The organism is Natronomonas marina (assembly GCF_024298905.1).
GTDB lineage: Archaea > Halobacteriota > Halobacteria > Halobacteriales > Haloarculaceae > Natronomonas > Natronomonas marina.
Genome location: NZ_CP101154.1, coordinates 2,577,611 through 2,631,213, shown reverse-complemented (window position 1 = coordinate 2,631,213; position 53,603 = coordinate 2,577,611). Strand labels below are relative to the sequence as shown.

At 68.1% G+C, this 53,603-nt stretch carries 60 protein-coding genes (1 of these 60 cut by a window edge); 30 read left to right on the top strand and 30 right to left on the bottom strand.

Going from position 1 to position 53,603, the window contains the following annotated elements; all coding sequences use genetic code 11:
- Nucleotides 1-249 precede the first annotated feature (249 nt).
- The gene (locus NLF94_RS14120; RefSeq protein ID WP_254838267.1) at nt 250-1,374 is read left to right on the top strand and encodes an ATP-NAD kinase family protein; all 1,125 of its coding nucleotides are present in this window, start codon (nt 250-252) and stop codon (nt 1,372-1,374) included.
- 333 nt (nt 1,375-1,707) lie between these two features.
- Here the strand turns inward: NLF94_RS14120 and NLF94_RS14115 are convergent, their stop codons facing one another.
- A complete protein-coding gene (locus tag NLF94_RS14115) occupies nt 1,708-3,222 on the bottom strand; it encodes an amidohydrolase family protein (protein WP_254838266.1) in 1,515 nt (504 codons plus the stop codon).
- Between the two features lie 165 nt (nt 3,223-3,387).
- Here NLF94_RS14115 and NLF94_RS14110 point away from each other — a divergent pair, with 165 nt between their 5' ends.
- Nucleotides 3,388-3,990 carry a helix-turn-helix domain-containing protein gene (locus NLF94_RS14110; RefSeq protein ID WP_254838265.1) on the top strand — a complete coding sequence of 201 codons (603 nt, stop codon included), beginning with the start codon at nt 3,388-3,390 and terminating at the stop codon, nt 3,988-3,990.
- Between the two features lie 311 nt (nt 3,991-4,301).
- Here NLF94_RS14110 and NLF94_RS14105 read toward each other — a convergent pair whose 3' ends face one another.
- Entirely contained in the window at nt 4,302-5,444 is a 1,143-nt protein-coding gene (locus NLF94_RS14105) for an acyl-CoA dehydrogenase family protein (RefSeq protein WP_254838264.1), read from the bottom strand.
- A gap of 145 nt (nt 5,445-5,589) precedes the next feature.
- Here NLF94_RS14105 and NLF94_RS14100 point away from each other — a divergent pair, with 145 nt between their 5' ends.
- Nucleotides 5,590-6,393: an RIO1 family regulatory kinase/ATPase domain-containing protein gene (locus tag NLF94_RS14100; protein WP_254838263.1), complete on the top strand. Its 804-nt coding sequence runs from the start codon at nt 5,590-5,592 to the stop codon at nt 6,391-6,393.
- Nucleotides 6,394-6,415: 22 nt separating this feature from the next.
- Here the strand turns inward: NLF94_RS14100 and NLF94_RS14095 are convergent, their stop codons facing one another.
- Nucleotides 6,416-6,841 (bottom strand): bis(5'-nucleosyl)-tetraphosphatase, encoded by a 426-nt coding sequence (locus NLF94_RS14095; RefSeq protein WP_254838262.1) that lies wholly within the window; start codon nt 6,839-6,841, stop codon nt 6,416-6,418.
- 99 nt (nt 6,842-6,940) lie between these two features.
- Between NLF94_RS14095 and NLF94_RS14090 the strand changes: the two genes are divergently transcribed.
- Nucleotides 6,941-7,270, top strand: coding sequence for an uS10/mL48 family ribosomal protein (locus tag NLF94_RS14090; protein WP_254838261.1), 330 nt, complete (start codon nt 6,941-6,943; stop codon nt 7,268-7,270).
- On the opposite strand, the gene NLF94_RS14085 is transcribed toward NLF94_RS14090, so the two are convergent.
- A complete protein-coding gene (locus NLF94_RS14085; RefSeq protein WP_254838260.1) occupies nt 7,267-7,770 on the bottom strand; it encodes a hypothetical protein in 504 nt (167 codons plus the stop codon). The genes NLF94_RS14090 and NLF94_RS14085 overlap by 4 nt on opposite strands.
- Before the next feature lie 109 nt (nt 7,771-7,879).
- On the opposite strand from NLF94_RS14085, the gene NLF94_RS14080 reads away from it, so the two are divergent.
- Nucleotides 7,880-9,154: an amidohydrolase gene (locus NLF94_RS14080; RefSeq protein WP_254838259.1), complete on the top strand. Its 1,275-nt coding sequence runs from the start codon at nt 7,880-7,882 to the stop codon at nt 9,152-9,154.
- Between the two features lie 153 nt (nt 9,155-9,307).
- Entirely contained in the window at nt 9,308-10,015 is a 708-nt protein-coding gene (locus NLF94_RS14075) for a DUF4013 domain-containing protein (RefSeq protein WP_254838258.1), read from the top strand.
- On the opposite strand, the gene NLF94_RS14070 is transcribed toward NLF94_RS14075, so the two are convergent.
- The 7 genes from NLF94_RS14070 to NLF94_RS14040 form a co-directional block, all read right to left on the bottom strand.
- Complete coding sequence (locus NLF94_RS14070; protein ID WP_254838257.1) at nt 10,016-10,513, bottom strand: LabA-like NYN domain-containing protein; 498 nt, start codon at nt 10,511-10,513, stop codon at nt 10,016-10,018.
- 44 nt (nt 10,514-10,557) lie between these two features.
- A complete protein-coding gene (locus tag NLF94_RS14065; RefSeq protein WP_254838256.1) occupies nt 10,558-11,442 on the bottom strand; it encodes a hypothetical protein in 885 nt (294 codons plus the stop codon).
- Nucleotides 11,439-12,134, bottom strand: a complete 696-nt coding sequence (locus tag NLF94_RS14060; protein ID WP_254838255.1) for a hypothetical protein — start codon at nt 12,132-12,134, stop codon at nt 11,439-11,441. The genes NLF94_RS14065 and NLF94_RS14060 overlap by 4 nt, the downstream gene beginning before the upstream one ends.
- Before the next feature lie 179 nt (nt 12,135-12,313).
- Nucleotides 12,314-13,198 carry a DUF7847 domain-containing protein gene (locus NLF94_RS14055; protein ID WP_254838254.1) on the bottom strand — a complete coding sequence of 295 codons (885 nt, stop codon included), beginning with the start codon at nt 13,196-13,198 and terminating at the stop codon, nt 12,314-12,316.
- Between the two features lie 66 nt (nt 13,199-13,264).
- A complete protein-coding gene (locus tag NLF94_RS14050; protein WP_254838253.1) occupies nt 13,265-14,002 on the bottom strand; it encodes a proteasome assembly chaperone family protein in 738 nt (245 codons plus the stop codon).
- 189 nt (nt 14,003-14,191) lie between these two features.
- Complete coding sequence (locus tag NLF94_RS14045) at nt 14,192-14,851, bottom strand: hypothetical protein (RefSeq protein ID WP_254838252.1); 660 nt, start codon at nt 14,849-14,851, stop codon at nt 14,192-14,194.
- Between the two features lie 169 nt (nt 14,852-15,020).
- On the bottom strand, nt 15,021-16,019 hold the full coding sequence (locus NLF94_RS14040; protein ID WP_254837543.1) for a transposase: 999 nt from the start codon (nt 16,017-16,019) through the stop codon (nt 15,021-15,023).
- Between the two features lie 321 nt (nt 16,020-16,340).
- On the opposite strand from NLF94_RS14040, the gene NLF94_RS14035 reads away from it, so the two are divergent.
- From NLF94_RS14035 to NLF94_RS14025, 3 genes are read left to right on the top strand one after another with little or no spacing between them, the layout of a single operon-like run.
- Nucleotides 16,341-17,252, top strand: a complete 912-nt coding sequence (locus NLF94_RS14035; protein WP_254838251.1) for an RsmB/NOP family class I SAM-dependent RNA methyltransferase — start codon at nt 16,341-16,343, stop codon at nt 17,250-17,252.
- Nucleotides 17,249-17,764: a DUF7122 family protein gene (locus NLF94_RS14030; protein WP_254838250.1), complete on the top strand. Its 516-nt coding sequence runs from the start codon at nt 17,249-17,251 to the stop codon at nt 17,762-17,764. The genes NLF94_RS14035 and NLF94_RS14030 overlap by 4 nt, the downstream gene beginning before the upstream one ends.
- On the top strand, nt 17,761-18,297 hold the full coding sequence (locus tag NLF94_RS14025) for a metallophosphoesterase family protein (RefSeq protein WP_254838249.1): 537 nt from the start codon (nt 17,761-17,763) through the stop codon (nt 18,295-18,297). Before NLF94_RS14030 ends, NLF94_RS14025 begins: the two co-directional genes overlap by 4 nt.
- Before the next feature lie 128 nt (nt 18,298-18,425).
- Here the strand turns inward: NLF94_RS14025 and NLF94_RS14020 are convergent, their stop codons facing one another.
- A complete protein-coding gene (locus tag NLF94_RS14020) occupies nt 18,426-18,632 on the bottom strand; it encodes a cold-shock protein (RefSeq protein WP_254838248.1) in 207 nt (68 codons plus the stop codon).
- Nucleotides 18,633-18,798: 166 nt separating this feature from the next.
- Between NLF94_RS14020 and NLF94_RS14015 the strand changes: the two genes are divergently transcribed.
- On the top strand, nt 18,799-19,068 hold the full coding sequence (locus tag NLF94_RS14015; RefSeq protein ID WP_254838247.1) for a DUF7571 family protein: 270 nt from the start codon (nt 18,799-18,801) through the stop codon (nt 19,066-19,068).
- Nucleotides 19,069-19,151: 83 nt separating this feature from the next.
- On the opposite strand, the gene NLF94_RS14010 is transcribed toward NLF94_RS14015, so the two are convergent.
- Together NLF94_RS14010 and NLF94_RS14005 are read right to left on the bottom strand one after the other, a co-directional pair.
- On the bottom strand, nt 19,152-20,654 hold the full coding sequence (locus NLF94_RS14010; protein ID WP_254838246.1) for a DUF790 family protein: 1,503 nt from the start codon (nt 20,652-20,654) through the stop codon (nt 19,152-19,154).
- Nucleotides 20,655-20,739: 85 nt separating this feature from the next.
- A complete protein-coding gene (locus tag NLF94_RS14005) occupies nt 20,740-21,594 on the bottom strand; it encodes an endonuclease III domain-containing protein (protein ID WP_254838245.1) in 855 nt (284 codons plus the stop codon).
- A 119-nt stretch (nt 21,595-21,713) separates the two neighbouring features.
- On the opposite strand from NLF94_RS14005, the gene NLF94_RS14000 reads away from it, so the two are divergent.
- Nucleotides 21,714-22,319: a class I SAM-dependent methyltransferase gene (locus NLF94_RS14000; RefSeq protein ID WP_254838244.1), complete on the top strand. Its 606-nt coding sequence runs from the start codon at nt 21,714-21,716 to the stop codon at nt 22,317-22,319.
- A 9-nt stretch (nt 22,320-22,328) separates the two neighbouring features.
- Here NLF94_RS14000 and NLF94_RS13995 read toward each other — a convergent pair whose 3' ends face one another.
- Nucleotides 22,329-22,751 carry a DUF371 domain-containing protein gene (locus NLF94_RS13995; RefSeq protein ID WP_254838243.1) on the bottom strand — a complete coding sequence of 141 codons (423 nt, stop codon included), beginning with the start codon at nt 22,749-22,751 and terminating at the stop codon, nt 22,329-22,331.
- Between the two features lie 318 nt (nt 22,752-23,069).
- Between NLF94_RS13995 and NLF94_RS13990 the strand changes: the two genes are divergently transcribed.
- Nucleotides 23,070-23,960 carry a coiled-coil protein gene (locus NLF94_RS13990; protein WP_254838242.1) on the top strand — a complete coding sequence of 297 codons (891 nt, stop codon included), beginning with the start codon at nt 23,070-23,072 and terminating at the stop codon, nt 23,958-23,960.
- Nucleotides 23,961-24,045: 85 nt separating this feature from the next.
- Here the strand turns inward: NLF94_RS13990 and NLF94_RS13985 are convergent, their stop codons facing one another.
- The 3 genes from NLF94_RS13985 to NLF94_RS13975 are packed head-to-tail and all read right to left on the bottom strand — an operon-like array spanning nt 24,046 to nt 25,540.
- Entirely contained in the window at nt 24,046-24,966 is a 921-nt protein-coding gene (locus NLF94_RS13985; RefSeq protein WP_254838241.1) for an NmrA family NAD(P)-binding protein, read from the bottom strand.
- Nucleotides 24,963-25,385, bottom strand: coding sequence for a DUF6069 family protein (locus NLF94_RS13980; protein WP_254838240.1), 423 nt, complete (start codon nt 25,383-25,385; stop codon nt 24,963-24,965). The genes NLF94_RS13985 and NLF94_RS13980 overlap by 4 nt, the downstream gene beginning before the upstream one ends.
- Complete coding sequence (locus NLF94_RS13975) at nt 25,382-25,540, bottom strand: NAD(P)H-binding protein (protein WP_254838239.1); 159 nt, start codon at nt 25,538-25,540, stop codon at nt 25,382-25,384. Before NLF94_RS13975 ends, NLF94_RS13980 begins: the two co-directional genes overlap by 4 nt.
- Nucleotides 25,541-25,669: 129 nt before the next feature.
- Here NLF94_RS13975 and NLF94_RS13970 point away from each other — a divergent pair, with 129 nt between their 5' ends.
- The 3 genes from NLF94_RS13970 to NLF94_RS13960 all read left to right on the top strand — a co-directional run bounded on the left by NLF94_RS13970 (nt 25,670) and on the right by NLF94_RS13960 (nt 28,093).
- A complete protein-coding gene (locus NLF94_RS13970; protein WP_254838238.1) occupies nt 25,670-26,068 on the top strand; it encodes a winged helix-turn-helix transcriptional regulator in 399 nt (132 codons plus the stop codon).
- A gap of 184 nt (nt 26,069-26,252) precedes the next feature.
- Nucleotides 26,253-27,224: an ABC transporter ATP-binding protein gene (locus NLF94_RS13965; RefSeq protein WP_254841432.1), complete on the top strand. Its 972-nt coding sequence runs from the start codon at nt 26,253-26,255 to the stop codon at nt 27,222-27,224.
- Nucleotides 27,221-28,093 carry an ABC transporter permease gene (locus NLF94_RS13960; RefSeq protein ID WP_254838237.1) on the top strand — a complete coding sequence of 291 codons (873 nt, stop codon included), beginning with the start codon at nt 27,221-27,223 and terminating at the stop codon, nt 28,091-28,093. Before NLF94_RS13965 ends, NLF94_RS13960 begins: the two co-directional genes overlap by 4 nt.
- Before the next feature lie 748 nt (nt 28,094-28,841).
- Here the strand turns inward: NLF94_RS13960 and NLF94_RS13955 are convergent.
- The gene (locus tag NLF94_RS13955) at nt 28,842-30,212 is read right to left on the bottom strand and encodes a geranylgeranyl reductase family protein (protein ID WP_254838236.1); all 1,371 of its coding nucleotides are present in this window, start codon (nt 30,210-30,212) and stop codon (nt 28,842-28,844) included.
- Between the two features lie 177 nt (nt 30,213-30,389).
- Here NLF94_RS13955 and NLF94_RS13950 point away from each other — a divergent pair, with 177 nt between their 5' ends.
- Together NLF94_RS13950 and NLF94_RS13945 are read left to right on the top strand one after the other, a co-directional pair.
- On the top strand, nt 30,390-30,731 hold the full coding sequence (locus NLF94_RS13950) for a 2Fe-2S iron-sulfur cluster-binding protein (RefSeq protein WP_254838235.1): 342 nt from the start codon (nt 30,390-30,392) through the stop codon (nt 30,729-30,731).
- Nucleotides 30,732-30,838: 107 nt separating this feature from the next.
- Nucleotides 30,839-31,678, top strand: a complete 840-nt coding sequence (locus NLF94_RS13945) for a rhomboid family protein (protein ID WP_254838234.1) — start codon at nt 30,839-30,841, stop codon at nt 31,676-31,678.
- Nucleotides 31,679-31,700: 22 nt separating this feature from the next.
- Here NLF94_RS13945 and NLF94_RS13940 read toward each other — a convergent pair whose 3' ends face one another.
- Nucleotides 31,701-33,140: an amidase gene (locus NLF94_RS13940; RefSeq protein ID WP_254838233.1), complete on the bottom strand. Its 1,440-nt coding sequence runs from the start codon at nt 33,138-33,140 to the stop codon at nt 31,701-31,703.
- 39 nt (nt 33,141-33,179) lie between these two features.
- Nucleotides 33,180-34,370, bottom strand: a complete 1,191-nt coding sequence (locus NLF94_RS13935) for an MFS transporter (protein ID WP_254838232.1) — start codon at nt 34,368-34,370, stop codon at nt 33,180-33,182.
- A 158-nt stretch (nt 34,371-34,528) separates the two neighbouring features.
- On the opposite strand from NLF94_RS13935, the gene NLF94_RS13930 reads away from it, so the two are divergent.
- A complete protein-coding gene (locus NLF94_RS13930; RefSeq protein WP_254841431.1) occupies nt 34,529-35,317 on the top strand; it encodes an aldo/keto reductase in 789 nt (262 codons plus the stop codon).
- Nucleotides 35,318-35,362: 45 nt separating this feature from the next.
- The gene (locus tag NLF94_RS13925; RefSeq protein ID WP_254838231.1) at nt 35,363-36,124 is read left to right on the top strand and encodes a hypothetical protein; all 762 of its coding nucleotides are present in this window, start codon (nt 35,363-35,365) and stop codon (nt 36,122-36,124) included.
- 20 nt (nt 36,125-36,144) lie between these two features.
- Here the strand turns inward: NLF94_RS13925 and NLF94_RS13920 are convergent, their stop codons facing one another.
- The 3 genes from NLF94_RS13920 to NLF94_RS13910 form a co-directional block, all read right to left on the bottom strand.
- Nucleotides 36,145-36,810, bottom strand: coding sequence for a hypothetical protein (locus NLF94_RS13920; protein WP_254838230.1), 666 nt, complete (start codon nt 36,808-36,810; stop codon nt 36,145-36,147).
- Nucleotides 36,811-37,292: 482 nt separating this feature from the next.
- On the bottom strand, nt 37,293-38,261 hold the full coding sequence (locus NLF94_RS13915; RefSeq protein ID WP_350355828.1) for a phosphoadenosine phosphosulfate reductase family protein: 969 nt from the start codon (nt 38,259-38,261) through the stop codon (nt 37,293-37,295).
- A gap of 184 nt (nt 38,262-38,445) precedes the next feature.
- On the bottom strand, nt 38,446-39,081 hold the full coding sequence (locus tag NLF94_RS13910) for a DUF7110 family protein (RefSeq protein WP_254838229.1): 636 nt from the start codon (nt 39,079-39,081) through the stop codon (nt 38,446-38,448).
- Nucleotides 39,082-39,357: 276 nt separating this feature from the next.
- Here NLF94_RS13910 and NLF94_RS13905 point away from each other — a divergent pair, with 276 nt between their 5' ends.
- Nucleotides 39,358-40,395 (top strand): NAD(P)/FAD-dependent oxidoreductase, encoded by a 1,038-nt coding sequence (locus tag NLF94_RS13905; RefSeq protein ID WP_254838228.1) that lies wholly within the window; start codon nt 39,358-39,360, stop codon nt 40,393-40,395.
- Between the two features lie 143 nt (nt 40,396-40,538).
- Entirely contained in the window at nt 40,539-41,573 is a 1,035-nt protein-coding gene (locus tag NLF94_RS13900) for a phosphate signaling complex PhoU family protein (protein ID WP_254838227.1), read from the top strand.
- Nucleotides 41,574-41,606: 33 nt separating this feature from the next.
- Here NLF94_RS13900 and NLF94_RS13895 read toward each other — a convergent pair whose 3' ends face one another.
- Nucleotides 41,607-42,059, bottom strand: a complete 453-nt coding sequence (locus tag NLF94_RS13895) for a DUF7528 family protein (protein ID WP_350355881.1) — start codon at nt 42,057-42,059, stop codon at nt 41,607-41,609.
- Between the two features lie 87 nt (nt 42,060-42,146).
- Complete coding sequence (locus tag NLF94_RS13890; RefSeq protein WP_254838224.1) at nt 42,147-43,274, bottom strand: LEA/WHy family protein; 1,128 nt, start codon at nt 43,272-43,274, stop codon at nt 42,147-42,149.
- A gap of 116 nt (nt 43,275-43,390) precedes the next feature.
- On the opposite strand from NLF94_RS13890, the gene NLF94_RS13885 reads away from it, so the two are divergent.
- From NLF94_RS13885 to NLF94_RS13870, 4 genes are read left to right on the top strand one after another with little or no spacing between them, the layout of a single operon-like run.
- Nucleotides 43,391-43,579, top strand: a complete 189-nt coding sequence (locus NLF94_RS13885; protein ID WP_254838223.1) for a DUF7525 family protein — start codon at nt 43,391-43,393, stop codon at nt 43,577-43,579.
- Nucleotides 43,580-43,618: 39 nt separating this feature from the next.
- Entirely contained in the window at nt 43,619-43,843 is a 225-nt protein-coding gene (locus NLF94_RS13880) for a DUF7123 family protein (protein WP_254838221.1), read from the top strand.
- Nucleotides 43,844-43,887: 44 nt separating this feature from the next.
- Nucleotides 43,888-44,310: an SRPBCC family protein gene (locus NLF94_RS13875; RefSeq protein ID WP_254838220.1), complete on the top strand. Its 423-nt coding sequence runs from the start codon at nt 43,888-43,890 to the stop codon at nt 44,308-44,310.
- Nucleotides 44,307-45,113 (top strand): nitrilase-related carbon-nitrogen hydrolase, encoded by an 807-nt coding sequence (locus NLF94_RS13870; protein WP_254838219.1) that lies wholly within the window; start codon nt 44,307-44,309, stop codon nt 45,111-45,113. The genes NLF94_RS13875 and NLF94_RS13870 overlap by 4 nt, the downstream gene beginning before the upstream one ends.
- Before the next feature lie 204 nt (nt 45,114-45,317).
- Here NLF94_RS13870 and NLF94_RS13865 read toward each other — a convergent pair whose 3' ends face one another.
- The gene (locus tag NLF94_RS13865) at nt 45,318-46,826 is read right to left on the bottom strand and encodes an aldehyde dehydrogenase family protein (RefSeq protein ID WP_254838217.1); all 1,509 of its coding nucleotides are present in this window, start codon (nt 46,824-46,826) and stop codon (nt 45,318-45,320) included.
- 51 nt (nt 46,827-46,877) lie between these two features.
- Complete coding sequence (locus tag NLF94_RS13860; RefSeq protein WP_254838216.1) at nt 46,878-48,017, bottom strand: hypothetical protein; 1,140 nt, start codon at nt 48,015-48,017, stop codon at nt 46,878-46,880.
- Nucleotides 48,018-48,170: 153 nt separating this feature from the next.
- On the opposite strand from NLF94_RS13860, the gene NLF94_RS13855 reads away from it, so the two are divergent.
- A complete protein-coding gene (locus tag NLF94_RS13855; RefSeq protein WP_254838215.1) occupies nt 48,171-49,193 on the top strand; it encodes a DUF5787 family protein in 1,023 nt (340 codons plus the stop codon).
- Here the strand turns inward: NLF94_RS13855 and NLF94_RS13850 are convergent.
- The gene (locus tag NLF94_RS13850; RefSeq protein ID WP_254838214.1) at nt 49,190-49,678 is read right to left on the bottom strand and encodes a DUF5797 family protein; all 489 of its coding nucleotides are present in this window, start codon (nt 49,676-49,678) and stop codon (nt 49,190-49,192) included. The two genes, NLF94_RS13855 and NLF94_RS13850, sit on opposite strands and share 4 nt — an antisense overlap.
- Nucleotides 49,679-49,794: 116 nt before the next feature.
- Here NLF94_RS13850 and NLF94_RS13845 point away from each other — a divergent pair, with 116 nt between their 5' ends.
- The 4 genes from NLF94_RS13845 (at nt 49,795) to NLF94_RS13830 (ending at nt 53,298) form a co-directional block, all read left to right on the top strand.
- Nucleotides 49,795-50,541 (top strand): enoyl-CoA hydratase/isomerase family protein, encoded by a 747-nt coding sequence (locus NLF94_RS13845; RefSeq protein ID WP_254838213.1) that lies wholly within the window; start codon nt 49,795-49,797, stop codon nt 50,539-50,541.
- 148 nt (nt 50,542-50,689) lie between these two features.
- The gene (locus NLF94_RS13840; protein WP_254838212.1) at nt 50,690-52,309 is read left to right on the top strand and encodes a hydroxymethylglutaryl-CoA reductase; all 1,620 of its coding nucleotides are present in this window, start codon (nt 50,690-50,692) and stop codon (nt 52,307-52,309) included.
- Between the two features lie 199 nt (nt 52,310-52,508).
- Nucleotides 52,509-52,826 carry an RPA12/RPB9/RPC11 RNA polymerase family protein gene (locus tag NLF94_RS13835; RefSeq protein WP_254838211.1) on the top strand — a complete coding sequence of 106 codons (318 nt, stop codon included), beginning with the start codon at nt 52,509-52,511 and terminating at the stop codon, nt 52,824-52,826.
- Between the two features lie 295 nt (nt 52,827-53,121).
- Nucleotides 53,122-53,298: a hypothetical protein gene (locus tag NLF94_RS13830; protein WP_254838210.1), complete on the top strand. Its 177-nt coding sequence runs from the start codon at nt 53,122-53,124 to the stop codon at nt 53,296-53,298.
- On the opposite strand, the gene NLF94_RS13825 is transcribed toward NLF94_RS13830, so the two are convergent.
- Nucleotides 53,277-53,603, bottom strand: partial view of a DUF7839 domain-containing protein gene (locus tag NLF94_RS13825; RefSeq protein ID WP_254838209.1) — the end only. 447 nt of this gene lie beyond the right edge of the window; 327 of the gene's 774 nt are visible here — the last part of the coding sequence; its start codon lies off the right edge, out of view; it ends in the stop codon at nt 53,277-53,279. The two genes, NLF94_RS13830 and NLF94_RS13825, sit on opposite strands and share 22 nt — an antisense overlap.

Genomic DNA, 53,603 nt, shown 5'->3' with positions numbered 1-53,603 from the left:
ATGGCGAGACTCGACAGCAGCACGGCCCAGCCGCTGGCGGCGACGACGCCCGTCTGGACGCCCTCCTGCAGGGGGAAGTACATGCGCGGCGGTTGCCCGGGAGGGACCTTAATCGATTCCCTTCGCCGCCGGGGGCGGCTCGCGGGCGTGGCTCGCTCCGCTCGCCGTTCGCGTCGAGGCGACCGCTGGCCGCCTCGCGACCGCCGCCCGGACCGCGCCGTTTTTGCCCGCGGCGACCCGTGGTCCGGTATGCGACGAATCGGGCTGGTCGTCAACCCCATCGCCGGCATGGGGGGCCGGGTCGGGCTGAAGGGCACCGACAACAAGGTCGAGGAGGCACGCCGGCGCGGCGCCGACCCCCGCTCGCCCTCGCGGGCCCGTGCGGCGCTGGAACACCTCGGGGAACAGCCCACCGAGGTCGACCTCTACACTTACGGCGGCGAGATGGGCGAAGACGAGGCCGTCGCTGCCGGCTTCTCGCCGACCGTCGTCGGCCACCCCGACGGCGAGGAGACCAGCGCCGCCGACACCCGCGAGGCCGTCCGGCGACTCCTCGAGGCCGACATCGACCTCCTGCTTTTCGTCGGCGGCGACGGTACCGCCGTCGACGTCGCCGAGACGCTGGCCGACGCCGGCACCGAGGTACCGATACTCGGCGTCCCCGGCGGCGTGAAGGTCTACTCGTCGGTGTTCGCGGTCACCCCGCGGGCCGCCGGCCGCATCGCCGCCACCTTCGACCGAACCGAGACCCGCGAGGTCAACGACATCGACGAGGACGCCTACCGCGGCGGCGACGTGACGACCGAACTGAAGGCGCTTGCGGAGGTGCCCGTCGGCGACGAAATCCAGTCCTCGAAACAGATCGGCGGCGGCACCGTCGAGGCGCTGGCCGAGGCCGTCGCCGGGGACATCCTCGACGACGAGGTTCGGACGACGCCGTCCTCGCGGGCGGGCCGGGACGCCGCCGGCTCCGGCGGAGCCACCTACGTCCTCGGCCCGGGGTCGACGGTCGACGCCGTCAAGACCGAACTCGGCTTCAACGGCTCGCCGCTCGGGGTCGACGTCTGGCGGGACGGCGACGTCGTCGCCGCCGACGCCAGCGAGTCCGACATCCTCGACCACCTCGGCGAGCGCAACGTCGTCGTCGTCTCGCCCATCGGCGGCCAGGGGTTCATCTTCGGCCGCGGCAACGACCAGATTTCGCCCGCGGTCATCCGTCGTTCGGAAATCGAGGTCATCGCCTCGAAACAGAAACTCGACGACATCGGCGTCCTCCGGGTGGACACCGGCGACCCCCGGCTCGACGAGCGGTTGCGGGGCTGGCAGCGCGTCCGGGTCGGGAAGTTCGAGCGACGGCTGCTGAAGGTCGTCTAAACCCACTTTTTACTTCGTCGGGTTTCCTCGCGCGACCCTGCGGGTCGCGCTGCGGGAACCACTCCTCGTAAAAACTTGGGGAAAAATCCCCCGGCGGCTCACTGCGTTCGCCGCCGGCGAAACCGCGACTCGCTTCGCTCGTCGCGGTATGCTCGCGGAATAATTTCGGTTGTCCGTATCCGAATCGGCTGCGAGAATGGGCTTGCGTACTTAGCAATCCAGCGGACTGTCGGAGAATCTGATGAGGTGAATCACGTCTTCGGCGTCTAGATACCGCTGGCCGCCGAATGTCACCGGTACGCACATCTCCTGAGGCAGTTCTATGACACCCTCTCAGAATGGGAATTGATCCTTAGCCGACTGGAACGCGAGCCGTCCGAGCAACTGACTGGGGCCGCGCTTCGGCAGGTCGTGGGCAACATTCAACTTACTCGGCGGGTCACTCCCGCCGACCCCGAGTTCCCAGTCCGTCTCCGACTCGAAACGCTCAACGGCAGATTCGACCTGCTCACGCACGGCGTCGGTATCCATTGTTTTCACATCACCGTCTCGCATCAGCACGTCACCGTCCACGATGACTGTCTTCACGTCGGCGGGTACCGCGTTGTTGACGATCTGTGCCGGGATATTGGTCACGGGGATGAACTTCGGCTTCTCGATGTCAAGCACGATGACGTCGGCGCACTTCCCGGGTTCGAGACTCCCGACCTCGTCATCAATTCCGAGTGCCGCTGCCCCTTCGATGGTGAGCATCCGCACCAGCTCCATTGAGTGGTACTGCCCCGTTGACCGTTTGAGATTAGCTGCGAGCCGGGCCTGCCGTGCTTCGCCGAACAGGCTGTAGGAGTCGTGCCAGTAATGGTCGTCGATGCCCAGCCCAACATCGACGCTCGCGTCCCGAAGCTCCGGCACAGGCGTCCACTGCACGTCGCCGTCCGTGTTCCAGTACGCGAAAATCGACGGGCAGTGTGCAACCGACGCGTTCGCGTCAGCAGTTCGCTGGATATCCTCGTTGTTGGCCAGCCGGAAGTGAGCGGCCACCAGCCGATCGTCAAGGAGACCGATGTCGTCAAGCAGGTCGAGCGAGTCCTCGGCACCATTTGACCGCGCCATCGTATTACTCGCCTCCAGTTCGAGCAGATGCGTGTGAACGAGTAGATCAGGATATTCGTCAGCGAGGGCGGCAGTACGCTCCCACAGCGCTCGTGTACACGACCAGTCATCATGGGGATTGATCGTTGCCCGGATGCGGCCGCCGTACGCACCGTGGTACTCGTCAATAAACTCGCGGGCGCGTTCGAACTGCTTATCGACCGGGACGTCCCAGAAGAGATCGGAGAGCGCCATCCCAAAGAATCCGCGGAGGCCAGCCTCGCCGAACGTCTCTGCGCCCCCGCTGGGACGTACGTCCATCGAGTTGACGGTCGTGACACCGCCTGCGAGGAAGTTGAGTGCGGCGAGTTCGTATCCCGCGTCGGTAAGGTAGTCGTATTCGCCGTCAGCGATGTGACCGAAAATGGCGGTCATTCCGCTCATCATCTCCAATAGGTCGAGGTCACTGAACGCGCCGAGCAATGGCGTCAGCTCCAGGTGGGTGTGTGCGTTGACGAGCCCCGGCATCACGAGGGTGCCCTTGCCGTCGATGACACGGTCGGCGTCACAGTCTCGGTCACCGTCTCGTGTCGTTCGCACGTCGGTGAGGACACCGTCTTCGACTACAACCGTGCCGTTCCGGTAGATTCTGTTATCTTCGTCTACAGTCACAACCACTGCGTCGTGTACTACGAGATCCGCGTCGTTGACCGCGACCTCAGTGTTGTCTCCCAACTCAGCGGCATCTGGCGTCATAATTGGAGGTAAGAGGGGTCGTCCGGTGAGCCTACTGCCGAGTATTGTCATGGGATTTTTAAACAGAGCTGGTGAAATGAGAGGTACGCTCTGCCGATGTCGTTGACTCGACTTCAGGTTTCAGCGTCGCTGGCTCCCACAGTCCTTCCGTCATTTTACGCCACGGTGACAGAGTCGCCAGCGGTCTCGCAACTGCGTCTCGTTGACTGGAATCTTGCAGCAGAGGACCTAGCAACTGTTCTGTACGACGTTGACGGTGACACGAGTGTGTTCGTTGATGCAGCGCGTGGCACCGATGGAATCGAGGATGTCGCGGCACCCACTTCTACCGGTGGTTCGGGGTACGTGTTGGTCACGGCGAATCCCGACGCACTCCCGTTCTTTAGGACGTTTCTCGTGTTGACGGCGCGAGCGGGGTTGCTCGTCAGGTCTCCAGTCGTGTACAGCGACTTCGAAACAAGAGGTGAGGTGGTGGGAGACGCTTCGGCACTGCAAACCGCGGTTGACGCCGCACCACGGACTATCGACGTGACAATCGAGAACATTGGGTCACGTCCGTCGCAACGGACGGACCCATTTTTTGAACTGAGCAATCGGCAGCGTGAGGCGGTTTTTACCGCGTTCGAACACGGGTACTATCAGCATCCCCGAGAGACAACTCACGCAGAATTAGCCGAAGAGCTTGGGTGCGCGGCCAACACGGTCAGTGAACACCTCCAGAAAGCGGAAGTGAAACTTATCAAGGCGCTCGTAGAACTTCAGTCGTGACTTTTAGATGCTTGTGACATATTTTCTATATAGAGGATCTATCGGTTTTTCGTTGATGAAGCACTAGATTGAGTTGTACACTGGTATGTGTATCCCCTATATCGACCGATTCGACGTTCGGACTCGAAATCCGCCGAGGGGGCGTCCGAAGGTCGCCCCCGAGGCGGTTCTCCGGCGTGAGGGAGCACAGCGACCGAGCGCCGGTAGCGACGAGCGACCGGAGGGAGCGAGGAGCTATTTTTCCCCAAGTTTTTGCCACGAACCGGTGTCGCGCCTGCGGCGCGACCCGCGTTCGCGTGCAAAAAGTGGGTCTAGAGACCCAGTTCTCGACCCAGGACGAGGTGCTGAATCTCGCTCGTCCCCTCGCCGATCTCCATCAGTTTGGCGTCGCGGTAGAACCGCTGGGGCGGGAAGTCGGTGGTGTAGCCGTAGCCGCCGTGGACCTGGACGGCGTCCTCCGCCACCTCGCGGCAGATCTCGGAGGCGTCCAGTTTCGCCAGCGAGGACAGCCTGGTGACGTCCTCGCCGTCGTCGTACATCGTCGCCGCCTTGTGGGTCAGGAGACGGGCTCGCTCGACCTTGCGGTCCATCGAGACGATCATGTCGCGGATGGCGTCGAACTTCGAGATGGGCCGGTCGAACTGCTCGCGCTCGGTGGCGTACTCGCGGGCGGCGTCGAAGGCGCCCTGCCCCAGGCCCGTCGACAGCGCGGCGATGGAGATGCGGCCGCCGTCGAGCGTCTTTTTCGTCTGGTCCCAGCCGTCGCCCTCCTCGCCGAGCAGGCGCTCTTCGGGGATGCGGACGTTATCGAGTTGAATCTCGCAGGTCGGGGAGGCGTTCAGCCCCATCTTGTCCCAGACGTTCGTGACCTCGAAGCCGTCGTCGTTCTCGGGGTCGACGATGAACGTCGAGATGCCGTCGTAGCCGGCGCCGGGGTCGGTAACTGCCTTCACGAGGACGCTGTTTGCGACGCTCGCGTTCGTGATGAACTGCTTGGTGCCGTCGATGACGTACTCGTCGCCGTCCTTCTCGGCCATCGTGTCCATGTCCGAGGCGTCCGACCCCGAGGAGGGTTCGGTCAGCGCCCACGCGCCCATGCCCTCGCCCTCCGCGAGCGGGCGGCCCCACTTCTCGATCTGTTCTTCGGTGCCGAAGTTGATTATCGGCATCAGCCCCAGCGACGTGTGGGCGACGTACGAGAGGCCGATCGATCCGGAGACGCGGCCGAGTTCCTCGGCGACCACGGCGTACATGAGGTAGTCACCGCCGGCGCCGCCGTACTCCTCGGCGACGGGGACGCCCATCAGGTCGAGATCGGCCAACTCCTCGAATACCTCCTCGGGGAAGCGGTGTTCCTCCTCGATTTCCTGTGCGATGGGTTCGATCTCCGCCTCGCAGAAGTCACGAACCACACCCTGGATCATCTCGTGTTCGTCGGGGAGGGTGAAATCCATACGCGAACCCTACGGGCACGCGAAAATAAACGTGCCGGCACGCGACGCGGCGGACGACCCGTTTATCGGCCACGGCGCGGCAGTTCGGACGCCGCGGTCGGTTCGAGGACACGACTTAAGACCCGCCGTCCGCTACGTCGAAAGGATGCCCATCCGACGGCTCCTGCGAGAGAGCGTCCCGGAAGCGACGCTGGCCGCGGTCGCGGAGGACGTCGCCGACCGCTACGGGGAGCCGTCGGCGGAGTTCGAGCGTCTGGAGGCGAACAACTGGCTGTCGGTCCCGCTCGTGGTCGAGGACCGCTGGTTCGTGAAGGTGATCGCCGACCAGCACTCGCTGGTGCACGCGGTGCTGACGACGGGCCGGAACATCGGGGCCTTCTCGTCGGGCACGGAGGGGTTCTTCGAGCACTTCTCGACGCCGGTAGAGATGGCCCAGCACGAACTCGCGGCGACGCAGGCGATGCGGGAACTCGGGGTCAACGCCCCGGAACCGAAGGAGGCCTTCGAGCACGACGGTCTCGGCGTGCTCGTCTTGGAGTACCTGCCGGAGTTCCGGACGCTGGACGAACTTCCCGAGGCCGAAATCGCGGCGTTCGCGCCGGCGCTGTTCGAGAACCTCGCGCGGATGCACGAGGCGGAACTCGCCCACGGTGACCTCCGGGCGGAGAACGTCCTCGTCGCGCCCGACGACGGCGAGGAGGTGCTGTACTTCATCGACGCGACCCGCGTGCAGGCAATCGAGGACGCCAAGGCCTACGATCTGGCGTGTGCGCTGGCGTCGCTGACGCCGCACGTCGACGCACGGCCGGCCGTCGACGCCGCCCGAGAGCACTACTCGACGGAGGACATACTGGCCGCCCGCGAGTTCCTCGACTTCGTGAACCTGCGGCCGGACCACGATTTCGAGGCGGCCGAGGTGAAGGGCGAAATCGAGCGGGCGGCTGACTGATGCTGTCGGCTGTAAACGACCGCTACTCCTCGTAGTTGTCGTCGATGAAGTCGTGGGCGTCCTCCAGTATGTCGCGGGGTCCGTCCTGGGTGATGGTGTTGATGGCCTGTTCGTAGTCGCGCCACTGCATGTCGCGGTGCTCCTCCGAGAGTTCGGCGGACGCCTCGAAGGATTTGGCGACGAACAGGTGGACCGTCTTGTGAATCGTCTTGCCGTTCGCCTCGAACACGTAGTCGTAGTCTTTTCGGAAGCCGTCCAGTAGCCGGAAGTCAGCGATTCCGGCCTCCTCTTTCACTTCGCGGATGGCGGTCTGCTGAAGTTCCTCCTCGCCCTCGACGCCGCCTTTGGGGAACTCCCAGTCGCCGGGGCGGGACTTCAACAGCAGGTACTCACGCCGGCCACGCGTGTCGCGAAAGAGGATGGCTCCCGCGCTCGTGGCCTCTATCATTACCGCTACGTAGATGGTCGGACGGTAAAGGAATATCGGACGCCGCTCGCGGTCGCGTCGATAGGTGCGTTTTTACCCGTCGAGCGTCCACGGGAGGACATGCCCTTCGTCACCACCCTGACGCTCCAGAGCGGCGACCGGGCCGTCCTCGAGCGCGTCGTCGGGGACATCAAGGAGCGCGCCGAACGGAAGGGCGTCGAGTTGAAGGGGCCGCACGCGGCGTCGCCGGTGGACTACAGCGTCCCGCAGTCCAGGCGACTCTCCGCGTCTGGCCCGCGCTTTTCGCCGTGGCGCTACACCGTCTACATCCGGCGCCTGGAGGTCGTCGGCCACGACGAGTTCGCCCGGACGGTCGCCGAGGAACCGTTCCCCGAGGGGGTCCACCTCGACGTCGACGTCGAGCGGGTCTCCGCGCCCGACGGCCGCTAATCCAGTTCGGTGAACCGGATCGCACTGTCGGCGATCCGGACGTCCAGCGTCGAGCGCTCGTCGAGTCGCGCCCAGTCGTGGCTGTCGGACTGCCCGTCCGTCGTCGTCACCAGCACACGGAGGTCGCCGTCCGGCAGCCCCTCGCCCGGCACCCCAAAGGAACCCTCCGGCGCCAGGGTCTCCCGCTGGACGAGCACCTCCTCGAGTTCGTCGGTCGGCGGCCGCTCGCCGGTCGCCGTCGGGGTGTCGGCGGCGGTGCCCGTCGGCGTCCCCCCGGCGTCGGTCGGTTCCTCTCCGGTCTCGGTTCCGGCGCCCTCGCGGGTCGCCGCCCAGTCCGGGAGTTCGTACAGCCGGACCGTCACCGTGAACTCCGAGTCGGTGACGTTCGTCACGAAGACCGCCGTCGAGGTCCGCCTGGGCGGGTCGCTACAGCCGGCCAGCGCCGCGACCCCGGCGGCCGCTCCCAGGAGGGCCCGGCGACGGGTGACGGGAACGTCCATACCCGCCGTACTCCCCGGGACTCAAAGAGCGTGTCGCGTCGTCGCCGCGCCGCGCGTCGTCGAGACGGCGACGCCGGAGGCTTATGCCGACGGGCCGCCTGGGTCGGGTATGCACGCGGACCGCGAGGAGCGTCTCGTCGCGTTGCGGCGCGAGTTGCACCGCCACCCCGAACCCGCCTGGAAGGAGTTCCGGACGACCGCCCGCGTCGTCGCGGAACTGGAGCGCGTCGGCGTCGACGACTGCATCGTCGGCCGCGACGTCCTGGCCGACGAGCGGCTCTCGGTGCCCGACGATGCCGACCTCGAACCGTGGTACGAGCGGGCCCGCGAGGCCGGCGTCGACGAGGACCTCCTGGAGTCGATGGCCGGCGGCTGGACCGGCTGTATCGCGGTCCTCGAGATGGGCGAGGGACCGACGGTCGGCCTTCGGGTCGACATCGACGGCCTGCCGCGCGAGGAGTCGACCGACGAGGCCCACGAACCCGCCCGCGAGGGGTTCCGCTCGGAGACCGGCGCGATGCACGCCTGCGGCCACGACGCCCACGCGACCATCGGTATCGGGGTGCTGGAGGCGGTGAAGGACAGTGACTTCTCGGGGACGCTGAAGGTGTTCTTCCAGCCCGCCGAGGAGGTCATCGGCGGCGGCAAGCCGATGGCCGAGTCGGGCCACCTCGACGACGTCGACTACCTCTACGCCGTCCACGTCGGTCTGGACTACCCGACCGGCGAGGTGGTCGCCGGCATCGGCGACATCCTCGCGGTGACGCAGTTCTACGCCACCTTCGAGGGCGAACCCAGCCACGCCGGGGCCAAGCCGGAGGCCGGCCGCAACGCCGTCCAGGCGATGGCGACGGCGGTGTCGAACCTCTACGCCATCCCGCGGCACAGCGACGGCGCCTCCCGCATCAACGCCGGCCGGGTCGGCGGTGGCTCCGCCTCCAACATCATCCCTGAGGAGGCGTTCGTCCACGGCGAGGCCCGCGGCACCACGACCGAGATTCGTGACTTCACCTTCGACCGGGCGCGGAAGGCGATGGAGGGCGCCGCCCTCAGCCACGACTGCGAGGTCGACATCGACGTCGAGGGCGAGGCGCCCTCCGCCGAGAGCGACGCGGAACTGGTCGACCTCGTCCACGACGCCTCGGCGTCGCACCCGGACGTGACGCGGGCGACCCGTCGCGGCGAACTGGGCGGCAGCGAGGACGCCACCTTCCTGATGCAGCGCGTCCAGGACAACGGGGGGCTGGCCACCTACGTCGGCGTCGGTACCGACCACCCCGGCGGCCACCACACCGCCACCTTCGACGTCGACGAGGAATCCATCGCCATCGGCGTCGACGTGCTGACCGAGGCCATCGTCGAAACCGCCGCACGCCGGCCGTAGCGACTCCCGGCCCGGGCGCACCCGACACAGAAATGACAACTGAACGTTACGTCGACATTCCGGAACGGTAAGACGGGTTTGCCCCGACGAAACGGCAAAACCATCAGTAAAATATCATATATTTATAAGTACCCGTCGGATACATTTGCCCCTATGTCGTCGATAGAAGACGCGATAACGTATCCCACGGAAAGTGACGACTGGATAGTGACCGTACTCATCGGGGGGGTAATGTTGCTTCTCAGCTTCCTCGTCATCCCGGCGTTTATCGCCTACGGCTACCTCGTCCGTGCGATACAGTCGAACCTCGACGGCGAGCCAGAACCGCCGACGTTCGGCGACTGGGGCGAACTGATCGTCGACGGCCTGAAGGTCTTCGTCGTCGGGCTGATCTACATGCTGATCCCGCTTGCGGTGCTCGGCTTCACGGTCGGGACCGCGATCATCGCCCTGCTGACCGGGAGCGACGCTGGCGCTGCTGCCGGGTTCGGAACGCTGATGGTCGGGTTGCTCGTCGGGTTCGTCCTGTCGCTTATCTTTGGCTACCTCGCGGTGGTCGGCATCGTCAACTTCGTCCACAAGGACAGCTTCGGCGCGGCCTTCGACGTCGGTACCATCCGCGAGGTCGGCTTCGACAGCGACTTCGCGGTGCCGTGGCTGATCTCGGTCGGCGTCTTCCTCGCCGCGGGCCTGGTCGCGGGCGTCCTCAACATCATCCCGTTCCTCGGGGGGCTGGTCGGCGTCTTCCTCAATTTCTACGCGCTCATCGTCGCGGCCAACCTCTGGGCCGACGGGTACCTGGCGGCGACGGGCGGCGGCGACGGCTCCGGGCAGGCCGGCGTCGAACAAACGCCGGTGTAGCTACAGCAGGAACCGTTCTTCGTTTTCGCTCATGTCGACGAACGAATCGGCCGCGTCGACCAGCTCCTCGGCCGTCGAGGAGCCGAAGCCGAACACCTCCGTCCGCACCCCCTCGTGGCGGAGGTGGTAACAGAGTCGCTCGAAGTCGCCGTCCCCGCTACAGAGGACGACAGCGTCCACCTTCGACGCCAGCGTCACGGCGTCGAGACACATCCCGAGGTCCCAGTTGGCCTTCTGGCTCCCGTCGGCGAACGTCTTGATGTCCTTGATCTTCGTCTCGAAGCCGATGTCCCGCAGCGCCTCGAAGAAGTCCTCCTCGGAGGGCGAGTCCGCGCGGATGACGTAGGCGATGGCGCGGACGAGTTCGCGGTCGTCGACCGCGGCGTCGAGCAGTTCCGTGTAGTCGAGGTTCCGGGAGTAGAGACTGTGGGCCGTGTGATAGAGGTTCTGCGAATCGGCGATGACCGCGACCCGCTGGTCGTCGTGAATCGGCGGCATACCGGCACTCGTTCGGCCTCCGTCAAAGGCCTTGGTATCGGCCGTCAGCCCTCGTCGTCGCTGCAGTCGTGGGGACGGAGCGTGCGGCTGTTGCCGGTTTCGACCCGGACGACCCGGATTTGACACTCGGCTCCGACGGCGACCGTCACCGCGTCCCCCTCGACGACGTAGTCGCCCTCGCGGCGCGGAAACTCGCCGGACGCCTCGCCCTTCCAGGCCCCCGGCGCGGTCTGGTCCGCGCTCGCGTCGGCGTCCGCGAACCCCTCGCCGACGATGCGGAGTCCAGTCGCTGGGAGCGGGTCGCCACCGTCGTGGGTGAAGACGACAACCCGGGTCCCGTCGGCCGTCGTGCGCTCCTCGACGTCGAACTGCGCCAGCCCCTTGCCGGGGTAGTCCGCGGTGAGGTCGGCGGCGACCCCGGTGGCGACCGGAAGCACGGCGACGAACGCGAGCAGGCAGACGGCGACCAGCGCGAGCGGGACGCCCGAGACGCCGACGGCCGTCTCCCGGAGCAGCCATCGGCCGCCCATCAGGAGTGCCCCTGCCGCTCCCACGATGCCGACGAGGAGGAGGCCCCCGGTCAGCACGACCCCACCCCGCTGGACTACCACCCTGTTACCGAGTGTGAACGCCGCGAACGCGACCGGGAGTCCCAGAACTGCGCCGGCGCTGACCAGGCCGTGGGCGACCCAGCGGTCGTCCTCGCGAGCCCATCCGACGGCCAGGAAGAGTGGGCCGACCAGGTACAGGAGCCCGAGCGACGCCCAGAGCGCCCAGACGACCGTCGCACCGAGACGGGCCTCGACGAGCGACGTCGACCGGTCCAGGGGCACGAACACGGTCATCGCGGCGACCAGGCCGCCGAGGGCGCCGACGACAAGCGTCAGGCCAGTCACGTACGCCGCCGTCCGGATTCCGGTCGTGGTCATGGGAACAGCGCGAACAGCACCAGCGCCACGAGCGGCGCGAGCAGCAGGTTCATGATGGTCACGTACGCCAGCAGGCCCCGGCGCTTGAGCGCGTTGTCGGGGAACAGCCCGGACGCGAGCCGATAGCCCACCAACTCGGAGGCTGCCGCCACGGCCGTCCCGACGAGGGTGACGAGCGCGCCCGCAAACCAGCAGGGTACCGGCCCGCAGGAGGTCGCGAACTGGACGCCCTCGGGATAGGCCGGCTGGATGCGGGCGGCCTCCGCCCGCGTCAGGCCGTTCGCTTCGAGCCACTCGACGACGGGATGGTCGGCGGGCAGGTCCTCGATGCGGACGGTCGGCTCCTCGTCCATCACGGCCGCGACGAGGTCCTCGCGGCCGTCCTCGAGGAGCAGGTGCGCCACCGCACACGGCACCTCGTCGTCGCCGACGAACAGCGGCGTCCGCTCGGGGACTGTGCGATTGGTCGGGAACTCGCCGCGCCGCTGGTAGTCCGCCAGGCGGTCGAGATGCCGCCTCCGGCGGCGACGCTGTCGGGGCGCGAGGTCGTCGTGATTCGCGTCCCGGAGCGCCGCCTCGGTCCGACGGAGGTGTTCGCGGATGCGGCCGCGCTCGAGGCCGTGCTGCCAGCGGCGAAGCGTCCCGCGGAGTGCCACCGGCCGGCCGACACACCCCATGTTGGTCGATGCCATGCACCCACGAATGTCAGCCGAGTAAAAGAAAGCTGTGCGTCTCCGCCACTGGAACTCGTCTCGGCGAGTTTCTCCCGGCGCGGTCGGGATACCTCGTCGGGTGTCTCTCGCCGCCGGCCGAACGTTTCACCCCCTGCGAGTACGTCCACGTCGACGCCGGGGATGGCGACGACCCGCCGTCAGTCGCCCATCGGGTCGGCGTCCCGGCTGGAACGCCGCTCGTTTCCGCTCGACGCTCCGGCGTCTTCCCGACTCGACACGTCCCGACGGCGCCGGTAGTACCCGGCGTGGTAGGCGAACGACGCGGCGAACGGGAACGGAAGTGCCAGCGCACCCAGCAGAAAGAAGACGATTCCTGCGCCGGCCAGCGCGCCGCTGTCTCCCCCGCTGGCGGGGAGCGCGACTCCGAGGCCGAACAGCGCCAGCGGGAGGATGCCGGCTACGAGGGTCACGGCGGCACGGACGAGCAGGTAGCCGATGGTGCTCAGCGGTCCGTCGCGGACGAGGGCGGCCGATTCCCGGACCGCGTCCGTCCCGCCGTGCCCGCCGATCACGACGGCGACGTCGAGGAAGTTCTGGACGAGACCGAGGAGCAGCGTCACGAGGAATCCCACGACGAGTATGACCCCGAACACGAGGAGGCCACCGCCGGCTACCGCATCGAGACCGCTGCCGGGGTCGCCGGAGCCCGCGGCGCCGATCGCGGAGAACACGCCGATCCCGGCGACCAGCGCCACGACGAGCAGCGCGAACACCGCGGCGAACTGGATCACGAACAGGATGGCGTACGCGCCGATCGCGTCCGATCCGTACTCGCCGATGCCGTCGGTGAACTCGTCGAGACCTGCCCGGTCGTCGATCGCGGCGTTCGCCATCGCCACCAACCCCACCAGCACCAGCGGGACGACGATGATACTGTAGACGATCTGTCCGACGAGCGGGACGAACGTGATCAGTGCCCCGAGCAGGAGGATGATACCGGCGATGGCGGCCGCCACGATCAACAACGGTCCCTGTTTGAGGGCTGTACCCACGTCCCCGACTGCATCCAGAGCGGCACCCATGAATCCATTCCCTCGGTGGACGAATATAAAACGGGCGCCCTCCACCGCGACGTCCCGTCCCGGCGGTTACTGGAACCCGCGGATGGGCTGAGCCTGCGTGCTCTCGTCGCCGGCGTCCTGCAGTTGCTGGGCCAGTTCCTCGCGGGCCGCCTGTATCTCGTCGGCCTGTTCGACGAGGGCGTCGGTTTCGACCTCGACGTCGGCGATGGGAGCGATGCCGCTCTCGAGGAGGACCCGGGCTGCCTCGGGGTCGGGGAACTGCGGGTTGGTCTGGACGATGAGGCCGACGGCGTCGAGACCGGTCCGCCCGGCGTGGGACAGCAGCGCGCCGGTCGGCCCGGAGACGAGCCCGCTCTCCCGCGGCGGCACGAGGCCGGCGTCCTCGAGGACCGCCTCGCCGTCGCCGGTCGCGACGCCGTACAGCTCCGGCACGCCCTCTTTCTCCTCGGGGAGGCCGCTGAGGTACAGCGGGAAGACGTCGTTCTCCTCGAACCAGCCGGTGACGCAGTCGGCGAACTGCGGCGCGCCGGACGGCGAGACGGGCACGTCGCTCTGGAGGACCAGCAGGTCGCGCTCCGCGTCGGCGTACAGTCGGACCGGCGGCAGGACGTCGGAGGACTCGCCGTGGTAGACGGCGACGTCGGGGAGGCCGTCGCAGTGCAACGAGCCGTAGTGCGCCATGTCGAACTGCTTGACGAGGTGGTCGGCGGCGATCTTCCCGACGAGGCCGGCGCCGGGGAGCCCCTCGACGAGAATGGGCGAATCGAGGTCGATGTCGTCGGCGTGTACCTGGACGTGTGCCATGCGCGAGCGAACGGGTGGCGGCGTCTTAAGCGTGTGCGCCAGCAGGAGTGTTCGGGAAGTGCGTCGATGCAGCACTCTCTGATCTCACTGCGGGTGATCGTTTCCCAGCCGTCTCGTCGGTCGACGTGACAACACGGAACGAGGGGCGTGGGTGGTCCGAGGGTCGCATGGACTGCTTCCGTACTCCCCTCACTGACCCAGCGTCGTATCCCCGTTGACCGCGAGCGACTCGACGACGTGTTCGGTGGCTTCGCGTAAGGCCTCGGTGCACTCGGCGGAGTCGTTCTGGGCTAGGATCGATATTTTCGTCCGAAATAGGCTCCGCTCGCCATCGACTTCGTACGGGAGGTTTCCCTCGACGAATACTTGGGCCCTGTCGGGGTCCGCGGACCCGGCGAACTCGACCTCCTCGCCGTCGAAGTTCGTGACGAGGCTGAACCCCGTCTCGAGCTCCTCGTAGTTCGTTACCTCCGGGGGCTCCGACTCGGTGTCGGTGGATTGCTGCAGGAGGATTTCGAGAAACGCCTCCTCCGGGAGGTCCTGCTCCGAGCCGGCGATCACCTGTGTCGAGGTCGTATCGTACACGAGTTGGCCGAACAGCGCCGGGTACTCGAAGTCGAAGAACATCGGCCTGTCGCCGACGTCTTCGGCCTCGTATCCGTCCGTAACATCGGTGCATGTGCGGGCCCCCGCCGAGTCGCCGTCTCCATCGTCGCTGGCGTCATCAGTATCGCTCGGGTCGTCTCCCCCATCTGACCCGCCGAAACACCCGGCGAGACCGCCGACGGCAGCTACGGCGGCCGCCCCGAGAATCCGGCGACGGCGGCCGACGGGCTCCTCTTCAGTCATGTCCGCCTCCACTGGATTGTTGCCTCAAACAGCGCCGATCGCCCGCAAAACCGGTTGTTAGCTGCTTCCGGGCGGCGGAACGTGACTTCGAGTGCAGCGAAACGCCAGTACTCGGAGTGTCAGTATGTGTTTCGTTCATGGATGGAAAGGCGGTGGCGCAGAACTTTTCTCATAGCGTGATGGTTGGGCTGGCGACATCGTTTCCTCGATGGTGATTAGCGAGTGCAACGGCCAATCGAAGGCAAAGAGCGATGAAGACGTGTGCTTTGACGCGTACTCGGCCTCGGACCCGCGGGGTCCCGAGGCCGAGATCCTTGCAGACGCCAATCGCTGTTTCAACCCGTGAGCGTTCTGCATACGTCTCGTCGAGTTGGCGCTGCCAGAGACGAACTGTGTCGCTGTGTGCTTTGATTCGTTCTTCGACGCGGTATTCTATGTCTGGAGGATCGTCTGTATTCCGTGGGTTGTACGGTGATATCGGCACGACTGACTGCTCCAGCAGCCAGTCGTGCCACCCCAGCATATCGAACTCAGAATCACCGAGGAACCAGCGTGGCGTGTCGACGGCGAGCGCGTCACGCGTGACGCGCATCGCCGTCTCCTCATCGACCTTCTTCCCAGGAGTGAACGCCGCTGCAACCGGAATATTGTCTGCTGCAGTGACGACACAGCAACCGTAGCCGTAGTAGTAGGCGTCTTCTGCGTGATCGTAGTTCCAGTCAGCATCCTCGTCACGGTGATCGACGGGGATGTCTGTGCCGTCGATGCGGAAGAGCTTGCCGAGCGGGACTTGCTCGGCAAGCTCGTGGACTAACTCGATGAATACGTCCTCGGCGACCAGTTCGAAGTCGGTGATGAATCTTGAGAGTGTCCGCCGGGACGGCGGACGCTCGAAGCCACACTGTCGCCAGACGTCCTCGTTGTGGAGTTCCCGTGCCATCGGACGAGGACCGTAGATATCGTGGTAGAAGCAGTGGAGGACACCTTTCAGGAGTTCTGGTGGGTCGTGCACCCGTGTTCGCCCCCTCGGATCGGGGGCGAACACGGGATAGTCGGTGAGAAACGAGACATCGAGGTGTTCGAACAGTGCCGTTGTCTCCGTCTCCAGTGCTTTGAAAACCTGTTCGACCGTATCGTTACTCGGTAGGACGGACTTGCTGCTGGACACATCAATTTCGTCCTACCGCTTCCTTGTGAGGACTTCTGCACCACCGCCGGATGGAAAACCAGCCATACCCGACAGTATCATTCCATATCCCCACCCCTCGACGGTTTGCGAGCTGGTATGCTGATATACTCGATTATCATACACTTATATTTTTTTCCGATGGGAGGGCTATGTTCGAGAGCCGATCCCCGTGGTCGACGAACCTCTGATGGCTGTTACTGCAACTGGTGGAACGTTCTGGTCGATACGCGCACTCGTACGACCACTACCGGGAAGGGCCGAAACCGACACCGACAAAGCCGCGGGCGTCCGACGGCACCCATGGATCCGCTCGCAAGGTACGACTCGCTCGTGGACGAGCCGGCGGCGTTCCACGCGGCCTGCGAGCGGCCGCTGCCGTCGGTCGTCCGCGCGAACACGATCAAGGCGACGCCGGAACGCGTCCGCCGGGCCTTCGACGAGACGGGCGTCGGCTACGAGGGCGTCGAGTGGCACGACGGCCTGTTCCGTCTGGCGGACGACGTATCGCCGGGCAACACCTGGCCGTTCGTCCACGGGTGGGTGTACGGCCAGGAGGAGGTGTCGGCCATCCCGGCCCGCGTCCTCGACCCCGCGCCCGGCGAGCGCGTCTTCGACCCCTGTGCGGCGCCGGGGAGCAAGACGACACAGCTGGCGGCGCTGATGGACGACCGCGGCCTGCTCGTCGCCAACGACAACGACCTCGGGCGGCTGTCGGCGCTGCGGGCCAACGCCGAGCGCTGCGGCGTCACCAACGCCGTCGTCACCAACACCGACGCCCGGAACTTCTCGCTGAAACCGTTCGACGGCGATCCCTTCGACCGCGCGCTCGTCGACGTCCCCTGCTCGTGTGAGGGGACCGTTCGCAAGAACCCCGACGCCCTGGACAACTGGTCTTTGGACCACGTCGAGGGCATCGCCGGCGTCCAGAAGGCCATCCTCGGCCGCGCCATCGAAGTGACTCGCGCCGGCGGCACCGTCGTCTACTCGACGTGTACCTTCGCGCCCGAGGAGAACGAGGCCGTCCTCGACTACGCACTCGCGGAGTACGACTGCGGCCTCGTCGAGTTCGACCTCGCCCTCGAGCACGCGCCCGGCGTCACCGACTGGGAGGGCGACAGCTACGACGGGTCGGTCCGGCGGGCCAAGCGCGTCTACCCCCACCACGAGGACACAGGCGGGTTCTTCTGTGCGAAACTGGAGGTGGGCGCGTGAGCGGCGAGCGAACGGAAAACGACGGCCAGGTGTTCGACCGCCTGCCGGCGACGGCCGACGAGCGGACCGTCGAGGGCCGGGCGACCCGCCGGGCGGTCGTCGACTGGTGGGTCGAGCGGTTCGGCCTCGACCCGTCGACGTTCGAGGACCACACCTTCTGGGAGAAGGGCGCGGGGAAGGTGTGGGCCTTCGCCGCCGACCTCGACTCGCCCGCCGCGGTCGAGGCCCTCGGTATGACGTTCCTGCGGACCCGCCAGGAGCACTGGAAGCCGACGACGGACGCCGTCCAGCGGTTCGGCCGGGAGGCGACGAGAAACGTCGTCGTGCTGGACGACGCGGAGGCGCGGGCGTTCCTCCGGGGCGAGACGACCGACCCCGCCTGGGACGGCGACTGGGGCTACCTCGTCGCGGCCCACGAGATAGCTGGCGGGGTCGAACCCATCGGCGTCGGTCTCTACCTCTACGACGAGTTGCGCTCCCAGATGCCGAAGGGCCGGCGGCGCGACCTGTGACCCGGTATCTTCTCGCCGACACGCACTTCGGGGACCGCGAGGTGCTGGAGTACACCGACCGACCGTTCGCGTCGGTCGGCGAGATGAACGACGCGCTCCTGGCGGGGTGGAACGCCGCCGTCGACGAGGCCGACGAGGTGGTCTTCGTCGGCGACTTCTGCGTGCCGTCGGAGCCGACGACCGTCCGGCGGTGGCTGAACCGCGTCAACGGCGACCTGACGTTCGTCGCCGGCGACCACGACGACGGCGTCCGCCGGAGTCACGCGGTCGATGTCAGGGAGGCCTACCGCTTCGAGGCCGGAGGACACCGCTTTCACTGCGTCCACGACCCAGCGGACGCGCCGCCGGACCGGGACGGCTGGCTGGTTCACGGCCACCACCACGACATGCGGCCGGCGGAGTACCCGTTTCTCGACCCGGACGCCCGGCGGGTCAACGTCGGCGTCGAACTCCTCGGGTACGAACCGCTCGCCCTCGCCGAACTCCTCGAGTACGTCGCGGCCGGTCGGCGACTCTGGAAGCGGCCGGACTGAACTCACACGGCGCCGTCGCTACCGTGTCTCGTTATGGCCAGCGGACACGCGGAGCGGTCGCTACGTGGCGTGACTGGCCGAAAATCGAATAACCGTCCATCGCTACGAACGACGGGGGAGATTACTCGCTAGTTGCGGACGAGGTTCGTCGCGCGGGGTCCCTTCGGGGACGATTCGATGTCGAACTCGACCTCCTGTCCTTCCTCGAGGTCCGGGCCGCCCACGTCCTCCATGTGGAAGAAAACGTCCTCGTCGTCGTCGACGTCGTCCGAGTCAGTCGAAATGAAACCGTAGCCGCCAGTGTCGTTGAAGAAGTCAACCTTACCGTTTGCCATTGCAAACAGACGTTCGAGCGATGGAGGGATAACCCTTCCGAGGGTCGAGTTACCACGCCCCTCCGGGAGGCGGACGGCGACGACCCCGGTGAACGCCCCCGGCCCGCCGACCCGTTTTCGTGCGGGGGTATTTACGCTCCGGACCCGTCGAGGACGGTGCATCGCCATGCAACCGTGTCACAGCTGCCAGACGGTCATCGACGAGTATATCCTCGACAAACGACTCGAACCGCTGCGCGAGCTGACGGCCGACGACTTCAACCTCTGTGCGGACTGCGTCACCATCGAGATGGACGCCTGCGTCGAGTGCGGCGGTGCGGTGTACGTTCCGGGCGGCGACTCGGTCGTGCCGGACTACTGTCCGGCGTGCCGGTCCGAATTGATCGACCGGACGGACCGCGACCCCGGGTGGACGAGCGACCGCGCGTCCACCTGAACGGACGCGTGTCTCTTCCGAGCACGTAACGGGCGGATTTCCCACCTCGCCACCGGTCGTGACCGACCCAGCGGTGCGTCGGGCTACTTTTCGCGCAGCGTCCCGCCACCCAGCCCCTCCCACTCGACGCGGTAGCCGAGCGCCGACAGCACGGCGCCGGCGTCGTCGATGCCGTGTCCGTCGAGGAGCGTCTCGGCCTCCGAGAGGGCCATCCCCGCCTCGACCTCCTCCGCCAGGGCCTCCAGCACCGCGGGCCGGACGAGCGTCCGCCCGACGCGTTCGTGCTCCGGGACGTCGGCGTCCTCGATGGCCGACTCGGGGACGCCGTACTCGTCGGCCAGCGCCGCGATGGTGACCACGTCGGCGTCGGGGACGAGTTCGTCGGGCACCGCGGCGGCGCTCTCGGCCCGGAGCCGGTCCTCGTAGGGCCGCAGCGCGTCCCGGACGTCCTTCACTCGGACCGTCCCGGCGTAGGGGACGGCGCGGTGGCCCGCCGCCTCGATGGCCTCGCCGACGCCCAGCGACTCGTCGTAGGCGACGAGGAAGGCCACGTCCTCCAGGTCGGCGAACCGCGAGAGCTTCTTCTCGACGTACTCCGGCGTCCAGAAGCCCATGATTTCGAAGAAGACGCGGAACTCCGAGTGCTCCCAGTCGAGGGCGAAGTCGGGGATGACGACGTGTTCGCCCGCCGCGAGCGGCTCGGGCTCCCGGACCAGGTCCCACCCCAAATCCAGGGCGTCGAACCGGGCGTAGAAGTCCGACTCGACGCCGCTGTCGAAGGTGGGTTCGGCGACGGGGTCGGTGCCCGGCACGGTGACGTCGCCCGTCTCGAGGCGGAGCGTGCGCTCGGTGCCGCGGTCGTCGACGTCGGCCTCCAGGTGCCAATCTTCGGCGGCCGCGACGGTCCGCAACAGGCGCGCAAACCGGGTGCCGTAGCGTTGCGAGCGCCGGAACAGCGCGTCGGGTCCGGTGACGACTACCTCCCGACCCTCGTCTGTCCGGCGAATCTCGTACATCAGTCTGAGGCGCTTGACCGCCGAGACGAGCGCCTTCGGGTCCGACGAGCGCACCCGCACCTCGACGGCGTCGAAAAGCGCCGTCTGGGCCAGCGAGAGGTCGTACTGCGCCCGGAGACTCCCGGGGTCGTAGTCGGTCTCGACGGCGACGAGCACCTGCTCGTCGTCGCGGTCGGCGAACAGCGACGCCTCGACGTCGGCGGCGTCGGTCCCCAGGCGGTCGGCCGCCGCCGCCAGTGCCGCTTTGCGTTCCGTCTCGGCCACGACGCCGTCAGCGGATTCGGCGGCCTCGAAGGCGGCCGTCCGGGCCCGGACCGGGTCGAGCGGGGCCCGCGTCTCGAAGGTCGCCTCCCGTTCGAGGAGTTTCGCCAGCCCGCGGACCAGTTTGAAGTCCTCGGTCTCCCGTTCGAGGTCGGTCAGGGCGGCCGAAAGCGTCGCCCGCGTCTCGCCGACGTGGCCCTGATAGATACCGAGGACGCGGGCGGCCAGCGCCTCGTCGTCGGGGTCGGTGAACCGCGGGTGGTAGCCGCCGCCGGCCCGCGAGACGCGCAGGTGGTCCTTCGTCAGCACTGCCGGGGTGTCGGTCGCCGGCGGACAAAAACGCCCCGGCGTTCCGGTGGCGGTGTCGACCCCCGACCGCAGGGGTTCTCACGGGCTACTCGGCTTCCGGTGCCTCGCTCGGGTCGACCATCTCGCCCGTCTCGGGGTAGACGCCGACCTGCTCGCAGACGTCGGCCATCGGGCACGCATCGGGGTCCTCGAGACAGGCGGGTTTGCGCGCCGAGCAGTACTCCCGCCCGAACTGTATCATCGCGGTGTGGCCGAAGCCGCACTTTTCGGCGGGTACGTCCGCCTCGAGGCGCTCGCGGACCGCCTCGTGGTCGGCGTCCGCCGGTGCGAGTCCCATCCGGCGGGCGATGCGGTGGACGTGGGTGTCGACGGGGAAGACGCCGCCGCGCCCGCCGGCGAACAGCAGCACGCAGTCGGCGGTCTTCGGGCCGACGCCCTTCATGTCGAGCAGCGCCGCGCGCACGTCGGCGGGGTCGCCCGCGGCGACGAACTCGTCGAAGGCGTCGGACGGGCGGGACGGAGCCCCGCTGTCCTCGGCGTCCCCGGACGCCGGGACGCCCCCGTACTCCTCGACGATTCGGCCGGCCAGTCGAACGAGGGTCTGGGACTTCTGGTTGTAGAGCCCGGCCGAGGAGATGGTCTCGGCGAGTTCGTCCTGCGGGGCGGTCGACAGCGCCTCGGCGAGGTCGCCGCCGCCGTACCGCTCCATCAGCGCGTCGTGTGCCGGCTGGCTGGCCTTGTCGGAGGTGTTCTGGCTGAGCACCGTCCGCACGAGACACTCGAAACCGTCCCGGCCGCCGTAGCTCTTCTGCCAGTAGCGCTCGCCGAGGCGGTCGACCACCTCCTCGGCGCGAGTGTCGGCGGTCGCGGGGTCGAACCGCGCGTCGGTCCCGCCGCCTGCGGGGCCGCCGGAGATGTTCTCGGCCGGTTCCTCCGTCATGGGTGGACGGTGGGGTGCCGTGGGTAAATGGCTCCCGGGTCGCGGCGACCTCCTCCGGTGGAGAGGTGGGCCGTGGCGGGACCGAAGGTTCTTGCGGACCTCCCCCGAAACGCCCGCCGATGGTCGAACCGCCGGCGGAACTCTACGGTCGGGTCGCCGAGGAGTTCGATTCGCGCACGGGGCTCGAGGACCTCCCGGCATCGTTCCGGGCGCTCCTGGAGTCGTTCGTCGAGACCCTGGACGGCCCGCGGGTGCTCGACGCCGGGTGCGGCCCGGGACGGGACGCCGCGTACTTCGTCGACCGGGGTCTCGACCCGGTCGGCGTCGATCGTGCGAGCGGGATGGTCGAGTACGCCCGCCGGAACCGACCGGGGCGGTACCTCCGGATGGACCTCCGGCACCTCGGGTTCGCGGCGAACAGTTTCGACGGCGTCTGGTGTCCAGCGTCGGTGTTCTTCGTCCCCTACGAGGGGATGGCGGCGGCGCTGGCGGAGTTCGAGCGGGTGCTCCGGCCCGGCGGGGTCGCCCGGGTCGGTTTCAAGACCGGCGACGGCCGCCGCGAGGTCGAGAAGTGGGATTCGGTGACCGTCGAGTACCGCCTCTCGGTCGACTGCGCCCGCGAGATGGTCGAAGCCGCTGGGTTCGACGTCGAGTCCGTCTCCGTCGAGGAGGCGGCGTCCGGGACCACGTTCGCCAACGTCGAGTGCACGGCGCCGGGACCGTAACCCGGCGGCTCACTCCACCTCGAGGACGAACTCGAGGCCCGCGCCGTCGGCCAGCGCGGCGACGAGTTCGCGGTCGAGGTCGGCAGCGGCGGCGTCGGCCTCGACCATGACGGTCCGGTCGTCGACGTGGGTGCTCGTCCGGCAGACCGCGCTCCGGTCGCCGTCGAAGGTGAGGTCGGGATGTCCGCGGCCCTCGACGACCTGTTCGTAGCCGTCGGCCCGCAGCGTGGCGGTAATCGTCGCGGTCCGGGAGCGGCAGGCCTCGACGAACGCCTCGTCGAACGCCGCCGGCACGGTGTCGGCCTCGACGCCGAGGATGCAGTCGCCCGCGGGCGTCAGCCAGTCGTCGCTCGTCACCTCGAAGGTGCTGCCGTGTTCGGCGGTCACGTTCTCGTGGCCGCTCGCGCGTACACGCTGGGTCGGGTCGCTCACGGTACCGAAGGTCGTCGCCGGGAGTACTTGAGGCCGTCCGTCGGCGTCCCGTGGTATGCGAGGGAGTTTATATATGATGCGCGAACCGTGTGAACCTCTAACTCGGTGTTTCAGCCGCTTGGTAACTGTTTTCACGGGGGTGGGCCTCCACAATTTTTATATGGAGCAAACCAGTAGTATCCGGTACCAGAACGCGTCCGGCGTTCGGCAGCATCGCCAGCCGACCGAAATGACAGGGAACCTTCCTTATACGGCGACGGCCTTCCCACGAGCGGCAGCTGTCGGCGTCCGGAGCGGTAATGGAGTAGAACGATAACCATGGCCGAGTCAATCAACGAGTCCGACAACGTAGAACTGACAGACGACGACCTCGAGAACAAGTCCAAAGGGCAGCTCATCAAGCTCGCCGGGCAGCTCCGCGACCGGCGGAACGAGCTGAACCAGATGGCCTCCGAGCGAGCCTCGAAACGCGACGACCTCAACGCCAAGACCCGCGAGAAGGTCGACGAGGCACAGGAGCACCGCGAGAAGCGCGACGAGCTCAACGAGCAGGTCCAAGAGCACAAGGAGAAGCGCAACGAGCTCAACGCCGAGGCCAACGAGCTCTTCGACAAGGTCGACGACATGAAGGAGGACCTCGAACTCGACGAGGGCAAGAGCGTCGACCAGCTCGAGGAGGAGATCGAGGATCTGGAGTTCAAACAGCAGACCGAGGTCCTGTCGACCGAGGACGAGCGCGAACTCATCGAGAAGATCGAGGAGAAGCGCGAGCAGCTCGCCGACCGCAAGGAGAAGCTCAACTCCACGGGCGACCTCGAGGAGCTGAAGGAGGAGGCCCAGGAGGTCCGCGCCGAGGCCTCCAAGCACCACCAGAAGGTCACCGAACTCGCCGACGAGGCCCAGGAGCACCACAACCAGATGATCGAGGCCTACCGTGAGGCCGACGACATCCGCGACGAGGCCGACGAGTGGCACGAGAAGTTCGTCGACGCCCAGGAGGCCGCCGACCGCCACCACGAGGACTTCGTCCGCGTCCAGAAGCGGCTGCGCGAACTCGACAAGGAAGAGGAAGAGGAGCGCAAGGACGAGCGCGCCGAGGAGCGCGAGGCCGCCAAGGAAGAGGCCGAGGAGATCTACCAGAAGTTCAAGGAAGGCGAGACCCTCGACACCGAGGACCTGATGAAGCTACAGAAGGCCGGCAAGCTGTAAGTCGGACGCCCGGTCACCTTTCGCGCCGCCGTCGCTGTTTTCACCGACGAGCGGAGCCGCAACCGGCCGGTTCGGCCGGCGACGGTCAGCGTCCCGGGTCCGTCCCGCTCCCGTCGGCCACCGTTCGGCCCTCCTCGCCCGGCGTCGTGGCGCCGGTTTCCGGGCCGAAGCGGTCGGCGTAGTCCCGGACGTACTCGTCGATGTCGCGGGGCGGCCGCCCGAGCAATCGCTCGACGTCGTCGGTGACGCGGGCGGCCAGCCCGAGCCGGGCGGTGGTGTATATACCGACTATCAGCAGGACGTAGCCGAGCGGGTGGCCCCGGGAGCGCATCCGGGAGACGAACGCGGGGACCGAGGGGTCGGCGTACGTTATCTCGCGGTCCAGCACTGTCGAGAACCGGGCGGCGACCTCGTCGTAGCCGAGCGCCTCGGCCCCGGTGAGGTCGTAGGCGGCGTTCCGGTGACCCGGTTCGGCCAGCGCCAGTGCGGCGACCGCGGCCACGTCGCGGGCGTCGACGAAACTGGTCCGGCCCGACCCGGCCGGCACGAATATCTCGTCGCGCTCGCGGACGTCGCGGCCGTGGACCTCGTGGAGGTTCTGGGCGAAGAACGACGCCCGGAGGTGGGTGTACTCGACGCCGGCGCTCTCGACGTGGCGCTCGATGCGCCGGTGCGGCAGCAGCGGGTTGCGGTCGGCGCCCAGCGTCGAGAGGAAGACGACGTGTTCGACGCCGACCCGGGCGGCGGCGTCGACGAAGGCGGTCACGTCCCCGACGGCGACGCCGGGGGGTCGCGCCAGGAAGAGGCCGTCGACGTCGGCCAGTGCCGCGCCCCACGTTTCCGGCCGTTCGAAATCGAACGCGACGGCCGTCGCCCCGGCGGCGACGTCGCCGGCCCGGTCGGGGTCGCGGGTCCCGGCCGCGACATCGAGGCCGCGGTCGGCGAGGTCGGTGACGACGTGGCGGCCGACGGTGCCCGTCGCGGCGGTGACGAGCGTCCCGTTCATCGCGGCTCCCCGGGTAGCAGCGCCACGCAGGCGGCCGCGACGACGACGTGCATCGCCATCAGGACCACCACGCCCGCGACGGTCGCGGCCTCGTCGACGAACAGGAGCGCGACGTCCGGCAGGAAGGAGACGACGAGGACGCCGCCGGCGACCCGGCGGAAGGTCCGGGCGGGCTTGGACGAGCGGCGGCGGAGGAACCAGTAGACGACGGTTGCGCCGACGACGCCGGCGACCGACAGGAACGCGACCGGTGGCACCGCGAGCGGCCGGAACCCGGGCGCGACGCCGATGGCGTTCGCGGCGACGAGCAGGGCGACGTTGCCCGCGACCGCCGCGACCGCCGCGAGGGCGCCCCGGACGGGGAGTCGGTCGAGGGCCGTGCCGGCGAACCGGCCGGCGCGGGTCTCTCCCTCGCTCACGGCGACCCCTCCGCCGACGTCACGCCGACGTCGCGGGCGTCCGTGATGGTCGACGACGAGCGCGCGAAGGCGACCACCTCGTCTGCCCGGTCGAGCGCCTGCCTCACGAGCGGGCGACCGGTGGGTCCGGTCGCGCCGAAGACGGTGGGTCGCATACCCGTCGGTACGAACCCGTCGGTCTTATACTTGCAACTTCGAATCTTTGAATTTCAGGGCATCGAGACAGTCACTCGCTCGACAGTACGGACGTACAAGTATTTCAACGGCCGTCGCCACTCCCCGCCATGAGCGAGCCACCGGCGGTGCCGGAGTTGGGTTCCGGGCTCTCCCGCGAGCAGGCCGAGGCGCTCCGGGACTCTCTGGCCCCCGAGGAGCGAGAGCGAACCGAGCGGACGGTCGCCGACCTGCTGGACCTGCTCGGGAAGACCGACGCGATGGCCGTCCTGAGCGCGTTCGCCTTCGCCGAGGGGTCGCTGCGGTTCTCGGAACTGGAGGGTGAACTCGACGCCGCGCCGAACACGCTGTCGACGCGACTCGGGGAGTTGACCGACGCCGGCCTGCTCGACCGGGAATCGTACGACGAGATTCCGCCCCGCGTCGAGTACACGCCGACCGCGAAGGCCGAGGCGCTGTTCCCCGTCTTCGCCCACCTCCACCACTGGGCCATCGAGCACGAACTGTGAGTCGACAGAGGGACCACCCGTAACTTCAGCTTTCGAAGTATTTCTCGAACCTCGAAGTTGCACGCTTTTGTCTCCGGCGGCCCTCCCGTGTGGCGTGACACCACCGGAACGGACGGACCCCGGCGAGGCGCATCGGGACGGACACCGACCGACGGAGGCGTCCGCCGCCGAGGGTCGGCCCGCCGTGGGCGTCGAGGACCTCCGGCTGACCTACGCCGACGGCACCGAGGCCGTTCGCGGCGTCGACCTGACGATACCCGAGGGGGAGTTCTTCGGCTTCCTCGGGCCGAACGGCGCGGGCAAGACGACCACGATCAAGGTGCTCGCCACGCTGCTGTCGCCGACCGGCGGGCGCGTCCGGGTCAACGGCTTCGACGTGACGGCCGAGCCCCGGAAGGTCCGGGAGTCCATCGGCTACATGGCCCAGGAGACCAGCATCGACCCGGAGCTGACAGCGGAGGAGAACGTCCGGTTCGCCTGCGAGGCCTACGGCGTCCCGCGGGGCGAGCGCGACGGGCGCGTCGCCGACCTGCTGGACCTCGTCGACCTCGCCGACGAGGCCGACAAGCGCGCCGAGGAGTTCTCCGGCGGCATGAAGAAGCGGCTCGACGCCGCGACGGCGCTGGTTCACGAGCCGCCACTGGTCTTCCTCGACGAGCCGACGACGGGCCTGGACCCGAAGGCCCGCAACCGGCTGTGGGAGTACTTCCGGGCGATAAACGACCGCGGCACCACCATCTTCCTCACGACCCAGTACCTCGAGGAGGCCGACCAGCTGTGCGACCGGCTGGCGGTCATCCTCGACGGCGCCATCGTCGCCGAGGGGTCGCCGGCCGACCTCAAGCGACGGGTCGGCGGCGAGATACTCGACGTCGACGTCGAGGGCGGCGCCGACGCCCGAAATCGGGCCGCAGCCGTCGCCCGCGGCTTCGAGGCGTTCGACGACGCCTCCGTCGAGATGACCGAGACGGGCATCAGCGTCACCGCCCAAACCGCCCGCCAGCACGGGACGGACCTGCTCGTCGCGCTCCGCGACGAGGGGCTGACCGTGACCGGGTTCAACGTCCGCGCGCCGACGCTCGACGACGTGTTCCTCGCCATCACCGGCGAGGGAATCGAGGTCGACGAGGCGCCGGCCGGGGGGGTGTCCCAGTGAGCGCTCCGACGTCGGGCGCCGAGGGGGGCGTCGCCCGCTCCTCGAACACCTTCCTCGGGGACGTGTGGGTCAACTTCAAGCGGTGGAACCTGAAGGCGGTCCGCAACCCCTTCGTCCTCGTCGTCTCGCTCGTCCAGCCGATCATCTTCCTGCTGCTCTTCACCGAGGTGTTCGGCAACGTCGCCGGCGACGCCGTCAACCGCGGGTTACCGGGCGTCTCCTACACCACCTACCTCGTACCGGCCATCGCCATCCAGGTGTCGCTCGCGGCCGCCGTCACCTCCGGTATCGGGCTGGTCAACGACATCGAGAACGGGATGTTCGAGAAGGTGCTGGTGTCGCCGATGAACCGGACGGCCGTCTTCGCCGGCAAGACCGCCGCCGAGGTGTTCCGCATCGCTATCCAGGTGTCCATCATCCTCGGTTTGGGCGTCCTGCTGGGCGCCGACATCGCGACCGGCGTGGTCGGTGCCGCCGGCATCGTCGCTGTCGGCGTCGTCTTCTCGCTTTGGTTCGTCGCCCTCTCGAACGCCCTGGCCGTCCTCACGCGCGACCAGGAGTCGACCATCATCGGCGCGAACCTGCTGCAGTTCCCGCTGCTCTTCCTCTCCAGCGCCTTCCTCCCGCTGGCGGCGCTGCCCGACTGGATACAGACATTCGCCATGCTGAACCCGGTCACCTACGGTGTCGACGCCGCCCGCGCCCTGATGCTCGACCGCGACGTGATGACCGTCGTCGAGGTGTCCGCCTTCGAGGGCGCGCTGAACTCCGTGGTCCCGGGCGTGGCCGTCCTGCTCGCGCTGGCCGTCGGCCTCGGCGGCGTCACCGTCACGCTGCTGTCGCGGGCGACCAGTTCGGACGTGCGATGAGCGGCTGGCATACATATCCGTATCCGGCAGCAACGGGACCGCATCTTCCTCGAAATTCCTTGCCCGACCGACGACCGGACTCGCAGCCGACAGCAACCTGACCGCTACGACCTCGAAAGCCCTCGGCCCGCTGGCGGGCCCCGCTGTGCGGGATATCCTCGCTCCCGTTGGTCGCTCGGATAGGGCCCGCACAGCGGCCGCTACCCGGCCTCGCCCTTTCAGTCCACCAGGAGACCGAAAGCGGGGCGTGGCGTGCGCGCGTCGACCGCCGCGAGCGCCCGGCGAGCGGCGGTCGACAAAGCGCACGAGGGACGACGGACCCCCGAGCGCACGCGAGGGGTGAGGGAGTCGGCTGGGGAGGAACGAGGCTGCGGTTGCGGTGCTGTGCCTGGTGGACTCGAAGGGCGAGGCCGCCGGGAGCGAAGCGACCGAGGCCTCGAATGCGAACGGCGACCGAAGGGAGCCGTGAGCAGGTCGACCCGGCCCCGACGAAGCAAGCCGCGAGGGACCGGAGGTCCCTCGGCCCGCTCGCGCGGGGCAGCCGCGCGAGGACACCGCAGCGAAGCGAGGAGCGCAGCGAGTCGCGGTCGGTCACGCGAGCATAGCGAGCGTGACATCGGCAGTCGCAGCCCGCGCAGCGAAGCGAGCAGGACCGTCTGCCGGAAGTCGAGCCGGTCGAGGGCTTCGGTGGTGGTGTAGTTGTTGTCGTGTGATAGTCGGTCGAGGCCGAAACCGTACCTGCGTGTGTTCAGTACTTCGCGTCGGCGCCGGTCTTCGCGTAGATGTCGTCCATGATGCCGTCGCGTTCGTCCCGCCAGGCGCCGAACTCGTGGGGGCTGGAGGGGTAGTCCTCGTAGTGTTCCAGCAGACGGTCGGCCAGCTGTTTCGCGTCGTAGAGGTTCTTCAGCGTCCCCCAGTGGCCGTACGTCTCGTACAGCACCCGGAGTTTGAGCCAGATGTCGAAGTCGGCGGACCCGGAGTACAGCGCCTCGGAGATGCGCTCGCCCGGGAGTGCGCCGATGAGCGCGAGCAGGTCGTCGAGGTCGTAGGCCGTCGAGAAGATGTTGTAGACGTCCAGGGCGGCGTAGCGGCCGCCGAAGTGCTCCATGACGCGCTCGTTGTACCGCCAGAGCCGCTCCTCGCCGACGTCGCCTTCCTCGATGGCCTCGATGGCCTGCTCGCCGGCGTACTGGCCGGCGTAGGCGGCGCCGGCGATGCCGCCCCCGCTGATGGGGTTGACGTGGGCCGCCGAGTCGCCGATGGCCATGTAGCCCGGCGCGACCGCCGAGTCGTAGGGCCGACGGGTCGGCAGGGCGGCGCCGAGTTTGTCCTTGACCGTCGCGTTCTGCAGTTCGGGCCGGCGGCTGATGTCCTCCCGGAGGTCGGAGACGAGTTGCATCGGCTCGGCGTCCATCTGGAAGCCCAGGCCGACGTTGATCTCGGTGGCGGTCCGCGGGAAGTACCACAGGTAGCCCGCCGAGCGCTTGGTCGGCTTGAAGACGAGGGCGTCGGACCACTCGACGGGTTCGTCGACCTCGATTATCTCGCGGTACGCCGAGGAGAACTGCGAGTAGCGGACGTTCGTGTCGAAGGTGGCCGAAGAGAAGTCGGCCTTGTCCTGCAAGAGCGACAGCGCGCCGGCGCCGTCGAGGACGATGTCGGCCTCGTAGCGGCGGGGTTCGCCCTGCCTGTTGGCCTGGAGACCGCGAACGCGGCCGTCGTCGTCCTGGACGACGTCCTGGACGACGGTGTCGTAGTGGAACTCGGTGCCGGCCCGCTCGGCGCCGTCGATGACGCGTCGGCCGTACTCCCAGCGGTCGATGACGGCCAACTCGCCGGGGACGGGGATGTCCAGCACCGCGTCCTCGCGGGGTATCTCGAACTGGCCGTGGTCGACCTCGGTGTTGGTGAATGCGTCGTCGATCTCGGATTTCGGTATCGCTTCGGGGAAGTTGTTGGCGCCCTTCAGCGCGTCGCCGCAGGCGATGTGGCCCGCCTCGGTCTCGTCTTTCCGCTCGACGATGACGACGTCGTAGCCCGCGTCCGCTATCGTCGCGGCGGCGTAACAGCCGGCGGTGCCGGCCCCGACGATGACGACGTCGTACTCGAAGGTGGTCATGCCCGGGTCTGGACGCCGGGACGGGAAAACTCTAACTCTTGGCGGCGGGTTCGCGGAGCCCTCGGGCCGGTTCCTGCCGGGTCGGGTGGTTCCACCCCTTCGCCTCCCGTCGGGTCGGGCCTCCACCCCGCACGCCGGGTCGGGAGTTTTTTGCCTCGGTTGCACGTAGGCCGCGCCATGACCGACTACACCGTCGAGTTCGTCGGGACGGGCGAGGAGATAACCGTCTCCGACAAGGAGACCGTCCTCTCTCGGTGCATCGAGGAGGGCATCGCACAGGAGTACTCCTGTCGGGTCGGGATGTGTCTGGCCTGCTCGGCCGAGATCGTCGAGGGCGAGGTCACCCAACCGGCGGCCCGCGGCTTCACCGACGAGGAGGCCGACTCGTACGCGCTCACCTGCATGGCGCGGCCGCTCTCGGACCTGAAACTCGACCGCGGGAAGTACCCCCCGAGCATCGAGCGGGAGGCGACCGACGCCGATCCCGACGCCGGCGGGACGGCGGCAGCCGACGACTGACCGGCCGAGACCTCCGTCGTCGCCGGAAACGAACTGGCGGTTTCCTCGGGTTTCGAGTCTCGAAACCGGTCGGGAGTACATACCCGTCTACTCCCTAGCTGACGGTGATGGCATCCGGACGTCGCTCGGCGATACGCCTCGGCTTCGGGACGACCCTGCACGCCAGGTCGTCGCTCTTCGATGCGGGCCTGATAGTTGCGGTCCCGTTCGTACTGATCGCGGTGTTTACGCTGCCGGCAGGCGTCAGGGAGTCGTACGCTCTCGAGTACACCGACCCGACGCTCGTGACGATGTACGCCTCCCACTTCGTCCACCTGAACGTCCAGCACCTCGCCGCGAACCTCGCGGGCTACGCCTTCCTCGTCCCGACGGCCTACCTGCTCTGTCTGCTCGGCGACCGCCGGCGGACGTTCCGCGTCGCCTTTCCCGCCTTCCTCCTCGCGCTGCCGTTCGGACTGTCGGGCCTGAACCTGGTTTTCTTCCGGCAGGCGGTCGCCTACGGCTTCTCCGGCGTCGTGATGGGCTACTTCGGGCTCCTGACGCTGTCGCTTTTCGGCTACGCCGAGAGCCGGACGAACCTCGCCGGCGGCGACCGCCACGCCCCCGTGGCTTTCTTCGTGGGAATCGCCGCTATCGCCGGCGCCCTCGCGCCGGCCTCGCGGGCCAGCGCCGCCGTCGCCGCCGCGTCGCTCTTGCTCTGTGGGCTCTACGCCCGCACCCTGCTGGACCTCGGGGTTCCGCTGGCCCGGTTCCGGTCGGGACTCGCCGAGTCGCCCCCCGGCTATCTGGAACTCGGTGCGGTCGGCACGCTGCTTTTCTTCGGCTACCCGTTCATTGCCTTCCCCGCCGACCCCTTCCAGGGCGGGACGGTCGTGAACCTCTACACGCACCTGCTCGGCTACGCGCTGGGCTTCATTTCGGTGTACACGTTCCGGATGACCGCCTGACCGGGCGCCGGTCGCTGAGCGCCTACGCCTCCGGGTACTCCCACCCGGACGTCGCCTCGACGGCGGCCGCGACGCCGAGCAGCCGCGGCTCCGAGAAGGTGGGGCCGACCACCTGCATCCCGACGGGGAGACCGTCGACCGTCTCGGCGGGCACGTTCACCACCGGATGACCGGTCATGTTGAACGGCCACGCGAGCGTCCAGGCGGTCGGCACGCCCCCCGTCGGCTCGCCGTCGATCTGCGGCGGAATCGGTTCGTCGTGGGTCAGCGGCGGGGTCGCAAGCGTCGGACAGACCAGCGCGTCGTACCCCGACAGCGCCTCCTCGACGGCGTGATACAGGTCCGTCCGGGGGAAGTCCGCCGTCGCGTAGTCGGCGGCGTCGTGGCTCCGGCCCATCGAGACGAACGTCCGCAATCCCGAGGGTATCTCCTCGCCGTAGTCGGCCAGCAGGTCGACGTCGCGTTCGGCTTCCAGTTCCGACACCGCGGTCGCAAAGAAGGTCGTCACCGCGAGGCTGTAGGCGTGGGTCAAATCGCCCGAATCCGGGGCGTCGATAGACACTTCCTCGACGGTCGCGCCCGCCGATTCCAGGTCCGAGAGCGTCCCCTCGACGGCGGCCCGGACCGACTCCTCGACGGCGAAGACATCGAGGTCCGGCGAGTACGCGAGCGTCAGCTCGTCGGGGGTGGGCGGGTCGGCGGCCGCCGGCCGGTAGGTCGTCGGCGTCGGGACGCTGAACGGGTCGATGGCGTCCGGCCCGGCTATCACGTCCAGCATGAGCGCGAGGCTCTCGACGTCGCGGGCCATCGGCCCCAGCACCCGGACGGGGGTGTGACCGCGGTAGCCGTTGACGCGGCTACCGCGCGGGACGAGGCCGAAACTCGGCTTGACCGAGACGACCCCACAGCAGGAGGCGGGGTTCCTGAGCGACCCGCCGACGTCGGACCCGGTCGCCAGCGCACAGCAGCCGTCCGCGAGCGCCGCGGCCGACCCGCCCGAGGAACCGCCGGCGTTGCGCTCCGGGTCGAAGGGCGTCCCGGTCGGTCCCTGGAGTTCGTTGTCCGTCCGCACCGAGTAGCCGAGTTCCGGCGTGTTCGTCGTCCCGACGACGACGGCGCCGGCCGCCTCTAGCCGCTCGATGGTGACGCTCGTGGTCTCGGCGACGTCGTCCGAGAGGGGCTCCAGACCCATCGTGTGTCTGACGCCCGCCTTCGACTCGTGGAGGTCTTTCATCGCCACCGGTACGCCCGCCAGCGGGAGGTCCTCGCCGGCTTCGATTCGCTCGCGGACGGCCGCGGCCCGCTCGCGGGCGTCCTCGCGGAGAACCGTCACGAAGGCGTTGGTCACGTCGTTGCGGTCGTCGATGCGTTCGAGGAACGTCTCGACGACGTCGACGGGGTCGTACTCGCCGGACCGGACGCCGTCGGCTACGTCGACGGCGGAGGCGTAGTGGAGGCTCACGGGAGAGGCGTGGGCGGCGGGCGACTTAGTGGTACGGCGTCACGCGTCGGCGGCCCGCCGACTCGCCCGGCGCTCGCGGGCCGCCCCGCCGACCGCCAGCAGCGCCTCGACGGCCAGGAGTGCGGCGAGGGCGCCGAACGCGACCGCCCAGCCCGCCACGTCGGACAGCGCCCCGACCACGACGCTGCCCAGCGACCCGAGTATCATGTAGACGGTCCTGACGAGCCCGAAGCCGGCGGCTCGCTCGGTCTCGCTCAGGTGGTCGATGAACCGGGTCTGGACGGGCGCGCCCCACGACATAGCGACGCCGACGAGCGGAATCGCGGCGACGACGGCGGCTCCCGACCCGACGACGAGCGTCCCGTAGCCGACGACGCCGGTACCGAACGCGAGGGCGGCGGCGACGTCGCGGCCGACCCGGTCCGAGAGGCTTCCCATCACCGGCTGGGTCGCACCGTGGACGACGAAGTACGCCGAGAACAGCCCGCTCGCGGCTGCGGGCGAGTAGTCGTGGTGGCCGATGAGAAACGCCGGCAGGAAGGAGGCGGTCGCCTGCCAGCAGAACGCCCCGCCGACCGCCATGACGGTCGTGTACCGGATTTCCGGCCGGGACAGGAGCTCCCGGACGGGGCCGAGTTCGAACCGCGAGCGCATGGTCAGGTCGGGACGTGCCGGTGCCGTCGGCCGAACCGTCGCCCGGAAGAGCACGAAGGTGGGGACGGCCACGGCCGCACCGAGCAGCATCGCGGGCCGCCACCCGTAGCGGACGGCGACGGCTGCGGCGGCCACCGGCGCCACGAGGCCGGCGAGCGGACCGCCGGCGACGTGAACCCCGATAGCGCGACCGACCGCGTCGAACTGCCGCGCAAGCAGCGTCGTTGCGACGCTGTAGTGGAGGCCGGCACCGACGCCGAGACCGACGACGACGAGCGCGAAGACGGCGAACGTCGGCGCGAGCGACAGCAGGCCGCTGGCGACGGCGGTCGTGCCGACGGCGACGAGGATGACGCGCCGTTCGCCGAACCGGTCGGCGAGGACGCCGCTGGGGAACTGCGCGACGGCGTAGGCGGCCCACATCCCGGTCAGCGCCAGCCCGACCGCGCCCGTCGAGACAGAGAAGGCCACCGTAATCTCGGTCACGACGGGGCTAATGACGAGACGTGCCACCATCGTCGCGGCGAAGGCCAGCGTACACAGCGTCAGGACGACGTACCGGTAGGGGATTCCCACTGGTCGACGGCTATCCGGTCCGGGGACAACGCTCTTGCGGTTTCCGCCCGTTTCCTCCGGGCTTCCTCGCCGGTGCCGCAACCGTTTTCGGGTCGCTCGGCGTAGGACTGGACATGTCAAACCAAGGAAAGCTAACCGGCGCACCGGTGCGGAAGGGAATGCCCGTTCTCGGCCTCGGGACGTGGCAGAACGCCGACCCCGAGGCCTGCGTCGAGTCGGTCCGGGCGGCCCTGGAGACGGGGTACCGCCACGTCGACACCGCACAGGCCTACGACAACGAGTCCTCGGTCGGGGAGGGTATCGCCGCGGCCGACGTCGACCGCGAGGACGTCTTCCTGGCGACGAAGGTGTGGATCGACCAACTCGCAGGCGACGATGTCGTCGAGTCGACGGAAGCCAGTCTCGACCGTCTCGGAGTCGACTACCTCGACCTCCTGTACGTCCACTGGCCGGCGGGCGACTACGACCCGGCGGAGACGCTGTCGGCCTTCGAGGAGCTGCGAGCGGAGGGCCGCATCGACCGCATCGGCGTCTCGAACTTCGAGCCCGAGCACCTCGAAGAGGCGCGGTCGGCCATCGACGCGCCGATATTCGCCAACCAGGTCGAGATGCACCCGCTGCTCCAGCAGGCCAACCTCCGGGAGTACTGTGCCGAGGCCGACATCGAACTGGTGGCGTACTCGCCGCTGGCTCGCGGCGAGGTCTTCGACGTCGACGTGCTTTCCGACATCGCGGCGGATCACGGCGTCAGCGAGGCGCAGGTGAGCCTCGCGTGGCTCCGCGAGAAGGGCGTGACCGCCATCCCGAAGGCGACGGGTGTAGACCACATCGAGGACAACTGGGCGTCCCTGGGGCTGGAGTTGACCGACGAGGAGGTCGCGCGCATCGACGCTATCGACCGCGAGGAACGACTCATCGACCCCGACTTCGCGCCCGACGGCTGGTAGCGAGCGGTCGGAACCTATTTTGCGACCGGCCCGGAGTGTGGGCGTATGGCAGACGGCGGCATCGTTGAGGGAATCAGAATCGACGTCGTGCGGCTCCACGAGACGTGGATGGAACTCCTCTTCCCGCGGCAGCGAACCGCCGTCCACCGCGTGCTCGGCAAGTGGAAGCCGAGGACGCGGGCGGACGAAATCAAGTACTACCTGTGGGGCGCCCTGGGCGTCCCCCTCGTGGCGGTGCTGTACCCGCTGTTGCTCGTCGGGTTCGCCGTTCGGTTCAACGCCCGGCGGTTCGACAGCGCCTCGACGCGACTGGGCGTCGTCGGCGTCGTCGTCCTGGCGACGCTCGTCTGGGGGCTGTTGACCGCACTGGCCCGCGTTCGGCTCCCGGAGACGGGCTTTCTCGCCGTCGCCGCAGCCAGCGTCGTCGCCGTCGTCTCGGCCGGTCTCGCGGCCGTCTTCGCCCGAGTCGGCGGCCGCGGCACCACCGTCGCGCTGGCGTACCCCTTCGCCATGAACGCCATCTTTCTGCCGCCGGTCGTCGCCGCGCTGTTCGATCCGGCGCTGGGCGTCATCATCGAGGAGAGTACGGACCTTGCGACCTTCTTCCGGGACGACGTGTTCGTCGGCCCGCTGGACCCGGTCAGCGACTACCTCAGCGACAACTACGACTTCGAGGGCATCGTCGTCGCGCTGATGTGGTTCTGCATCGCGACGCCGCTGGGGTGGATACTCGGGCTGCTGGTGACGCTCGCTGACTTAGTCCGGCCCCAGTCCGTCGAGGAGCAGGTTGAGGCCGAGCAGACCTGACTCGCGGCGCCGTCAGCCGCTCAGTATTCCAGCCCGTCGTACAGCACCACCATCGCCGCCGAATTGAGCGGCCCGCCGACCGCGGTCGCTACCAGCGAGACGACGAGTCGGTTGCCGCTCGCGGGCTGCCGCACGGCGGCCTCGAGACCGCCGGCGGTCCCGACCAGCGCGAGGAGAGCCGAGGCGACGGTGGTCACGGCGACGGCGAGCACGACCCCTGCGACCGTCAGGAGGTCGCCACTCGTCCGGTCCCAGCTGGTTGCCAGTGCCCCTATCGGTCCGTCGTCGCCGACGATGACGCTCGGATACACCAGGTAGAGCCGCACCATGACATAGAGACCGGGCAACACGAGCAGGACGAGGCCGGCCAGCGTGGCGATGCCGGCGAGGAGGCCCCCGACTATCGCCAGCAGCACCCGGACCCCGAAGGAGTTGCCCGTTCGACTGCTCTCTATCGGCACCGACAGTTCCTGCGCGACGAAGTAGATGCCGACCATCAGACCGACCGACTGGACGAACCCTCCCAGAGGGCCGAGCAGCGCGACCAGAAACCCGGTCCCGAGGAACAGGGGGACGAGCAGCGGCATCCGCCTGATAGCGACCAGCGTCTCCCGGAGGGCGTCGACCGCGCCGTCGACCTGCGGACGGCGGTCGACGGTGCGGGACGACGTCGTTACGTCGCTCATAAAAACGCGTCTGAAGATAAATAAATAAAATTTGCGTATTGCGGACGGAAGCTACCGGCGGCCGGGAGGAAAGTTAGCCGGAAAGTCCCCGCGGGCGTGCCACGCACGCCGAGCGGTAGCGCGCCGACTAGCCGAAAGGAGCACGGACCATGTTTCCCTGCGCCGTAGGCGCCGTTCAACACACCGGGGCGGCGAAGCCACCTCGCAGTTTTTCATTTGATATTCGGACGCGGGGCTGACGGCTACGGTCTGCATCCGCGAGCGAACGAAGTGAGCGAGCGGTTTGCTTGAAAAAGCGCGGAGCGCTCTTTCGGCATGACGAAAGACGCCTGCGGCGTCTTTCGAACCACACCGCGCGAGGCCGAAGGCCGAGCGCCGGACCAAGGGCCGACCGTCAGGGAGGCCCGCAGTGTCTTTTTCATCGACGTTTTTGCACCTCCCTCGCGCCGCTTCGCGGCGCTCGGTCGGGCAAAAACGTCGGTTTACATGTAACCCAGGTCGCGGAGGCGCTCCATGAGGTCCTCCTTGTCCTGGGCGCGGCCGGCGCGTTCGGTGGTGTTGTCGAGGTCCTGCAGCCAGGCGGGTTCCTCGTCGGACTTCTCGGTCGAGATCTCGCTGCCGAGCGAGCGGAACCCGGCGAAGTACTTCGGCGAGACGGGGATGTCCTCGTGGGTGAGGTCGTTCGGCAGGTCGTCGTAGTCCTGCGGGACGTAGCCGTCGTCCGGGAAGTCCTCGACGGCCTCGGGGACGACGTAGAACCAGAAGGCGTCCCAGACGTCGCTCTCGTCGAACTGCAGGATGGGCTGAATCCGGTCGTGGGGCGGGTAGATGTCGGGGTCGTGGCGCTCGCTGAAGAACGTCTCGTCGGCGCGGGCCTCCTGTTCGTCCCACCGGATGCCGGAGATGATGCCGTCGATGCCCTCCGCTTCGAGGGTGTTGTTCAGCGCGACCGTCTTCAGGAGGTGGTTGCCGACGTAGGTGTCGAGCAGGAACGGGAAGGTGTCCTCCTCGTACTCGAGGATGTTCCGGACGTGGTGCTGGTTGTTCTCGTCGAGTTCGGCGACGGGGATGTCGTCGCCGGGGTCGAGACCGTTCTCGTCGACGTAGTCGCCGACGTCGGTGTTGCGCGCGAAGATGACCTCCAGGTCCCACTCGTCGGCCCAGCGGTCGACGAACTCCAGCAGTTCGTCGAAGTGCTGGTAGTGGTCGATGAAGACCGTCGGCGGCAACTCGTAGTCGAACTGCTCGACGACCTCCTTGACGAAGTACAGGGTCAGCGTCGAGTCCTTGCCGCCCGTCCACATGATGGCCGGGTTGTCGTACTCCTCGAGGCCGGTCTGGACGACCTCGATTGCCTTCTCGATTTTGTCCTCGAGGGCGGGGTAGTCCTCGGGGTCCTCGCCTTCGCCGTCGGTGTAGTCGACGTCGACGTAGTCGGGGAAGTCGCTCATGCGTATAATTATATCTCATTACGAGGATTAAGGCTCTTTTGGGTTCGAGCGAGGCGGGTCCGGGCGGTCATCCGTCGGACGCCGGTCTCCCGGCGAACGAATCGCTCGTTCGGCGGACCGGAGGCTGGCGTCGTCGAGGCGTCTTCAGGAGGGATCGGTCGGTGTCAGTACGGGACGGACCGCGTCACTCGGAGATGAACTTGTTGTCGCGCCAGTTGACGCTGTTCTCGGACTCCCGCTCGCGGGGGTCGTCGATGACCTCGATGCTGGCGGAGCGCTCCTCGCCCTCGACGATGCGCGTGGCCTCGAGCTGGTCGTCGACGGCAGCGATGGCCGTCAGCGTCCCCTTGTCGGCGTACAGCGCGAGGTCCCGGAGTACCTCGAACATCGGGTACTGGAGGGCGGTGTTCTGCAGCACCGTCTCCCGGTCGCCCTTGAAGCAGGCGTACTCGACGAGCTTGGAGTTCACTTCGACCTCCTCGGCCTGCATCTGGCCGCCCTCGCCGAAACTCCCCCACTGGGGACCGTCGTCGTCGCCGCTGGCGGCGGCGCCGTCCTGCGGTTCCGGCGGCGTCTCCTGCCAGCCGTCCTCGGTCTCGTAGATGCGGTTCTCCGTGACGCTCGCCTTCAGCTGTGCCGTCGGCGTGTACTTGGAGATGTTGTCCTCCGCGGCAACGGCGCTGACGATGAGCGTGTTGTTGCGGCGTGTTACTTCGACGTCGTCGATCTCGACGGGTAGCTCGTACCCGTCGAAAAAGTCGTGGACGTCGTCGAGTTGCAGTTCCAGCGTCGAATGAAGTCTGTAAACACGACTGGTCATGGTATCCCTGTCCCACGAGGGTCCGAGCCCTCTGACGCGAGTGGTCCGGTTGAATATTGGTGTTCCACACATATATCACCTGTCCTTCGGCGTGCGTCACATTACCATGGTCCGTAACGGGGCTTAATCGGAGACTAACGGAGGCATCGATGGACCGGCGGCGAGACCAGCGACACGCGTCGCTGCCACTCGTCGCCGACTCGGTGGGCCGACCTTTTGCACCGCGACGGCACAGTGGCCGGGAAGTTAAACGGGTAGACGTAGTACCAGTGTTCAATGACGGACCACTACCAGGTGACGGTCGTCGGCGGGGGACCCGCCGGGCTGACGACGGCGCTGTACACCACCAGACTCGGCCACGACACCGCGGTCATCAACCGCGGGGGCGGCCGCGCGGCGATGATGCTGGACACGCACAACGTCATCGGGGTCACGGAGGACGTCTCGGGCAACGAGTTCCTGGCGACCGCGACCGAGCAGGTCCAGGAGTACGGCGCTGACTACCACCAGGACTTCGTCTCCGACGTCGCGGCGACCGACGACGGCTTCCGGGTGACGGCCGGCGACGTCGAGGTGACGACCGACCACGTCGTGCTGGCGACCGGCTTTTCGGACGCGCGACCCGACCCGCCGCTGCCCCGTACCGGCCGCGGCCTCCACTGGTGTCTCCACTGCGACGCCTACATGTTCGTCGACCAGCCGGTCTACGTGATGGGGACCAGCGACTCGGCGGCGTACGTGGCGATGATCATGCTGAACTTCACCCCCGACGTGGACCTCCTGACCCGCGGGGCGGAGCCGGCGTGGTCCGCCGAGACGCAGGCCATGCTCGAGAACCACCCCGTCGACGTGATTCACGAGGAGATAGCCGGCCTCGAGAAGCGCGAGGACGGCTGGCTGGAGGCCTTCGAGTTCGAGGACGGCAGCCGCCGGGAGTACCGCGGCGGCTTCCCGATGTACGGCTCCGACTACAACACTGACCTCGCGGAGTCGCTCGGCGTCGAGTTGAACGACGACGGCACCATCGCCGTCGACGACCACGGCCGCACGAACGTCGACGGCGTCTACGCCGTCGGCGACGTCACGCCCGGCCACAACCAGATCCCGACGGCCATGGGCGAGGGCGCCCGCTGCGGCATCGGCAACCACTACGACCTGCGGGCGTTCCCCCGCTCTATCGAGGACATCGAGGCCGAGGGGTCCGTCACCGGGGGCGACGTCCCCGGGATCTCCGACCGGCTCCGGGACCGCGCGGTCGCACACGAGGCCCACCCCGGCCGCGAGGAGGCCGCGCCCGCGACCGACGACGACTGATCCGACGGCCGCACCGGACCGCCCTCGGACAAGAGGTTAAGGACGAGACCAGTTTTGCTCGGGACCTGACACAATATTATTGCATCCGTCCAGGATACCGCGTGTATAGTGAATATTAAGGTCGCTGACGACGTGGGTCGGGTATGGAAACGCGCAAGGTGCAGCGGCTCGGACCGTCGACGCTGGCGATGACGCTGCCGGCCGAGTGGGCCGGCAAGCAGGACGTCGAGAAGGGCGACGAGGTGTCGCTCCGGATGGGGTCGAAGGGGACGCTGACGGTGATGCCCGAGTCCGTCCAGCAGGAGGAAAGCGAGGCGATCATCCACGCACAGAACCTCGACGCCGACGCCGTCGAGCGGGCCATCGTCGCACAGTACGTCCTCGGCCGTCGCATCATCCACGTCGAGGTCGAGGAGGGCGGCACCCTCGATTCGGCCCAGATAAACGCGGTCTACAACGCCGAGACCCAGTTGATGGGCCTGGGCGTCATCGAGGAGACCCCCGAGCGAATCGCAATCCGCTGTTCGGTCGACCCCGAGGACTTCTCCTTGGACAACCTCCTGGAGCGCCTGGAGTCGACCGGGTCGACGATGCGAAACGAGGCCATCAAGGCGCTCGCCCACGGCAACCCCGACCTCGCCCAGCGGGCGCTGAACCGCGAACGGCAGGCCAACAAGATATTCGTCCTCCTGCTGCGGCTGACGTTCACCGCCTACCAGAACCCCAACCTCGCGCGGGCGGTCGGGCTGGACTCGGGCTTCCCGCTCATCGGCTACCGCTCCATCGCGAAGAACCTCGAACTCACGGCGGACAACGCCGAGGACATCGCCGAAATCGTCCTCGAGACGGAGGGCCACACCCTCAACGTCGACGACGCGACGATGCGGCGCATCCGGGAGTTCACCGACGACGTCAACGCCATCACCGAACTCGGCGTCCGGGCCGCCGTCGACCGCGACTACGACAAGGCCATCGAGACCCGCGAGCGCTTCGCGGAGGTCCGAGACCGAGAGATAGAGATACTCGGCGACCTCGAGGAGATGCCCAACGAGGACCTCCTCCGGGTGCGCGAGGTGCTGGTCAGTCTCGGCCAGACCGCCCAGTACGCCGTCCGGAACGCCGAAATCGCGACGAACCTGGCGCTGAACGCCGACAGCGAGCACGTCTCCATCGAGTAGCGACGTTTTCGGCCCGCTCGCGGTCCCGGACGGTCAGTCGGCGCCGGCCGTCGATTCCTCGCCGGCCGTCGATTCCTCGCCGGCCGTCGCCGCCTTCTCGACCCGCAAGGGGTTCCGCGAGACGGTCCGGCAGTCGAAGGTCGGATGTTCGGCGAAGTGTCTCACGACCATGTGGCGCCGCGACCCGGTGATGCCCGTCCGGCCGACCGCCTCGGCGTCGAACGTCGCCGGCAGTCGCTCGTAGAGCCGTTCCAGCGCGTCGAAGGAGTCGAACACCTTCTCGTTGCCCGCCGAGTCGGCCCCGCGCCGGGAGACGACGTAGGCCCCGTCGGTCCGGTACTGGCCGGCGGTCCGGAGGAACTCCTCGCGGGCGCGAAGCGCCTCGCCGAGTTCGTCGGCCAGCCGGTCGGCCGTCTCCCGCGATAGCTCGTGGGTGGTACCGTTCACTGAGAGAAAGACCGTCCCCGCATCGGCCTCGACATCGATGTCACTGTCCGAGAACTCGATCCGGAGGGTGACTACTCCGTCCCATACGACGGGCGAGGGCGGCCGTCGACTAAACGTTACCGCCGGTCACAGCAGGCCGTCGTCGTCGGTCGGCGTCTCCAGGGGGTCGTCCGGTATCGCCGTCGGCGTCGCCGTCGGCATCGTCCGTCCGGAGTCGGTGGGGGTCGGCGTCCGCTCGCCGTCGGCCGGGGTCGGCGTCGCCGTCGCCGTCGGCTCGGCGGTCGAGGCGTTCTCGTTGCCGAAGATGTCCGTCTCGATGGTCTCCTCGTAGGTGAGCCGATCCAGCGGGACCCGGATGTCCTGGGAGAGCTGGTCGACGGACACCACGGCGTAGAACTCGATGCGGAGGTTCGTCACCTGGTCGTTCCGGAGGTGGGTCACCCACCAGTCGTCGAGGTTCGGGTTGAGGATGCGCGCCTCGGTCCGGACCGTCTCGGTCGCCCCCGGCGGGATGGCCGCGATGTCGTCGGTCCTGCCCTCGCCCACCGCGACCCCGTTCATCGTTATCTCGTAGCCCAGTTCGGTGACGGTGAACGGCGTCGTCTGGGGGTTGTACATGACGAACTCCATGTCGATGGGGGTCTCCTGTGCGGTCGCCTCGCCCCACTCGGCGCTCGTGCGGTTGACGTACAGGACGGGGTTCGAGAACAGCGGCGGCGGGTCGTCGGCGTTGACCGGCCGGGTCTCCTCGGAGTTGAAGTCGCCGATGATGTCGGTCTCGACCTCCTTCTCCTGGGTGATGTCGTATCGCCGCTGGCCGAGGATGGAGGTTCGGACGGTCGCGTTGATGGTCACGACCGTCCGCTCGTCGTTGTTGACGTGGGTCGCCCACCACGGCGGAATCTGCTCGTTGTTCATCCGGGTGGTGAACTCGAGCGTCGAGTTCCCTCGCCTGATGTCGAGTCCCTCCCGGCCGCCGACGGCCATCGGGACATCGTTCATCCGGACGGTGTAGTTTATCGTCGTGTTGCCTAACTGGACGCCGATGGGGTTGGGGTTGTCGACGACGAGGTCGGTGAAGACGACGGTCGTCTCGTCGTCGACGTCGCCGAACCGGTTGTCGACCGCTTCGACGGCGGGCGCGCCGAGAACACCGAGCGCGAACGCGCCGACCAGAGAGACGACGAGAACGCCGACGACGACGCCGGCGATCCTGAACCGACTCGCGGTGAGTGCCTCGCCGATTCCGCTCATCGTCGGTCGAACGCTTCCGGGGGTGAAATATCTGTGGTTCGATACGTCGGCCCGGAACCGGGCGGCGCCGGCGCTGTAACGCCGGGATTTATGTGTGGCGTGCCGTACGGGCGGGTATGACGACCACAGCGTCGACCGACAAACGCGTCGCCTTCCCGCTCGCGCTCGGTGCCGTCGCCCTGCTGGGCGCCGTCGGGATGACAGTGTTCGGTATCACCGGCGACCAGGTGGCCTCCGGGTGGTCCTTCGCGGTCGCGATGGTCGCCGGGTCGCTGGCGGTTGCCGCCTACCACGTCTATTCCTGAAGGAAGGGGCTTAAGCCGCTCGCGTTCCAACGGAATAGCATGAGCGAACTGAGCGAGGAGGACGAACGGATTCTCTCGTACCTGCGGAACCGTGCGGCGGGGGGCAAGCGGTACTTCCGGTCGAAGGGAATCGCCGAGGCCATCGGCCTGACCGCGAAACAGGTCGGCTCCCGTCTCCCTCGTCTCGACGAACACTCCGAGGACGTCGACATCGAGAAGTGGTCCCGGGCCCGCTCGACGACGTGGCGAGTCACGCCCGAGTAGCCGCAAAGGCTGGCCTTTTACTCCCCGCTCCCCACTCACCGGCAATGACCGTTCGCGTCGAGCGGGTGTTCGAGCTTCCCGCCCCGCCGGAGGAGGTCTGGGCGTTCATCGCCGACCCCGAGAAACGCGCCCGCCCGATAAGCGTCGTCGTCGACTTCGAGACGACCGGCGAGCGGACCGCCGTCTGGCACGTTGAACTTCCCGTCCCCCGGGTCGACCGGACCATCGCCATCGAGACGGAGGACGTCGAGGTCGACGAGCCGCGACACGTCAAGTTCGTCGGCCGCTCGCGGGCGATGAACGTCCAGGGCGAGCACACCCTCGAACCGACCGCCGAGGGGACCCGGCTAACCAACCGGTTCGTCGTCGACGGCCGTCTCCCCGGCGTCGAGACGTACTTCAAACGGAAGCTCGACGGCGAACTCGCCAACCTCGAGGCCGCGGTCCGGGAGGACATCGAGTCGTGAGACTCGCCCTGGCCCAACAGGAGGTTCGGGCGGGGTCTCTCGAGCGCAACGTCGACCGGGCCGTCTCGGCCATCGAGCGAGCGGCCGCCGACAGCGCCGACTGCGTCGCGCTGCCGGAGATATTCAACGTCGGCTACTTCGCATTCGATGCCTACGCCCGCAACGCCGAACCGCTCGGCGGGCCGACCCACGAGCGGATACGCGAGACCGCCGTGGCGAACGACGTCGCGGTCCTGGCCGGCACCGTCGTCGAGGACCTCGAAGCATCGGCGGCCGCCGGCGAGTCGGTCCCGGAGACGGAGGGACTGGCCAACACCGCCGTCCTCTTCGACGCCGACGGCGACCGCCGACTCGTCTACCGGAAGCACCACCTCTTCGGTTACGATTCGGCGGAGGCCGAGATGCTCGTTCCCGGCGAGACCGTCCCGACCGCCGAGGTGGGCGGCCACACCGTCGGCGTGACGACCTGCTACGACCTCCGGTTTCCGGCGCTGTACCGTCGTCTCCTCGACGCCGGCGCGACGCTCGTCTTGGTGCCGAGCGCGTGGCCGTACCCCCGCGTCGAGCACTGGAAGCTCCTGCCCCGGGCTCGCGCGGTCGAGAACCTCCTGTACGTCGGCGCCGTCAACGGCTCGGCGACCTTCGAGGACGCGGCGCTGGTCGGCCGCTCGACGGTTTACGACCCCTGGGGGACGCCGGTGGCGACGACGGACGACGCCCCCGGGGTCGTCACGGCCGACTGCGACCCCGGACGGGTCGAGGCGGTCCGCGAGGAGTTCCCGGCGCTGGACGACCGGCGGTAGGGGCCGACCGAGAGCCGAGAGTTTATAAGTGGGGACGGCGTACGACTACCTGCCCGAACGACGCTTTTCTCGTCGTGACGGCAGAACACAACGCCCGCCGCGAAACCCGTCCACCCACCCGCGCCGGCTCCGCCCGGTACCCGGCGCCTCCCGCCCACCTCGTCTTCGTCTCACGCCGAACAGCGGCCGTTCCGACCGCGAGGGTCACTCCTCGGTCTTGATGTCCGCCGACAGCCCCTGTGCCATCTCGATGTCCGAGGAGTTGTTCAGCGTCCAGGCGGTCCGCTCGGTGACGGCCTCGATGACCTCCCTGGCCGAGGGCGCGCCCTCGCCGGACTTCTTGACGCCGCCGAACGGCAACTGGACCTCCGCGCCGATGCAAGGGAGGTTCCCGTAGGAGAGACCGACCTCGCCACGGTCGCGGTAGCGGTTTATCTGCCGGTAGTCCTCGCTGACGACGGCGCCCGCCAGCCCGTAGGGGACGTCGTTGTGAATCTCGATTGCGCGGTCAACGTCGCCCTCGTACTCGACGAGTGCGACGTGGGGGCCGAATACCTCCTCCTTCAGACAGCGGAGGTCGGTGTCGTAGTCGATTTCGTAGACGAAGGGACCGACCCAGTGGCCCTCGGCGTGACCGGCGGGTATCTCCCCGTCGTCCAGTTCCGCGCGGTCGACGAGCACCTCGGCGCCCTCCTGGCGGGCGAGGTCGTTGTACCGGTGGAACTTCTCGATCTGGCTCTCGTCGACGACGGGGCCCATGAAGGTATCCTCGTCGAGCGGGTCGCCGACGGAGACGGACTCGGCGAGGTCGACGAACCGCGACTTGAACTCCTCGTAGACGTCGGTGTGGACGATCAACCGCTCCGAGGAGACGCAGCGCTGGCCCGTCGTCTTGAACGAGGACATGACCGCCGAGTGGACCGCGATGTCGAGGTCAGCCTCCTCGGTGACGACGATGGCGTTCTTCCCGCCCATCTCGCAGGCGGTGTTCTTGCCGGGGTCGCTGGCCACCTGCTGGGATATCTCGTGGCCGACCTCGGCGCTGCCGGTGAACAGCACCGTGTCGACGTCGCCCTCGACGATGGCCGCGCCGGCGTCGCCGAACCCCTGGACCATGTTGAACACGCCGTCCGGAATGTCCGTGTCGTCGAACATCTCGGCGATGATCTGCCCGCACCACGGGGTCTGCTCGGCGGGCTTCCAGACGACGGTGTTGCCCTCCACCAGCGTCACCGCCATGTGCCAGAAGGGGATGGCCACGGGGAAGTTCCACGGCGTGATACAGCCGACGACGCCGCGCGGCTTGCGGCGCATGTAGGCGTCCTTGCTGGCGATCTCGGAGGGGACGATGTCGCCGTGGGGGTGGCGGGCGTTGCCCGCGGCCCACTCGACCATGTGCCAGGCCTCAGTCACGTCGGCCTTCCCCTCGCTTATCTCCTTGCCGCACTCCTTGGTGACGACCTCGCCCAGTTCCTCGTGGCGGTCCCGCAGTTCGTGGTAGATGTCCCAGAGGTACTCCGCGCGGTCGATGTACGAGAGGTCGCGCCACCCTTCGGCGGCCTCGTTGGCGGCCGCAATCGCCGACTCGACCTCCGAGGCGGTGCCCTGTGGGAAGGTCCCCAGCGTCTCGCCCGTCGCGGGGTTCTCGCTCTCGAAGTCCTCGCCCGCGCCCGCTACCCATTCACCGTCGACGTAGTGGTCGTATTCCGCCATGGGCAATACTTGCGAGGGGGCGTGAAAAAAGGTGCCGGGGGCCGGTCGCAGTCAGGCGGGGGTCCGTCGCTCCCCGAGCGCCATCCCGTAGAGGAAGCAGGGGACGCCGAGTACCAGGATGGCGACGGCCAGCCCCGCCTGGAGCATGCTGGCCAGGAGTCCCAGACCGGGAACCCTGACCGCCGGCCACATCCAGGCGACGAACGGCGCGAGCGCGATAGCGGGGACGGCGACGGCGGTACCCACGAGTTGCCGCCGACCACCGATGGCGACGGCGGCGCCAAAGGCGGCCAGCGCCCCGAACGCGACGAGTGTGGCGGGCAGGAAGTACGGCGGGTTGAGCGGTCCCGGTCCCCTCACGTAGGCCCCCACCGTCACCACCCCGGCGACGAGACCGGCAACACCGTATCGGTTGGCTCGCTCGGGGTCCACACCCCGGGAGCGACCGAGCGCGTAGAGGCCGGTGAGCCCGAAGCCGAACACGATGGCCGGGAAGAGGAGGTTGAGGAGGAGGTTCTGGGCGGCGACCGGCCACACGAGCGACCCGATCGCCAGCGTGGTCGTGACCGACGCGGCGGCGTCGCGCTCTTCGCCGAAGACCACGTAGAAGTCGCCGACCTCCCGTTCCGGGCCGTCGACGCTCACCGCCGTGCCGTCATCGGTGACGCTCCCGACCGCGGGGTCGTTCGTGACGACCTGGCCATCCGGCGCCTGGATGACGAGTCGGTCGACGTTCACGAACCGCCGCAACTCCCCCCCTTCACTGTGGAACAGCCGGAACACGCCGTGACCGAGCCGTTCGTCGACGACGCCGGCCCTTCGCCATCGGATGGTGGCCTCGCCGTCCTCCCGGAGGCCTACGGTCACCGACTTGGCTTCGGGGTGGCTGGTCTCCAGCGCCTCTTCCGCCCTCGCCTGGAGGCGGCTCTCGTCTTCGGGTGCGGGCGCGTTTCCGGAGTCGTTCCACCGGAAGTCCGCCACCCACGTCGCGCTCCCGTTCTCGTGTGCCTTTACGGTCAGCGTTCGGTGGTCCGGCGAACTCCAGTCGGTGTCGTCCCCCATCCATACGTAGGAGTTACACACCGGACAGACCGGTGATGGCTGTGAACTCGCCGCGACTGGGCCGGCGGTCGCGCCGAGGAGGACCAGCGCAGCCAGCGCGAGTACCGCGGGAACTGTTGACTCGCTCATATGCCAACCCCGTCACTCGACCGTTAAATGTTTTCAGGAACATTTTTCAGATTAAAACCCTGGCGACCCACTCGGCGGGCTGGTCTCGGGAGGCGAGTTCGCCCCGACCAGCGGGGCGAACCGCTTACGTCGCCGGGCCGCCCAGCGTCGTCCGTGAAGGAGTTCGGCTTCGAGTTGCGGGTGTGTGCGTGGGCCGAGCGGCGGTGGCCGCCCGACCGCGACGACGACCCGGTCGCGCTCGTCGCTCGCCAACTCGGCACCCGGCGGCGCCGGTGGGACACCGTCGTCGTCGAGACGACCCGCGAGGCGCTCGACCGACGGGCGCCGTTCGGCGAGGAACGCCTCGACTCGGATCTGCTGCACGTCGCGCGCAACGCGCCCGGTTCGTGGACCTACTACCGCGACGCTCTGCCGGACCCCGGCTACCCCTGGCGGTACGTCCGGGAGGCGGTCCACCGGGCGGCCGACCGCGGGTTCGTTGAGACGCGCAAGCGGGGCAACCGGATCGAACTCCGGCGGCGGTACCGCTACCCGGATTGGGTCGACCGGCTGGTCGCCATCGAGAACAAGCCGGACCTCGACGCCGCGGCCGCCCGGGCGCTCTCGGCGCAACTGGAGTTCGACGTCGCCCTGGGGCTGGCCGACGAGGCGTGGCTGGCGACCGAGGCGACGGGCGCCGACGTTGAACCGGCGCTGCTCGAGGAGATACCCGTCGAGGTCGGCATCCTCGCCGTCTCGGAGGGGTCGGACGGCTGGGGCGCCGAGCCGGTCTGGAACCCCCGGTCGCTGGCAGTCGAGGCGCCCGGGACCCGCATCCTCGACCGACCCGACGGCGGCGAGGCCGACGCCTCGGCGGCTCGCTTCGAGTACGCCGACCCCGAGTGGAAGCGCGACAAGCGCCTGGAGATAGCCGAGCGCGCCTACGAGCGCGGCTGGCGGGCCTACGCCGGGACGATGCGGCCGGACTGCCGGCACTTCCGGGTCCAAGAGCCCGCGGGACCGTTCCCCCGCTGTGCGGCCAAGGAGCGCGAGCAGACGGCCGCGGAGTGTTCGGCCGACTGTGCGGCGTTCGAGCCGGAACCGCCGACCTGGCGGCGGAAGGGCTGGCCCCTCGACGGCGGTCCCGGGAAGGCGACGAAACGGCTCCTGAGACGGATGCGCGAGCGCCGCCGCTAGGCGGCTTCGGCGGGCTCTCCGAGCGGTTCGACGGTGAACGTCTCGCGCTCGACGGCCAGCCGGAACGTGGGGACGGTCCGCTGGACCACCGCGACGAGCCCCCTGTCTTCGAGGCTCCGCAGCCCCGAGCGGACGGCGTCGGGGTCGGCATCCAGTCCCGTCTCCTGGACGTTGTGCAGCACCGAGACGACGCTCTGTGGCTCGGCGTCGGGACCGGCCAGGACCGCCAGAATCCGCGCCTGCAGTTCCGGGACGCGGACGACGTCGTCGTCGGTCTCGATGTCGAGTTCCTCGGCGGCCGCCGGCGTCGCGCGGATGAGGCTGTCCTCGTCGCGGTAGTAGTACTCCTTCAGTTCCGATTCGAGGTACTGGTGGACCTCGCTGCCGTTGTCCATCTCCCACCGCTCCTGTAGTTCGGCGTTCTTCGTCGGCTGCAGGGCGACCAGGTCCGCCAGCCGCGAGCGCGCCTCCTCCGAGAGGGTCATCACCAGTCCCTACGCGCGGTTGCGTAGAAAAAGGGGCGGTTTCGGCCGCGGGCGTCCACCGACACCGACGCCGACCGCCACCGGGCCTTATTGCCCCGGCCCGCCTTGGTAACCGCATGGGAACGGTTCGGCTCGACACCGACGGCGGCGTGGGGACGGTCACCATCGACCGCCCGGAGCGGCACAACGCCCTGGACTCGGCGACGCTTTCGGCCCTAGAGAGCGCGCTGGCGGAGGCCCGCGACGACGACGTCGCGGCGCTGGTGCTCACCGGCGCCGGCGAGGAGGCCTTCTCGGTCGGTGCGGACGTTCGGGAGCTAGCCGACGCCTCCGTCGCCGAGGCCGACGCCTACGTCGCCGCCGCCCAGCGGGTCACCGGCGAACTCGCCGGCTTCCCCGTCCCGACGGTCGCCGCTATCGACGGCTACTGTCTCGGCGGCGGCTGGGAACTGGCGCTGAACTGCGACCTCCGGGTGGCGAGCGAGCGGGCGGTCCTCGGGCACACGGAACTGGACCTGGCCGTCGTCCCGGCGTGGGGCGGCGTCCGGAAGCTCGTCCGGCTCGTCGGCGACGAGACTGCCCGCAGGCTCGTCTTCTTCGCCGAACGGCTGGACGCCCAGGACGCCTACGAACTCGACCTCGTCGGCGACCTCGTCGCCCACGACGAGGTCGACGACTACGCCCACGGCCTCGCCGAGGACCTGGCCGACCAGCCGGCCTTCGCCCTGCGGGCCGCAAAGGAGACCTTCGAGTACGCCTGGCGCGAGCGACCGGCCGACCTGGGCTTTCAGCGACGGCTCTGGGGGGAGCTGTTCGGCACCGACGCCCGGCGCGAGGCGATGTATGAGTTCCTCGATAGGTAGGGTCGCACTCGATTCCGCAACGCAGCGGACCGGACAATTCCGGGAGTTTATTTCCACGAACCTCGATTGACAGGTTATGGTCATTTAGGTGGTAATACGGCTTCTACACAATCTTTTTACCTGTTTGTGGAGTGGGTGACGCACACGGATGGTCATTCCAACTCCAGACAGCGGTATCCTGAAGCGCGTCTACGCCAACCTCGTCGGCGGGGGCGGGTTCGTCTCGCTTGACATCCCTGACAAGGTGCTGAAACGGCTCTACACGTACGGGAGTCTGAAAGACACCGATCGTGGGGTCGAGTTCGAGGTGAAAAACCGGCTTCAGGACGCCAAGTTCGCTGGGATCAACCGGCTCGTCATCAACGGCCAGGAGATAGCCCCGGAGCGGGTCCGGCTAGTGACCGCCGACGGCGAGACGTTCGAGCTCGACGACGTGACCGACAACGACCCCATCCCGCTCCCCGTCGGGCGGACCGTCACCGTCGTCATCGAGGACATGGACATCCCCTCGGGCGAACACGACATCCTCATCGACTTCACCGCCAAGCCGTTCGGCGACCTCTCGCTGGAGATCGGCGACACCATCCGCGACGAGGGCGAACTCCCGTCCATCCCGCGCGACGAGGAGGACAACTACAGCGACGAGGCCATCCGGATGCGTCACGAGTTCATCGAGGAGGAGACGGGCGTGGAACTGGAGCACGTCCCCGAGTTCTCCTTCGACGCCTCGATGGGCGAGGGCAACGTCGAAAACTTCATCGGCGTCGCCCAGATGCCGCTCGGTCTGGCCGGTCCCGTGAAGGTCAACGGCGAGCACGCCGACGGCTACTACCCGATCCCGCTTGCGACGACGGAGGGGACGCTCGTGGCCTCCTACAGCCGCGGGATGAAGGCCATCAACATGTGCGGCGGCGCGACGGCGACGGTGACCGACGACAAGATGAACCGGGCACCCGTCTTCGTCTTCGAGGACGCCCGCAACGCCCGTGACTTCCGCGATTGGGTGTTCGAACACTACGACACCATCAAGGAGAAGGCCGAGGAGACCTCCAGCGTCGCCGAGTTGATCGAAATCGAAGACTACATGACGAACAACTTCGCCCACCTGCGTTTCGGCTACCAGACGGGCGACGCGGCCGGCCAGAACATGGTCGGGAAGGCGACCTTCGCCGCCTGCAACTGGATCCTCCAGGAGTACCCCGGCTACGTCGAGAACTTCTACCTCGACGGCAACACCTCGACCGACAAGAAGGCCTCGGCGGTCAACACGATGATGACCCGCGGCAAGCGGGTCACCGCCGAGGTGACCCTCGACGAGGAGACCTGCGTCCACCACCTCGGCGCCGAACCGGAGAGTCTCGACCACCACGGCAAGATAGCGACGCTCGGCGCGCTGATGGTCGACGGCCAGACCAACGGCGCCCACCCCGCAAACGGGCTGGCGTCGCTGTTCATCGCCTGCGGACAGGACGAGGCCAACGTCGCCGAGTCACACGCCGCGCTCATCAACACGACGCTGCTGCAGGACAACTCGCTTCACATCTCGGTGACTATCCCGTCGCTCATCGTCGCCACCTACGGCGGCGGCACCGGGATGGCGACCCAGCAGGAGTGTCTCGCGATGCTGGACTGCGACGGTCCCGGTAACGTCAACAAGTTCGCCGAGATCGCCGCGACGACGGTGCTGGCCGGCGAAATCTCGCTCGGCGCCGCTATCTCCGCGTCGGACTGGGTCACCAGCCACGAGTCACTCGGCCGCAACCGGTAGCCGTCGGCATCGGAACCCGGAGTTTTCCCCGTGGCCAGTTGATGGATATCGGGCAAGATCAAACGTTGCCTGTCGCCGCTTCGATAGCTCAGGACAGTCAGCACGAGCAGTTGCCCGAGATAGCACCAGCAGTTGCCTGAAATCCACGACGGATCGGAAGTTAAGACATATATCCGACACCCGTGTATCACTGCTTTATATGCAATTCTGTGACGAGTGTGGTTCGATGATGCACACGGAGGGCGATACGTGGGTGTGTCGCTCCTGTGAGAACGAGGCGTCGCGGGACTCGCAAGCAGAAGCGACGATGACGACCCAGGACGGACAGCGGGACGACGGGGCCCCCGCCGTGGTCGACGGGACCCAGGACTCGGCCGAGACGATGCAGGAACCCTGCCCGGCCGAGGACTGTGACAGCGACCGGGCCTACTACGAGATGATGCCGAAGCCGGGCGGCTCCTACGAGGTTCGGCTGTTCACCTGCGTCGAGTGCGGCCACAGGTGGCGCGAGTCCTGACGGCGCATCTCGCGAACTCCGCCGCTCGCATATGTACAGCCCGCCACGCCGGGCTCTCGATTCCCGGGGGGCGCTCGGCCTCGAGTGGAACCACACGTCGACTCCGCGCCAACTCTCACGACGTTCTCGATCTCCGGCTGGTCGACCTCGCGGTCGTCGGTCTGGTCTACGGGCTGCTGTACGTCCACACGGGGCCGCTCGCGTACGGCACCGGGCTGCATCTCGGGACATTCGTCGCCGCCGGCGTCCTCTTCGTGCCGCCCCGGCGACGGCCGACTCCGCCTCGCTGCTCGCGGTGACCAGTTCGCTGCCGGCGTCGGTCGCCGTTCTCGGCGAGTACGGCTTTCCGAAGGTGATCCTGGCGTACGCCTTCGTCCTCGCCTTCCTCGCGTGGCGCCACGAGGTTGTCCCGGTCGAGGCGGACGTCGCCCGGTGGTCCTCGCGGTCCTCTCAGACGTCGTCGACCTCGTAGGAGAGGCCGGCGTCCCGGAGGGCGTCGGTGACGCGGCCGCCGAGGTCCGTCGTGGTGACGACGACGACATCCAGTCCGCGGCGGGCGGCGTCGACGGCCACCTCTCCGGCCGCGAAGGTGACGTCGGCCTCCTCGCCGGACCGCCGGAGGGTGGCGACGGCCTCGACGCCCGCCGCGACCACGAGATCGGCCCCCGCGGCCGCCTGGGCCAGTTCGGTCGAGCCCTCGGGGTGTCCCGACCGGATGGGCGACACCTGGAAGACCGTCACTTCGCCCGGTTCGAGGTCGATGATGCCGGTGAAGCC

Bases quoted from the DNA above. Each gene is read 5' to 3' on its own strand.
- NLF94_RS14120 (WP_254838267.1), top strand. From the start codon at position 250: ATGCGACGAATCGGGCTGGTCGTCAACCCCATCGCCGGCATGGGGGGC.
- NLF94_RS14115 (WP_254838266.1), bottom strand. From the start codon at position 3,222: ATGACGCCAGATGCCGCTGAGTTGGGAGACAACACTGAGGTCGCGGTC.
- NLF94_RS14105 (WP_254838264.1), bottom strand. From the start codon at position 5,444: ATGGATTTCACCCTCCCCGACGAACACGAGATGATCCAGGGTGTGGTT.
- NLF94_RS14100 (WP_254838263.1), top strand. From the start codon at position 5,590: ATGCCCATCCGACGGCTCCTGCGAGAGAGCGTCCCGGAAGCGACGCTG.
- NLF94_RS14095 (WP_254838262.1), bottom strand. From the start codon at position 6,841: ATGATAGAGGCCACGAGCGCGGGAGCCATCCTCTTTCGCGACACGCGT.
- NLF94_RS14090 (WP_254838261.1), top strand. From the start codon at position 6,941: ATGCCCTTCGTCACCACCCTGACGCTCCAGAGCGGCGACCGGGCCGTC.
- NLF94_RS14085 (WP_254838260.1), bottom strand. From the start codon at position 7,770: ATGGACGTTCCCGTCACCCGTCGCCGGGCCCTCCTGGGAGCGGCCGCC.
- NLF94_RS14080 (WP_254838259.1), top strand. From the start codon at position 7,880: ATGCACGCGGACCGCGAGGAGCGTCTCGTCGCGTTGCGGCGCGAGTTG.
- NLF94_RS14075 (WP_254838258.1), top strand. From the start codon at position 9,308: ATGTCGTCGATAGAAGACGCGATAACGTATCCCACGGAAAGTGACGAC.
- NLF94_RS14070 (WP_254838257.1), bottom strand. From the start codon at position 10,513: ATGCCGCCGATTCACGACGACCAGCGGGTCGCGGTCATCGCCGATTCG.
- NLF94_RS14065 (WP_254838256.1), bottom strand. From the start codon at position 11,442: ATGACCACGACCGGAATCCGGACGGCGGCGTACGTGACTGGCCTGACG.
- NLF94_RS14060 (WP_254838255.1), bottom strand. From the start codon at position 12,134: ATGGCATCGACCAACATGGGGTGTGTCGGCCGGCCGGTGGCACTCCGC.
- NLF94_RS14055 (WP_254838254.1), bottom strand. From the start codon at position 13,198: ATGGGTGCCGCTCTGGATGCAGTCGGGGACGTGGGTACAGCCCTCAAA.
- NLF94_RS14050 (WP_254838253.1), bottom strand. From the start codon at position 14,002: ATGGCACACGTCCAGGTACACGCCGACGACATCGACCTCGATTCGCCC.
- NLF94_RS14045 (WP_254838252.1), bottom strand. From the start codon at position 14,851: ATGACTGAAGAGGAGCCCGTCGGCCGCCGTCGCCGGATTCTCGGGGCG.
- NLF94_RS14035 (WP_254838251.1), top strand. From the start codon at position 16,341: ATGGATCCGCTCGCAAGGTACGACTCGCTCGTGGACGAGCCGGCGGCG.
- NLF94_RS14020 (WP_254838248.1), bottom strand. From the start codon at position 18,632: ATGGCAAACGGTAAGGTTGACTTCTTCAACGACACTGGCGGCTACGGT.
- NLF94_RS14015 (WP_254838247.1), top strand. From the start codon at position 18,799: ATGCAACCGTGTCACAGCTGCCAGACGGTCATCGACGAGTATATCCTC.
- NLF94_RS14005 (WP_254838245.1), bottom strand. From the start codon at position 21,594: ATGACGGAGGAACCGGCCGAGAACATCTCCGGCGGCCCCGCAGGCGGC.
- NLF94_RS14000 (WP_254838244.1), top strand. From the start codon at position 21,714: ATGGTCGAACCGCCGGCGGAACTCTACGGTCGGGTCGCCGAGGAGTTC.
- NLF94_RS13990 (WP_254838242.1), top strand. From the start codon at position 23,070: ATGGCCGAGTCAATCAACGAGTCCGACAACGTAGAACTGACAGACGAC.
- NLF94_RS13985 (WP_254838241.1), bottom strand. From the start codon at position 24,966: ATGAACGGGACGCTCGTCACCGCCGCGACGGGCACCGTCGGCCGCCAC.
- NLF94_RS13975 (WP_254838239.1), bottom strand. From the start codon at position 25,540: ATGCGACCCACCGTCTTCGGCGCGACCGGACCCACCGGTCGCCCGCTC.
- NLF94_RS13970 (WP_254838238.1), top strand. From the start codon at position 25,670: ATGAGCGAGCCACCGGCGGTGCCGGAGTTGGGTTCCGGGCTCTCCCGC.
- NLF94_RS13955 (WP_254838236.1), bottom strand. From the start codon at position 30,212: ATGACCACCTTCGAGTACGACGTCGTCATCGTCGGGGCCGGCACCGCC.
- NLF94_RS13950 (WP_254838235.1), top strand. From the start codon at position 30,390: ATGACCGACTACACCGTCGAGTTCGTCGGGACGGGCGAGGAGATAACC.
- NLF94_RS13945 (WP_254838234.1), top strand. From the start codon at position 30,839: ATGGCATCCGGACGTCGCTCGGCGATACGCCTCGGCTTCGGGACGACC.
- NLF94_RS13930 (WP_254841431.1), top strand. From the start codon at position 34,529: ATGCCCGTTCTCGGCCTCGGGACGTGGCAGAACGCCGACCCCGAGGCC.
- NLF94_RS13925 (WP_254838231.1), top strand. From the start codon at position 35,363: ATGGCAGACGGCGGCATCGTTGAGGGAATCAGAATCGACGTCGTGCGG.
- NLF94_RS13920 (WP_254838230.1), bottom strand. From the start codon at position 36,810: ATGAGCGACGTAACGACGTCGTCCCGCACCGTCGACCGCCGTCCGCAG.
- NLF94_RS13915 (WP_350355828.1), bottom strand. From the start codon at position 38,261: ATGAGCGACTTCCCCGACTACGTCGACGTCGACTACACCGACGGCGAA.
- NLF94_RS13910 (WP_254838229.1), bottom strand. From the start codon at position 39,081: ATGACCAGTCGTGTTTACAGACTTCATTCGACGCTGGAACTGCAACTC.
- NLF94_RS13905 (WP_254838228.1), top strand. From the start codon at position 39,358: ATGACGGACCACTACCAGGTGACGGTCGTCGGCGGGGGACCCGCCGGG.
- NLF94_RS13900 (WP_254838227.1), top strand. From the start codon at position 40,539: ATGGAAACGCGCAAGGTGCAGCGGCTCGGACCGTCGACGCTGGCGATG.
- NLF94_RS13890 (WP_254838224.1), bottom strand. From the start codon at position 43,274: ATGAGCGGAATCGGCGAGGCACTCACCGCGAGTCGGTTCAGGATCGCC.
- NLF94_RS13885 (WP_254838223.1), top strand. From the start codon at position 43,391: ATGACGACCACAGCGTCGACCGACAAACGCGTCGCCTTCCCGCTCGCG.
- NLF94_RS13880 (WP_254838221.1), top strand. From the start codon at position 43,619: ATGAGCGAACTGAGCGAGGAGGACGAACGGATTCTCTCGTACCTGCGG.
- NLF94_RS13875 (WP_254838220.1), top strand. From the start codon at position 43,888: ATGACCGTTCGCGTCGAGCGGGTGTTCGAGCTTCCCGCCCCGCCGGAG.
- NLF94_RS13865 (WP_254838217.1), bottom strand. From the start codon at position 46,826: ATGGCGGAATACGACCACTACGTCGACGGTGAATGGGTAGCGGGCGCG.
- NLF94_RS13860 (WP_254838216.1), bottom strand. From the start codon at position 48,017: ATGAGCGAGTCAACAGTTCCCGCGGTACTCGCGCTGGCTGCGCTGGTC.
- NLF94_RS13850 (WP_254838214.1), bottom strand. From the start codon at position 49,678: ATGACCCTCTCGGAGGAGGCGCGCTCGCGGCTGGCGGACCTGGTCGCC.
- NLF94_RS13845 (WP_254838213.1), top strand. From the start codon at position 49,795: ATGGGAACGGTTCGGCTCGACACCGACGGCGGCGTGGGGACGGTCACC.
- NLF94_RS13840 (WP_254838212.1), top strand. From the start codon at position 50,690: ATGGTCATTCCAACTCCAGACAGCGGTATCCTGAAGCGCGTCTACGCC.
- NLF94_RS13835 (WP_254838211.1), top strand. From the start codon at position 52,509: ATGCAATTCTGTGACGAGTGTGGTTCGATGATGCACACGGAGGGCGAT.